The following is a 57,671-nucleotide window of genomic DNA, read 5'->3' as shown; positions in this document are numbered from 1 at the left end:
GGGAATCTCACCCTGCCCTGAAGATCTTTTCTATGCTGTTGTCTTTCTTATCATAGTCTATTGTTAAGAAAAAAACAAGTCCTTTTTTTGTTTTTTGTATGGAGAAGAAAACAAAATGGCCGCGAAAAGGGATAAAATCAGGCAAAAACGGGAAAATTAAAAATAAAAAAAATCTTCTTGCTTTTTTAAAAGAAGTATGATACACTCATCATAAATAAAAGGGAGTAGCTTATGCGGCATCCGCATTGTCAGCGTTCGTCATCTCGGTCTTTGGACCCGGGCGCTGTCGGGAAAAAGATAAGCTGTCACAAGACAGTATATTTTTTACAGGAAGCAAGACTTTTATTGCATCACAGGTGTAGTGGGTGCAATAAAAGTCTTTTTTTATTGCACGGACCAGGAAGGGAGTTTTGCATATGACACAATTATGGAAAATGCCGCAGAAGGAGATCCTGCGGGAGTACGAGACGACCATGGACGGCCTGACCCAGGCAGAGGCCAAGCGCCGTCTGGAACAATACGGCTATAACAAATTACAGGAGCAGAAGCGAAAAGGCGTCCTGCAGGTATTCGCGGAACAGTTCGCCGATCTGCTGGTGGTAATCCTGATTATCGCCGCCGTCATTTCCGCACTGACCGGCGGACTGGAGGGCACCATTGTTATTCTGGTGGTGCTGGTCATGAACGCCATTCTGGGGACGGTGCAGCATTTCAAGGCCCAGAAATCCCTGGACAGCCTGAAGGCCATGGCGGCGCCCAACGCCCGTGTCATCCGGGACGGCCAGCGGATGGAGGTACCGGCGGCAGAGCTGGTGCCCGGCGATATCCTGCTGCTGGAAGCGGGGGACGTAACGGCGGCAGACGGCCGTGTGCTGCGCAATTATTCTTTGCAGGTCAATGAAAGCGCCCTCACCGGCGAGTCGGAAAACGTAAACAAAACAGACGAGGCCATCGACCAGGAGGAGCTGCCTCTGGGGGACCGTTTGAATATGGTATACAGCAGCTCTCTGGTGTCTTACGGCCGCGCGGTAGTGCTGGTTACCGGCACAGGGATGCAGACAGAGATCGGCAAAATTGCCGATCTGATGGAATCCGCTCAGGAAAAAACAACGCCCTTGCAGCGGAGTCTGGATGATTTCTCCAAAAAACTCTCCGTTATTATCATTGTGATCTGTGCCATCGTATTCGGTCTGAGCGTATGGCGGGATATGGGGCTGGCGGACGCTTTGATGTTTGCCGTGGCGCTGGCGGTAGCGGCCATTCCCGAGGCCCTCAGCTCCATCGTGACCATCGGCCTTGCCATCGGTACCCAGAAAATGGCCAGAGAAAACGCCATCATCAAAAACCTGCGGGCCGTGGAAGGTCTGGGCTGTGTCTCTGTCATCTGTTCCGATAAGACCGGTACTTTGACCCAGAACCGCATGACCGTACAGCAGTGCTATACCGGCGGCAGAGTATGGTCCACAGCGGAGGCGGCGGAGGACTGCGCCGCCGTGGAAAGCCTTGTGGCGGAAAGCGTACTCTGCAACGACGGCGTCATCAGCGACGATGCCGCCATCGGTGACCCCACAGAAACGGCGCTGCTGACCTTCTGCCGCAGAATTGACAGAAACGAGAGAAAGATCCGGGATGAGTTCCCCCGTTTGCAGGAGATCCCCTTCGACTCCGACCGAAAACTCATGTCTACCCTGCATTTTCGAAACGGCAGACATGAAATGCTGACCAAAGGCGCGCCGGATGTACTGCTGAAACGCTGTACCCATATCGAAGAAAACGGACAGTTTAGGGAACTGACAGAGGACGACTGCCAGAAGATCATCGAGCAGAACCGGGCCTTTTCCTCTCAGGGCCTGCGTGTACTGGCCTTTGCGAAAAAGGTTCTTTCCGAAAACCGGCCCATGACGCTGGAGGACGAACGGGAACTGGTATTCACCGGTCTGATCGCCATGATGGACCCTCCCAGAGAGGAATCGGCGCCTGCTGTTGCGGACTGCCGCCGGGCGGGCATCCGTCCTGTCATGATTACCGGCGACCATAAGATCACCGCCTCCGCCATCGCTAAAAAGATCGGCATTTTGCAGGAAGGCGACAAGGCCGTAGAAGGCAGTGAACTGGAAAAAATGACAGACGAGGAACTTCGTCAGGAGGTTTCCAAAATTTCCGTCTATGCCCGGGTATCTCCGGAGCATAAAATCCGTATTGTCCGGGCATGGCAGGACAACGGCTATGTGGCGGCCATGACCGGTGACGGCGTCAACGACGCCCCCGCCCTGAAACAGGCGGACATCGGCATCGCCATGGGCATTACCGGCACAGAAGTTTCCAAGGACGCCGCGTCCATGATCCTGACCGACGACAACTTCGCTACCATCGTCAAAGCCGTTGCCAACGGCCGAAACGTATATACCAATATCAAAAACTCCATCCAGTTTTTGCTCTCCGGCAATCTGGCGGGCATACTGGTGGTCGTATTCACATCCCTGATGGGGCTGCCCCTGCCCTTTACGGCGGTACAGCTGCTGTTCATCAATCTGCTGACAGACAGTCTGCCCGCTTTGGCGGTCAATATGGAACAGCCCACCGGTGACCTGCTGGACCAGAAACCCAGAAGCCCCAAAGAGGGCATCCTTACAGGGGATTTCCTGCGGAATCTGGGCGTACAGGGCCTGCTCATCGGGGCAGCCTCCATGGCAGCCTTCTATCTGGGGCTGGCAGTCAATGACGGTATGGCCTGCACCATGGCCTTCGCTACCCTGTGTCTGGCCCGTCTGTTCCACGGCTTCAACTGCCGGGGCACACACTCCGTATTCCGTCTGCCCTCCAACCCGTACAGCATCGGCGCTTTCGCCGTTGGTACGGTACTGCTGATGGTAGTGCTCTTTGTGCCCGGTCTCCATGGCCTCTTCGATATTGACAACGCCCTGACCGGAAGGAATGTTTTGCAGATCATCGGTCTGGCCTTCGCGCCTACCTTCCTGATCCAGCTTTCCCGTATCGTCCGGGGCAAATAACAAAGCATATTTCCCAGAGCCTTCCGCCGAGTGCAGAACGGCGGAGCGCTCCTTCGTATAAAAACATCCCGTTTCCCTCCCACCCACGAATTTAGTGAAACGGGGACAAGAAATCCCCCAGACATTTCCCGTCTGGGGGATCTTCTTTTGCGGCCGTTTTTCCTTTGTAAAAAATCTCAAGGAAAAGGGCTTTTTCTTCCCACAATCCCCGGAAATATGGTATACTTTCCCCAAACAGGAGGAATCCTTCAGAAAGGAAGTGGAGATATGAAAATCGCGTTGATTCAAATGAAGGTGGGGGCCACACCACAGGAAAATCTGGCCCACGCCGCCCAGCTGGTAGCCGAGGCGGCACAGGCGGGCGCGGAGCTGGTTTCTCTGCCGGAAATGTTCTGCTGCCCCTACGAAACGCCTAATTTCCCCAAATTCGCCGAAGCAGAAGGCGGCCCCTTCCACCAGTCTCTGGCGGCACTGGCAAAAGAGGCCGGCGTTTATCTCATTGCCGGTTCCGTACCGGAGGACGAAGACGGCAAAACCTACAATACTTCTTATGTTTTCGACCCAGCCGGAAACTGCATTGCCAAGCATCGGAAAATTCATCTGTTCGATATCAATATCGCCGGCGGCCAGAAATTCATGGAATCGGAAACACTGACGGCAGGCAGCCGCCCCACGGTATTTGATACCCCCTGGGGAAAAATGGGGCTGTGCATCTGCTATGACATCCGTTTCCCGGAGCTGGCCCGTCTGCTGGCGCTGGAGGGGGCAAAAGTCATCTTTATCCCCGCCGCCTTCAATATGACCACCGGCCCGGCCCACTGGGAGCTTTCCTTCCGGGCAAGGGCTCTGGACAATCAGGTGTATATGGCCGGCTGCGCCCCCGCACGGGATCTGACGGCTTCCTACCATTCCTGGGGCCATTCCATCATCACGACCCCCTGGGGCGAGGTCATGGGACAGCTGGAGGAAGAAGAAGGCATTCTCTACGGAGCGCTGGATTTCGCCCGCGAGGACGCCATCCGGGAACAGCTGCCTTTATTAAAGCATCGGCGGACGGACCTGTATGAACTGAAAGACCTGACAAAAGAGGTGAACTAATGGAGCAAGAAACCATTTATCTGGCCGGCGGCTGCTTCTGGGGCACGGAAAAATACATGGAGCAGATTCCCGGCGTCCTTTCCACCCGTGTGGGCTATGCCCTGGGCAAAAAGGAAGGCATAGAACAAAAACGGCGGGAGAGTGTATCCTACGAGGAGGTCTGCGCCCACAGCGGACATGCCGAAACGGTAGAGGTGATCTTTGACCGGGATAAGATTTCGCTGGAAGAAATATTAAAGGAATATTTCTACACCATCGACCCGACCTCTCTGGGCAGACAGGGGGCGGACGTGGGCATACAGTACCGCACCGGCATCTACACTACAGACCCCGCTCAGGATGCAATCGCCGCCAAGGCACTGGAAAAGCTGCAAAAACAATATGACCGCCCTGTGATGGTGGAGCACCTGCCCTTGTTCCAGTTTCTGCCAGCGGAGGAATACCATCAGAAATACCTGACGAAGCATCCCGGCGGCTACTGCCATATCAATTTCGCCAAAATCGCCAGGGAAAAGGCCCGCTGTGTAGACCCGGCGGACTACAAGGCCATGACGAAAGCAGAAATGCGGGAAAAGCTGACGCCCCTCCAGTACGCCGTCACCCAGGAAAACGAGACAGAGCCGCCCTTTTTCAACGAATACTGGCAGACAGAGGAGCCGGGCCTTTATGTGGATATCACCTCCGGAGAGCCGTTATTCTCTTCCCGGGACAAATTTCTGTCGGCCTGCGGCTGGCCCGCATTTTCCAGGCCCCTGGACCCCAATGCCGTGACGGAATACGACGATCTTTCCCATGACATGATCCGCACGGAGATCCGCAGCCGGGTAGGCAACGCCCATCTGGGCCATGTCTTCAACGACGGCCCCACAGAATCCGGCGGCCTGCGCTACTGCATCAACAGCGCCTCCCTGCGCTTTATCCCGGAAAAAGACATGGAAAAGGAAGGCTATGGCGCCTTTTTGTCCTTTCTTCGGGAAAAGTCTTAAAATAAGGTTGTCTTTTTGTCAAAAGAGGGCTAAAATAAGACACAAGTGCATTTGCGACAATCGGTAATTAAAGGAGAGATCACAGTGGATTTAAACACCGTAAAATCAATTTACCGCCAGACGGCGGACTATGCCAATAAAGAGGTTACCCTGGGCGGCTGGGTCCGCACCATGCGGGTATCCAAAAACTTCGGCTTTATCGAACTGAACGATGGTTCTTTCTTCAAGAACATCCAGATCGTTTTTGAGGCGGACAGCCTGCCCAACTACACAGAAATTACAAAGCTGGGCGTAGGCGCGGCCATCATCGTCAAGGGTCTTCTGGTGGAAACACCGGAAGCAAAACAGCCCTTTGAGGTAAAGGCACAGGAGATCGCCGTGGAAGGCACCTCCACTCCCGACTACCCTCTGCAGAAAAAGCGTCACAGTGTGGAATTCCTGCGCCAGATCGCTTATCTGCGTCCCAGAACCAATATGTTCTCCGCTACCTTCCGGGTACGCAGCCTCATCGCTTACGCCATCCATCAGTTCTTCCAGGAGAAGGGCTTTGTATATGCCCACACCCCCATCATCACCGGCAGTGACTGTGAGGGCGCTGGGGAAATGTTCCGTGTCACCACACTGGATCTGAACAACCTGCCCAAAAAAGAAGACGGCACCGTAGACTTTTCCAAGGACTTCTTCGGCAAGGAAACCAATCTGACCGTCAGCGGCCAGCTTTCCGCGGAAACCTTTGCCATGGCTTTCCGGAATGTTTACACCTTCGGCCCCACCTTCCGTGCGGAAAACTCCAATACCGCCCGTCACGCGGCGGAGTTCTGGATGATCGAGCCGGAAATGGCTTTCGCTGATCTGGAAGACAACATGGAGATCGCTGAGGAAATGCTGAAATACATCATCCAGTACGTTCTGGACAACGCGCCGGAAGAAATGGAATTCTTCAACAGCTTCGTGGACAAGGGCCTGCTGGACAGACTCCATAACATCCTGAACAACGAATTCGGCCGTGTCACCTACACAGAGGCCGTTGATCTGCTCATCAAATCCGGCAAGAAATTCGAATACCCTGTGGAATGGGGCATTGATTTGCAGACAGAGCATGAACGCTATCTGACAGAGGAAATCTTCAAAAAACCTGTCTTCGTTACAGATTATCCCAAGGATATCAAGGCCTTCTATATGCGTATGAATGATGACAACAAGACCGTTGCCGCTATGGACCTGCTGGTTCCCGGCGTCGGCGAAATCATCGGCGGCAGCCAGAGAGAGGAACGTCTGGATATGCTGGAAAAACGTATGGACGAGCTGGGTCTGAAAAAAGAGGACTACTGGTGGTATCTGGATCTGCGCAAATACGGCGGCACCAGACACTCCGGCTACGGCCTGGGCTTCGAGCGTGCGGTTATGTATCTGACCGGTATGAGCAACATCCGTGATGTACTGCCTTATCCCAGAACCGTAAAGAACGCGGAATTCTAAAAAATACAGATTCCAACAAAGGACCGAGGGCTTCACTGCCTTCCGGTCCTTTTCCGTTTTTCCTATACCTTGTATACAATGTATAACCCCATAAATAAATGTATATTATTCAGATATTCCCTATTTCCTCCGGAATATACCGCGAAAATCCCTTCCATCTCTTCCTTTTTTATCCAATGTTTTTCCGAAAAACATCTGTCCATCCATAGTCTTTAGGGATATTGCCCAAAAATTTCCTTTCATTTTCGTCAAACCCTGCCATTCCTCCGAATGTGTATAAATATGCGCATCCGCATTGACTTTTCTGTTATATCCTTTATAATAATACATATCCTATGTTGCGGAAATGGGGGTTCCATATGAAATATAAGGTATATATCGACGGTCAGGCCGGCACCACCGGCTTACAGTTAAGACAGAAACTGGAGGGGCACGATGGCGTAGAGCTGCTGCTGATCTCCGAGGAAAAAAGAAAAGACGAGGCGGAACGAAAACGGCTCATGAATCTGGCGGATGTGGTATTCCTCTGCCTGCCCGACGCGGCGGCAAAAGAAGCGGTGACGCTGGTGGAAAATCCCAACACCTGCATCATTGATGCCAGCACCGCCCACAGAACGGCCCCCGGCTGGACCTACGGTTTTCCGGAGCTGTCCCCGGCCCATAGAGAGGCCATCCTCCACTCCAAGCGCATCGCTAACCCCGGCTGCCACGCCACCGGCTTTATCGCGGCGGTTTATCCGCTGGTGGCCCATGGCATCGTATCCCCGGATTATCCCTTTACGGCCCACAGCCTGACAGGATACAGCGGCGGCGGCAAAGCCATGATCGCGGAATACGAAGAGCCGGAACGCTCCTATGAATTTGACAGTCCCAGACAGTACGGCCTTTCCCAGAGCCATAAGCACCTGCCGGAAATGCAGTATGTCACCGGTATTTCACAGCCGCCGGTATTCATGCCCATTGTCTGTGATTTTTACAGCGGCATGGCTACCTGCATTCCCCTGCACACCCACCTGTTCCAGAAAAAGGTGACCAAGGCGGAACTGACGGCGCTGCTGAAAGACCATTATAAAGGCCACCCTCTCATTTCCGTGGAAGATACGGACAAAGGCTTTCTGGCGGCCAATGAGATTCGGGACACCAATAAGCTGAAACTGTATATTGAGGGAAATGACGAAAGAATGACCCTCATCAGTGTATTTGACAATTTAGGAAAAGGCGCTTCCGGCGCGGCCGTACAGAACATGAACCTGGTTCTGGGGCTGCCGGAGACAAAGGGCCTGATTTGACAGAGATAGATAGATAAAAAGAAAGGATGAGGAAAATGCAGAAGATCACAGGCGGTGTGACCGCTCCCAAAGGCTTTACGGCGGCGGGCATCCACTGCGGCATTCGGAATAACCAGACAAAAAAAGACCTGGCACTGCTGTACAGCGAAGTCCCCTGCCAGGCGGCGGCAGTCTATACCCAGAATAAGGTATACGGCGCGCCGATTACCGTAACCCGGGCCAATATCGCCGACGGCACAGCCCAGGCCATGATCTGCAACAGCGGCAACGCCAATACCTGCAACGCCGACGGCGTGGAAAAAGCGGAAATGATGTGTGAGATGACAGCAAAGGCACTGGGACTCTCTCCCAAGGACATCATCGTTGCCTCCACCGGCGTCATCGGCATGACACTGAATATCGAGCCCATCGCAGCAGGTATTCCCCAGCTGGCTCCCCTGCTGTCCAAGGAAGGCCACAGTGATGCCGTGGAAGCCATCATGACCACAGACACCAAGCCCAAGGAAGAGGCTTATGAGACACAGATCGGAGGCAAAACCGTTACCATCGGCGCCATGGCCAAAGGCAGCGGTATGATCCATCCCAATATGGCTACCATGCTGGGCTTTTTGTCCACAGACTGCGCCATCACAGCGCCTATGCTCCAGAAGGCCCTGAAGCTGGCCGTAGACGACAGCTTTAACATGGTCAGCGTAGACGGGGACACCTCCACCAACGACATGGTCTCCATCATGGCCAACGGTATGGCGGAAAATCCCGTCATTGACAAGGAAGGCGCGGACTTTGACGCTTTTGTGGCCGTAGTCAAGGAAATCTGCATTTCCATGTCCAAAAAGATCGCCGGCGACGGGGAAGGCGCTACCAAGCTGGTGGAATGTTCCGTACACCATGCCCCCGATACGAAGCTGGCAAAGGCCATCGCCAAATCCATCATCACTTCCAACCTGACCAAGGCGGCTATGTTCGGCGCTGACGCCAACTGGGGACGTATCCTCTGCGCCATTGGCTATACGGAAGGAGATTTCGCCGTAGACACCATTACCGTTACCATTTCCTCCCCCAAGGGTGAGATTCTGGTCTGCGAAAAAGGCGCCGGCGTTGCCTTCGACGAAGACAAGGCCAAAGAAATCCTTTTGCAGGAAGAAATCCATATTGACGTGGATATGAAACAAGGCGACGGCGAAGCTACCGCATGGGGCTGCGACCTGACCTATGACTATGTAAAGATCAACGGCGACTACCGCACATGATGGAGGTAACCTACAAATGAAAGACATCAATACCATGAAGGCAACGGTCCTGACAGCGGCCCTGCCTTACATTCAGAAATACTACGGAAAAACCGTCGTGGTCAAATACGGCGGCAACGCCATGGTTCATCCGGATCTGAAAAAAGCCGTTATGAGCGACATCATCCTTCTTTCCCTGGTAGGCATCAATGTAGTGCTTATCCATGGCGGCGGCCCGGAGATCAGCGGGATGCTGAAACGGCTGGACATCCCTTCCCACTTCGTCAACGGCCTGCGCTACACCGACGAGGAAACGGCGGAAGTGGTACAGATGGTACTGGCGGGCAAGACCAACAAGGACCTGGTAGGCCTCATCGGCCAGCTGGGCGGCAAGGCGGTAGGCCTGTGCGGCATTGACGGCTGCATGATCCAGGCCAAAAAAATGGAGGGAGACTACGGCTATGTGGGCGAGATCACCAAAGTAGACACCACCCCCATCATCAATGCCATCAACAGCGGCTATATCCCCGTGGTAGCGACCGTAGGCACTGACTGCCAGGGACATATCTACAACATCAACGCGGATACGGCGGCGGCGAAAATCGCCGGTGCCCTCCACGCGGAAAATATCATTACACTGACAGACATTCGCGGGCTCATGCGGGATCTGGAGGATGAGGACTCCCTCATCTCTACCGTACACGTCAGCGAAGTACAGGAACTGGTATCCGAAGGCATCATCAGCGGCGGCATGATCCCCAAGGTAAAAAGCTGCGAATCCGCAGTCCGGGCCGGGGTGAAAAAAGCCGTGATGATCGACGGCCGAATCGAACATTCCATTCTCATCGAAATGTTCTCCGACGAAGGCATCGGCACCATGTTCCTGCCCGATTAACAAAAAAGGAGGGAAAAACCCATGGACTTTCAACAGGCAAAAGAACTGGATTCCAATTACATCATCCACTCCTACGGACGCTTTCCCCTGCTGCTGACAAAGGGCAAGGGCGCGCAGGTACAGGATGACACAGGAAAAACATACATCGACTTTACCAGCGGCATCGGCGTAAACGCCCTGGGCTTCTGCGACGATGGCTGGGTACAGGCCGTAGGCGCGCAGCTTGCCAGCTTGCAGCATACTTCCAACCTGTACTATACAGAGCCCTGCATCCAGACAGCGAAGTTGCTCTGCGAAAAAAGCGGCATGAAAAAGGTATTCTTCGGCAACAGCGGCGCCGAGGCCAATGAAGGCGTTATCAAAGCCGCAAGAAAATACAGTTTTGAAAAATACGGAGAAGGCAGAAACACCATTCTGGCCCTGAAAAACTCCTTCCATGGGCGTACCATGGCGGCGCTGTCCGCCACAGGCCAGGACGCCTACCATAATTACTTCTTCCCCTTTGTAGAAGGCTTTGCCTTCGCGAAGGCCAATGATCTGGAAGACACACTGGCAAAAATGACGCCGGATGTCTGCGCCCTGATGCTGGAAACAATACAGGGAGAAGGCGGCGTAGTGCCTCTGGACAAGGAATACGTTCAGGCAGTGGCAAAGGCTTGCCAGGAAAAAGACATCCTGCTGATTGTAGACGAGGTACAGACCGGTATGGGCAGAACAGGCACTCTGTTCAGCTATCAGCAGTTTGATATCCAGCCGGATCTGGTTTCCTGCGCCAAGGGTCTGGGCGGCGGCCTGCCCATCGGCGCGGTACTCTTCGGCGAAAAGACAGAAACAGTCTTTGGCGCCGGGGATCACGGCTCCACCTTCGGCGGGAACCCTGTAGTCTGCGCCGGGGCCGTACATATCCTGCAAACCATGGACGACGCCTTTTTGCAGAGCGTTGCGGAAAAAGGCGCTTACCTGAAGGAAAAAATCGCTAACATGCCCCATGTACAGAATGTCACAGGACTGGGCATGATGCTGGGCATCCTGCTGGATACGGAAGCCAAGCCTGTCATCCATACATTGCTGGAAAAAGGTCTGCTGGTACTCTCCGCCAAGGAGAAGATCCGTCTGCTGCCGCCTTTGACCATTACAAAGGAAGAAATGGACCAGGGCCTTGCCATACTGGAAGAAACACTGAACGCACTGTAAGAAAGAAAGGGGAACGCATATGAAACATTTTCTGAAACTTTTGGATCTGACCACAGAAGAGATCCTGGAACTGCTGGATCTGGCGGATCATTTGAAAACACAGAAGAAACAGGGCATTGAGCACCATATCCTCAAAGGCAAAACACTGGGTATGATCTTTGAGAAATCCTCTACCCGTACCCGTGTATCCTTTGAAACCGGCATGTATCAGCTGGGCGGCCACGCTCTGTTTATCAGCTCCAAGGACGCGCAGATCGGCCGCGGCGAGCCCACAGAGGATACCGCAAGAGTTCTGTCCCGCTATCTGGACGGCATCATGATCCGTACCTTTGAGCAGGAAGAAGTGGAAACTCTGGCAAAATACGGCTCTATCCCCATCATCAACGGCCTCACCGACTTCTGCCACCCCTGCCAGGTTATGGCGGACCTGCAGACCATCCGGGAACACAAAGGCAAACTGGAAGGCCTGAAAATGTGCTACATCGGCGACGGCAACAACATGGCCAACTCCCTGATCGTCGGCGGCCTGAAAGTAGGCATGTCCGTAGCGATTGCCTGCCCCAAGGATTATCAGCCTCATAAAGACGTACTGGACTTCGCCGCACCCTATGGCGACAAATTCCTGATGACAGATGACCCTATGGAAGCGGCTAAGGGCGCGGATGTTGTCCTGACTGACGTATGGGCATCCATGGGCCAGGAAAGCGAGCAGAAGATCAGAGAAGCCGCATTCAAAGGCTTCCAGGTAAACGCGGAACTGATGGCCGTTACCAACGAAGGCTGTATGGTACAGCACTGTCTGCCCGCCCACAGAGGCGAGGAAATCACCGCCGATGTCTTTGAGGCACACGCTGACGAAATCTTTGACGAAGCGGAAAACCGTCTCCATGCCCAGAAAGCAATTCTGGTAAAACTGATGGCAGACCCTCAGTAACCGCTGTCTGTTTTTAAAAAAATCTAACATATCTTCCTGAAAAAAGCCATAACGCTGGAATCCTTGAGATAGGCCAAGGATTCCAGCGTTTCTGTTTTATGAAAATTCCTTTTTTACAAAGAATCCGCGCTTTTTCGTAAGCCAGCTTCTGGGACATCTTCATAAGAAAGCAAATATTGCCGGAATCCTTGCAATAAAGCGGATTCCGGCAATTCAATTTTGATCGGAATTGTTTTCTTAAGGGGAGGCTGCTTTCCGTATGTTCTTTTTTGAAAGGAAGTGGAAAAATTTATCTGTTTTTTTTTTAGAAAACCTATTGACTTTTTTCTGTAATCTGGTATACTAATCTCAAATAAATGATAATTATTATTATCTAATAAAGATTCAATCTAATTCCAAAGGAGGTCATCGTAATGAAAGAATTGAAGGGTACAAGAACAGAAGCGAACCTGCGCACCGCTTTCGCAGGGGAATCCGAAGCAAGAAATAAATACACCTATTACGCAAGCAAGGCGAAAAAGGAAGGCTATGAACAGATTGCCGCACTGTTTACAGAAACAGCCAACAACGAAAAAGAACATGCGAAAATCTGGTTCAAACTGCTCCATGACGGCGGCGTTCCTTCCACAGCGGAAAACCTGCTGGACGCGGCTCAGGGCGAAAACTACGAATGGACAGACATGTACGCTACCTTCGCCAAGGAAGCGAGAGAAGAAGGCTTTGACCGCATCGCTTACCTTTTCGAGGCCGTAGGTGAAATCGAAAAACACCATGAAGAACGCTATCGTCAGCTGCTGGCAAATGTAGAAGGCGGTCTGGTATTCTCCAGAGACGGCGATATGATCTGGCAGTGCAGCAACTGCGGCCACATCCATGTAGGCAAACAGGCGCCTGAAGTATGTCCCGTATGCGAACATCCGAAGGCATATTTCCAGATCCTGGCGAAAAATTATTGATACGCTCCCTCTTTTAGAAATAAGTTTCCATAGAAAAAAAAGTGATTTCCGGCAAATCCGGGAATCACTTTTTTGTTTTATCAGGCTTCTCCTATTTTCCCATGGAGAAGCAGGGCGCAAACCAGAGCGCAGAGGGCCAGCACACCGCCGCCCAGCCCCAGCAGCCTCATATCCAGCCGGTCCACCATCAGACTGCCGCAGACAGAACCAAAGGCGATCCCGAAATTATAGGAAAAAGAGTTGGCGGAAGCCGCCAGCGTAATGGCGCCGGGATATTCCCTTGTGGCAATATTCAGGATATTCACCTGAATGGGCGAGTTTTGCAGATACATCACCAGCCCGATCACAAAAATCACCGCCAGCGCCAAAGGAGCCGCCTTCAAAGTCAAAGGCAGTACAAACATAGCCGCGGCCATTACCAGAAAAGAAAACCGCAGCTTATAAATCCCTCTCCGCTGTGCCATCTTGCCGGAAATCAGATTACTGAAAAAGACCATGACCCCAAACAGCAGCAGTACCGGACTGATGAGCGAAGCAGGCACCCCGATGAGCTCCTCAAAAACCGGCGTCAAATACGTATACAGCACATAGGCCGACGACGCACCGAAAAATACCGTAAAAATCCCCAGCAGAATCCGCCCGTCCCCCAGGAGGACAAACTGCTGCACCAGACCGGAGGGCACCTTCTGCTGGGCTCTGGGCAGAGAAACCACCAGAATCACTAGCACCGCCGCACTGCAAAGGGTAATGAGCCCAAAGGCCGCCCGCCACCCCAGAAGATGACTGACTGTGGTGCCCATGGGCACGCCAAAGATGGAGGCCAGACTAAATCCGGCAAAAACCCAGGAAACCACCGTCGCCCGATGCTCCAAAGAGGAAACATCCGGCACAAAGGTCATGGAGACGGAAATCAGCGTCCCGGAAACCACCGCCAACAGGATTCGGGCCGCTGTCAGCATACCATAGGTCGGCGCCAAAGCACAGAACAGATTCCCCAGAATAAACAACACCGTCAATACGGTAATCAGGCCAAATCGGGAAAACCGGCCCGCCAGCGCCGCCGTAAACGGTGTTCCCACGGCGTAAACAAAAGCAAATACGGACACCAGACTGCCCGCCGTTGTCAGAGAAACCCCCAGTCCCCCGGAAATATCCGGCAGAATGCCCACCACGATAAACTCGCTGGTACCCAGGGCAAAACTCAGTAAAATCAAGCCGATGACCGGCAGTGTAAATATTTTTTCCTTTTTTGCCATAAAATATTTCTCCCCCTTTTTTGCAAAAACCTCGACTATTATATCACTTCTTTGGGACTCGTCAAGGTCTTTTCCTTGCAAACTCCATCTTCTTTTCGTACAATAAAACAAAAGCATTTTACAGGAAAGGACTGTTTTCTATGCAGCTGATACTTGCGTCCGCTTCTCCCAGACGGCGGGAACTGCTTTCCATGCTGGAAGTCCCCTTCTCTCTCCGGGAAAGCATGGTAGATGAACGGGCATTGGAGGCCGGTCTTGCCGGCGCGGCTCCGGCGGAAAAGGCCATGAAAACGGCGGAAGCCAAAGCTCTTTCGGCAGCGGAGGGACTGGCGGGACCGGCCGTCATCATCGGGGCGGATACCATTGTGGCCTATGACGGAGAACTTCTCCATAAGCCGGCGGACAAAGACGCCGCCTTTGCTACACTCTCCCGGCTTTCGGGCCATACCCATATGGTCTATACGGGTGTTTGTCTGGCGGAAGTCCTGCCGGGAAAAGCACCGATCCCACACTCCTTTGTAGCAGGGACCCGGGTTACCTTCCGTTCTCTGACGGAAAAAGAAATCCTCGCCTATATCGCCACCGGCGAGCCCTTTGATAAAGCGGGGGCCTATGGCATACAGGGAAAAGGCGCTCTGCTGGTTTCCCGCATCGAAGGGGATTTCTTCAATGTAGTAGGCCTGCCTTTGACGGAGCTGCATCTGCGGCTGCGGGCTCTGGGGCTGGATATTCCTTCTTTCTGGGAAAGCACTGAGAAAAAATCATAAAACCACAGAAAAAACAGTTGCGGACGCAACTGTTTTTTTGTATACTGTTTTTAGTTGCAGACGCAACAATTCGCAAGGAAAGGTTTGAACATATTTTATGGAGAAAAAAGGAATGCGCTATACCATTCACGCTTCCGCCATCAGCCGCTATGCCAACCGTATCTACACCCACTGCCTCCACGATTTTCCCATTGGCAGCGGGCAGTATTTCTTTTTGCTGCGGATTTATGAAAACGACGGCATTTCCCTTTACGCTTTAGCGCAAATGGGATTTTTTGATAAAGGCACCGTCAGTCGGGGCGTCCAGAAGCTGGAAGAGGCCGGTTATATCCGGGTAGTCCCCGATGAAAAGGACCGCCGCTGCCGCCGGCTTTCCGTGACGGAGGCCGCCATGCCCATTATTCACCGGCTGCTGGAGGCCAAGGAAAAATGGAACCAGGCCCTGACAGCAGGCATGAGCGATGAGGAGTGCCTCCTGCTGGAAGATCTCATGGCGAAAATGGTACAGAACGCGAAGAATTATCTGGATGAGGAGGAATCGGAATGAACGCAAAAACAGTAGTAAAATCCGCTGAAAATCCCTTGGGGGTAAAGCCCATCAGAGGACTGCTGCTTTCTTTTTCCATCCCTGCCATCATTTCCTGTCTGGTCAATTCCGTTTACAATATCGTCGACCAGATCTTTATCGGTCAGGGTGTGGGATATCTGGGCAACGCCGCCACTACCATCGCCTTCCCTCTGATGACCATTATCATGGCCTTCGCCACCCTCATTGGCTCCGGCGGCAGCGCTTACGCCGCTCTGCGTCTGGGCGAAGGCAGAAAACGGGAGGCACTGCTGACGCTGAATAACCTGCTGATCATCGCCATTGGCCTTGGGGTGCTTCTGGCGGCTGTGGGACTGATTTTCCTGCGGCCGATCCTGACGTTGTTCGGCGCCACGGAATCCACCATGCCCTACGCTGTGGACTACACCTCCATTGTACTGCTGGGGGTTCCCTTCAGTCTGGTGAGCATTTCCCTGTCCAATATGGCCCGTACCGATGGTCATCCCCGAATGTCCATGTACGGCATTTTGATCGGGGCGGCACTGAATACAGTACTGGACCCCATTTATATTTTCGTACTGCACTGGGGCGTAAAGGGCGCCGCTTTGGCTACCATCACCTCCCAGTTTGTTTCTACGGTGGTTTTGTCCTACTATTTCCTGAAAAAAGGGAATATGCGCTTTCACAAGATCTATTTCAAGCCCGTAGGCAGAGTATGGTACAAAATCTTTACTCTGGGCATTTCCTCCGGCATTACCTCTCTGGTGGCCTGCATCATGCAGGTGGTCATGAACAACTCCCTGGTACACTACGGCAACCAATCGGAAATCACCGGGGATGTGGCCCTCAGCGCCATGGGTATCGTCATGAAGATTGCCATGATCCTGGCGTCCTTCTGTATCGGCTTTGGTATCGGTGCCCAGCCGATTCTGGGCTTTAATCTGGGGGCAAGGAAATATCCCCGTGTGCGTCAGGCGTATCTGATGGCAGTGACCATCGCCACCGTCTCCATTTTCCTGGGCTGGCTCATCTGTCAGACCATGCCCCATCTGGTACTGAGTCTCTTTGGGGACGAAAACCAGACCTTTACGGATTTTGGCGTCCGCTGTCTGCGGATCTATCTGGGCGGCATCTTCTGCGCCGGGTTCCAGATCGTTTCTACCAACTACTTCCAGGCCACAGGCCAGCCCTTGAAGGCCTCCCTTCTGTCCATGCTGCGCCAGCTGCTGCTGCTGATTCCGCTGCTTCTGCTGCTGCCGCTGAAATTTGGACTGGATGGCCTGCTGTATGCCGGTCCCTGCGCCGATATTGGCTCCGCCTGCATCGTTGCCCTCTTCATCGTGCCGGAAATGCGAAAGCTCAACCGGAAAATACAGGAGCAAAAAGAGGCGGCCGCTTCTCTGGCAGCCTGACTTTCCATAACATCTTAGAAAACCATAAAAAGACACCCCCTGTCAAAAGACAGGGGGTGTCTTTGGCTTTGCGCCGTATTAGAAGAAGGATCAACCGAAGATCTGTCCAAAAGCTTTCTTTTGCAGGATCGCCTCTGTCATCTCCGCCATCTTAGAAGTATCCCCCAGAAGGATCACACCGCAAAGGGCATTATTCAGGAAGTAGTACTTCTCCAGTGTCATCCGTCTGTCGTCGCGGATTTCCAGTGTTTTATAGGTAGCGTCTGCTTTGGTGCCTACATCGCCCATGGCGAATACCATGGTATTCAGCGCCGCCAGCGTCATGCCCTGTGTCTGAGGGACATAAGGCAGAGAATCGCCCGCCGCGTTAGCTCCGGCAATCCGTCCCATTTCAGAAGCCACAGGCCAGATCGCCGCGTTGACGCCGTTGAACTCGGCACAGTCGCCGCCGGCAAATACACAGCTGTCGCTGGTCTGCATCTGATCGCTGACCATAACCGCCCGGTTGGTCAGCAGACCCGCGTCTTCCGCCAATTCCTTGTTTGCCCGGACACCGGTGGACATGATGACCAGATCCGCGGGGATCTTGGTGCCGTCGCCCAGCAGAACGCCGTCCGCTTTGCCGTTGCCGGTGATTTCCGCGATTTTCACGCCGGTGAGGATCTTCACGCCATTTTTCTCGGCGATCTTTGTCAGCATTTCAGCGCCGGTACCGTCCAGTTTCCCGGCCAGCAGCGCAGGCGCGCCTTCCAGTACCGTTACTTCCAGTTTTTCTTTTCTCAGTTCCCATGCGCTTTCCAGACCCAGTACGCCGCCGCCGATGACTACGGCATGCTTCGCGCCCTGTACCATCTGATTGATCTTTTCCACGTCAGAGATGGTACGTACCGGTGTCACGCCTTCCAAAGACGCGCCGGGGATGGGCGGGATAAAGCTGTAAGAACCCAGTGCGTAAACACATTTATCATAAGGCAGTACGCTGCCGTCTGCCAGACGCACTTCTTTTCTGCCCAGATCCAGAGCCGTTACTTTGGTATTCAGGCGCAGATCAATGCAGTTTTCCTCATACCATACGGCATCCTTGCTGGCAATGGCGTCGCCGCTGACCGCGCCGAACATATTCTTTGTCAGCATAGGTCTGTCATAAGGCAGTTCCTTTTCCTCGGAAACCATGATGATGCTGGCGGTATTGTTTCTTTCCCGGATGGCCTTTGCCGCGTTTAATGCCGCTGTGCCGCCGCCCAGTACCACGAATTTCTCCAGCGTATCGCAGTGGTAAGTGATCTCATCCAGATCCACAGGCACAAAGTTTTCCTTGCCTACGCCGCAGACAGGGCAGTTCTCCATGGAGGAATCGAAGATTTCGCCGCAAACCAGACATTTTACCAGACCGCTTCTTGCGCTCTTTGCCTTAGGCTCTTTCTGCAGCAGGGTATCCGCGAAACGATAGCCGAAATCATAAGCGTCCATCAATTCATTTTCCGAAGGTCTCAGACGAACACGGAAACCATCTACCACACGCAGACGGATCTGCTTCAGACGCTCGATGATATGGGGCACACCCTCGCCGCTCCAGCCGTAGCTGCCGAAAGCGCTGGCCAGCTTACCGCCATGAACCGGCGGGAACATCAGTGTTGTCAGGTCCCAGATGGGCTTCAGCGCTTCGCCCAGAATGGTAGGTGTACCGAAGAGGATACCATCGGCGGCAGCGATCTCGCCCAGAACCTCCGCCTGATCCGCCGTCACCATATCGTACAGTTTTACTTCAATATCGTCATTGTCCCGGATGCCCTGCGCGATCTGCTCCGCCAGCTGACCTGTGTAGCCATAAGCGCTCACATAAGGGATTACCACTTTTTTCCGGGGATTTGCCGGTACCTCACACCATTTATCATAAATCTCCATCAGCTCGTCCAGATGGCTGTCCAGAACGGGGCCATGGCCGGGGCAGATCATATCCACATCCATCTCTCTGACCGCCGCCAAAGCGTTTGTCATGTAAGGACGTTTGAAGGGCCCCAGAATATTGTCGAAATAGTATTTTGTCGCCCGCAGATAGCCTTCCGTGTCAGTCACAGTGCTGCGCAGGATGCCTTCATGGGCATAATGGGAACCGAAGGAGTCACAGGTTACCAGAACCTTGTCCTCTACGATATAAGTATACATAGTATCGGGCCAGTGCAGATTAGGGAATACTCTGAACTGCAATGTTTTGTTCCCGATGCGCAGTTCGTCGCCATCCTTTACGGCGATGCTGTAAAAATCGCCGTTGACAATCTGCTTCAGGAAGCCGATGGCAACAGGTGTAGCCACGATTTTGGCTCTGGGGCAGATATCCAGAATTTTTTTGATGCTGCCCACATGGTCCGGCTCCGTATGATCCACAACGATATAGTCGATGGAGGATACTTCCGTAATCTGGGACAATGTTTCCAGATAGTCGTCAAAGAATTTTTCCTTGGCTGTCTCGAACAATACGGTCTGGTCGCCGCATTTGAGTAGATAGGAATTGTAGGACGTACCAAATTCCGTCATCATAATGATGTCAAATACCCGCAGGTCCTTATCCAGGACGCCGGTCCAGTAAAAATCAGGTTTTAACTGTAATGCTTTCATGAACGTTTTGCCTCCTTATCTCTTCTTGTCTTTTCCTGTCTATTTTTTCACAAATAAGGAAAAAAGAGGATCGGGTGGGTACCTCATACGATGCCGCACCCGATCCCCGTTTACTTATTTTTCAACGATCAGATTTCTTTTTTCCACAGACCGTGCAGGTTGCAGTATTCATAAGCCGCAACTGCGCTTTCGCCTTCCGCCAGAGCGAATACTGCTTCGGGAGCGCCTGTGTGGTCCAGATATTTGATCTGGAAGCCTTTGTTTGTTTCCAGAACGATCCAGGCGATGTGGTGTTCTTCCAGCATAGGATGTGCTACTTCGCCTACGGTTACTGTTACCTTGCTGCCGTCTACCGCTACCACAGGTACATGCTTTTCGCCTGCGCCGTCGGAAGTGTTCGGGGTCAGTTCCGCCATTTTTTCCCCGCAGCAAACTACGGGAACGCCCTTGTCCTCTACCTTTACGATGATGTTCTTACAGTGTGCGCATCTAAAAAATTTCAGTTCCTTCATAACAAAATTCCTCCTTATTCTTTTTTGATCCTTCTTCTCTATTTTGCGGCATTGTTTCTATTTTATGCCGTTCTTTACTTTTCTACATTTATATGATAGCATAAAAGCAGAAAAAGTCTTGTTGCAAATGCAACAGAAAGAAGGTTTTTTATGAAATTGTTGGATAATCCATTATTTCATGGCGTTTCCCCTGAAGAACTGGACGAAATGACCCACTGTTTTGAGATGGAAGAGCGGACATTCCGGGAAAAAGAGGAGATCCCCATTCATAAAAACGTAGGCATCCTGTTGGAGGGCAGTGTTTCCATCAATCGGCTCAATGCCGACGGCAGTCTGGATATGCTGGAATACATGTCCAACGGCGGCATCTTCGGTTCCTTCTTTTCTCTGTTCGAGGAAATGGGGGATCTTATTGTGGTCTGCGAAAAAAACTGCACTGTGGTCTTTATTGATACCTGCCACATCACCAAGCGGTGCAGCCGGGCCTGCCACCATCACAGTCTGGTGGTGGAGAACCTGCTGAATCTGATGACAGAAAAAGTCCATCAGCTCAGCGAAAAAGTGGAAATCCTCAGCCACCGCTCCATCCGGGGCAAGCTGTTGTGCTATTTCCAGTTCCAGCAGAACAAGACCGGCACGGCGGACTTTTCCCTGCCCTTTTCTTTCAGCGCTCTGGCCAATTATCTCTGTGTGGACCGCAGCGCCATGAGCAGAGAACTAAAAAAAATGAAGAACGAAGGCATCATCCAGATGCAGGGACGAAAGATCACCCTTTTTTCCTGATCCGCCCCAAAAATTGTTAAAAATTTTTCAAAAAATTAGCACTCACCTATTGACAGTGCTAACAAAACGAGTTAAAATACACTTGAACAAAGGAAAAGACCTGATTGATAGATCCTTCCCCGCGTTTGAAACTGCTTTGTTCCCCTGTTTTGCAGGAGGCAACGAAATATGGTTTTTGTGGAGTGAAAGGAGATATGACTTATGTTAATGATGCATCGTATTTTTGGAGACAATCTGTTTGATAACGAAAACTGGTTTGAAACCCCTCTGGATAAGGAACTGCTTTCTCTGGACCGTCCTTTCTACGGCAAGCACGCCAAACACCTGATGAAAACAGACGTAAAGGAAAATGAGGACAGTTTTCAGGTAGAAATTGATCTGCCCGGCTTCCAGAAAGAAGATCTCCAGATCCATCTGGAGGACGGCTATTTGCAGGTAGCGGCAAAGAAATCCACGGAAAAAGAAGAAAAGAACGAAAACGGCGTTTACCTGCGTCAGGAACGGTATACCGGTTCCATGGCCCGCAGCTTCTACGTTGGCGACCAGCTGACACCGGAAGAGATTCAGGCAAAATACGAAAATGGGATTCTGACACTGACCCTGCCCAAAAAGCAGCCGGAACAGATTTCCCATAAAGGCAATATCGCCATTGAAGGCTGACCCCCCTATTTTAAAAAAAGGACGATGCGTTTTTCAACGCATCGTCTTTTTTTTGCAGCGCCGGAAAGCAGGCGCTTTTTTTATTTCTGTTTACGCTTCTGTAATCTTGCTGTGCAGCTCCTGCAGGGAAATCACTTCGCCGCTGCCATGCTGCTGGACATAACGGATGCCTTTGGCCGCCGCTCTTGCCGCCGCGATGGTGGTCATATAAGGGATACGACCCTTGATGGCCGCTTTTCTCAGGTAGCTGTCGTCGTTGACACTGTCTTTGCCTACGGGGGAATTGATAATCAGGTCAATCTGGCCGTTGGTCATCATATCCAGAATATTGGGACGGCCTTCTGTCAGTTTATTGACACGCTCTGCTGCAATTCCCGCTTCCTCCAGCACCTGTGCGGTACCGCCGGTAGCCAGAATACGGAAGCCCGCTTCCGCGAAAATGGACGCTACCTCCGCCACTTCCGCCTTGTCTCTGCGGTTTACGGACATCAGTACAGTACCGTGAAGAGGCAGCTTGGACTGAGTCGCCTCCTGCGCTTTATAGAAGGCTTCGCCGTAGTAAGTGGACAGGCCCAGCACCTCGCCGGTGGAACGCATTTCCGGTCCCAGAACAGGGTCTACCTCCGGGAACATATTGAAGGGGAAGACCGCTTCTTTTACACCATAGTAAGGAATGTTCCCTTCCTTCAAAGAAGGTACGGGAGAGGGTCTGCCTGTGATGTCCTCTGTGATAATCTCCGTTGCCAGAGGCACCATACGGATGTTGCAGACCTTGGATACCAGAGGTACTGTACGGGACGCGCGGGGGTTGGCCTCCAGAACGTATACCTTGCCGTTTTCAATGGCGTACTGCATATTCATCAAGCCCTTAACGTGCATTTCCTCAGCGATCTTTCTGGTATATTCCTTGATGGTCTCCACATTTTCCGGAGAGATATGCACGGAGGGGATGATGCAGGCGGAGTCGCCGGAGTGTACCCCTGCCAGCTCGATATGCTCCATAACGGCAGGCACAAAGGCATGGGTGCCGTCACTGATGGCGTCTGCCTCACATTCCATGGCATGGTTCAGGAAACGGTCGATCAGAATGGGACGGTCCGGTGTTACACCAACAGCCGCCTTCATGTATTCCGTCATAGCTTCGTCGTCATAAACCACTTCCATGCCGCGGCCGCCCAGAACATAGGAAGGACGCACCATCACAGGATAGCCGATACGGTGAGCGATCTCCAGCGCTTCTTCCACATTGACGGCCATGCCGGACTCAGGCATAGGGATTTCCAGTTTTTCCATCATGGCGCGGAACAGGTCTCTGTCTTCCGCCAGATCAATAACCGCGGGAGAGGTACCCAGAATCTTGACGCCGTTTTTCTCCAGAGCCGATGCCAGATTCAAAGGTGTCTGGCCGCCGAACTGAGCGATGACGCCCACAGGCTGCTCTTTCTTGTAAATACTCAGCACATCCTCCAGTGTCAGGGGCTCGAAATAGAGCTTATCGGAGGTATCGTAGTCAGTGGAAACGGTTTCGGGATTGCAGTTAACGATGATGGTCTCAAAACCCAGCTTCTTCAGCGCCAGCGCCGCGTGTACACAGCAGTAGTCAAACTCGATACCCTGGCCGATCCGGTTGGGGCCGCCGCCCAGAATCATGATTTTCGGCTTGTCTGTGCGGATCGGGTTCTTGTCTGTGCCGTTATAGGTGGAGTAGTAGTATGCGCTGTCCTGGGTACCGCTGACGTGTACGCCTTCCCAGTTCTGTTCTACGCCAAGAGCGATTCGTTTTTCTCTCACTGCATCCTCGGAGATCTCCAGAATCTGGCTCAGATATTTATCGGAGAAACCGTCTTTTTTGGCGGTAATAAGCATTTCATCGGGAGGCAGGCTGCCCTTATGCCGCATCAGGGCTTCTTCTTCCTCTACCAGTTCCTTCATCTGCTCCAGGAAATATGTTTTTACTTTTGTCAAAGCGAAGATCTCATCTACGGAAGCGCCTTTGCGCAAAGCCTCATACATAATGAAATGACGGTCGCTGGAAGGTGTTACCAGCATCTTCAGCAGCTCTTCCTTTGTTTTTTCATGATAATTTTTCGCGTAGCCCAGACCGTAGCGCCCTGTTTCCAGAGAGCGGATGGCCTTCTGGAAGGCTTCTTTATAGGTCTTGCCGATGCTCATAACTTCGCCCACAGCGCGCATCTGTGTGCCCAGCTTGTCCTCTACGCCTTTGAATTTCTCGAAGGCCCAGCGGGCGAATTTGATTACCACATAGTCGCCGTCAGGTTTATACTGATCCAGTGTGCCATACTTGCCGCAGGGGATCTCCTTCAAGGTCAGGCCTGCCGCCAGCATGGCGGAAACCAGAGCGATGGGGAAACCGGTGGCTTTGGAAGCCAGCGCGGAGGAACGGCTGGTTCTGGGGTTGATTTCGATAACGATGATCCGGTCTGTCACAGGGTCATGGGCAAACTGTACGTTTGTACCGCCGATAACCTGTACGGACTCTACGATTTTATAAGCCTGCTCCTGCAAGCGTTTCTGACATTCCTCGGAGATGGTCAGCATAGGCGCGGAACAGAAGGAGTCGCCGGTGTGTACCCCCAGAGGGTCGATGTTCTCAATGAAGCAGACAGTAATCATGTTGTTGTCCGCGTCACGAACAATTTCCAGCTCCAGCTCTTCCCAGCCCAGAATAGATTCCTCTACCAGCACCTGACCTACCAGAGATGCCTGGATACCTCTGGCGCAGACTGTTTTCAGCTCTTCTTTGTTGTATACCAGACCGCCGCCGGCGCCGCCCATGGTATACGCGGGACGCAGTACGACGGGATAGCCCAGACGATCGGCAATGCCCAGAGCCTCTTCTACGGAATAAGCAACCTCACTTCTTGCCATTTCAATGCCCAGCGCATTCATGGCTTTTTTGAACTCGATTCGGTCCTCGCCCCGTTCAATGGCGTCCATCTGTACGCCGATGACCTGCACGCCGTATTTCTCCAGAATACCTGCCTGGTACAGCTCCGCGGACAGGTTCAGACCGGACTGGCCCCCCAGATTGGGCAGCAGAGCGTCAGGACGCTCTTTGGCGATGATCTGTTCCAGACGTTCCACGTTCAAAGGCTCGATATAAGTCACATCCGCCGTTTCCGGGTCGGTCATGATAGTAGCGGGGTTGGAATTGACCAGCACGATCTCATATCCCAGCTTTTTCAGGGCCTTGCAGGCCTGGGTGCCGGAATAGTCGAACTCACAGGCCTGTCCAATGATGATGGGCCCGGAGCCGATAATCATGATTTTATGAATATCATTTCTCTTTGGCATATATGGTTCCTCCTGTCTTAGATACACGGGTTTTTTCCTTTTCTTATTATACTCGAAATTCGGGAAAAAGAAACAGAAATTTGCATAAAACGTATAAATATCCATGCAATCATAAAAATACACCCCTCCGTCCCATAAATTTCCATAAAAAGAACTTCCTTCTTTCCCGGTTCCTGTGTTTTATTTGCTATGACGGAGGCTCTCTGTTTTCCGCCTTCTCTCCGCCAACTGTCAGGTTCCACAAAATCATGGCTTTCCTGCCCTTTTATTTTGGCGGCGGCGGAAAAAACAATGCATAAAATAAGTGTATTTTTCAAAAAGAAAGCATATTTCCCCTTATTTTTGCGGGGACGGCAGCCCAAAAAGCTGAAAACGCAAGGAAAAAGTAAGAAATCCCATTGAAAATATATGGTATCATAGGAGCAGAAAAATCCACCAGGAGGTGTTACCATGGCAAAAACCCCCTCTCTCCATCCCCGGCTGGCAAACTGCGCCGGAAGGAGCTGGAAAGAACTATATACCGACTTTTCTCTTTCTCCCCAGGGCTATACCATGGAGGAGGCCGCCCGGAAAAGAGAGACTCTGGGGCACGGCAAAGAAGAACGCCGTCCCTGGGACAGTATCCCCGCCCGGTTGTTCCGCTCCTTCTGCAATCCCTTTTCTCTGGTGCTGCTGGTGCTGGCGGTCGTTTCCTTCCTGACGGACCTGATGCCAAAAACCGCCTATACCCACAGCCGCACCACCGGCGGCGTTATGCTGGCAATGCTCCTTCTCAGCGGGCTTATCCGCTTCTGGCAGGAACTGCGGGCAAAAAAAGCGGCAGACCGGCTCCTTCGTCTGCTGGAAACTACGGTACTGGTACTGCGGGAAGGACAATGGCGGGAAATTTCCTCGGCCCGGCTGGCGGTAGGGGACCAGATCCGTCTGCGGGCGGGAGACCGTGTCCCCGCCGACCTGCGTCTGACCCAGGCCAGAGACCTGTTTCTTTCCCAGTCCATGCTCACAGGGGAAAGCCAGCCTGTGGAAAAGACAGCCGATGCCATCCCCCTGCCCAAAACGCCCTCTCTGGCACAATATCAGAATATCGCTTTCGCCGGCTCCGCCGTCATGGGCGGCAGCGGTGAGGGCATCGTACTGGCTCTGGGAACGGATACCCTTTACGGCGCCCAGCGGGAAAGCGTCAAGAAAAACGCCTCCTTCGACCGAGGGGCCAACGCCATCGCCGGCGTACTGCTGCGGTTCATGGCGGTGCTGCTGCCGCTGGTATTCTTCGCCTGCGGTCTGACCAAGGGAAACTGGGGCGCCGCTTTCTTCTTCGCCCTTTCCGTGGCAGTGGGGCTGACGCCGGAAATGCTGCCTATGGTCATCAGCGCCTGTCTGGCCAAAGGCAGTGCCGTCATGGGGCGGAAAAACACCATTGTAAAAAGCATCAGCGCCATGCAGGCCTTCGGCAGCATGGACGTGCTCTGTGTGGACAAAACGGGGACTCTGACCCAGGACCGGCTCCAGCTGGAATACTATATGGATGTTCTGGGCAACGACAGCCCTCTGGTACTGGACTGCGCCTATCTGAACAGCCTGTACCATACAGGCGTGCAGAACCATCTGGATCAGGCCGTCCTGCGGGTGCGGGAGCTGCCAAACCAGCGGTCCCACTGGGCGGAGCTGGAACGACAGCACGAAAAACTGGATGAGATTCCCTTCGACTATGAGCGAAAAATGGCCAGCGTCCTGGTGAAAGACGGCCAACAGTCCCTCCTGCTGGTCAAAGGTGACGCCGAGGCCGTCTTCCGCCGCTGCAAAGATCTGTGCTATGAAGGAAACACCTATCCCCTGCCGCCGGACCCCATGGCACAACTGGACGCCGCCACCGACGGCCTCATGGCGGATGGAGTAAAATTGCTGGCGGTGGCCCAGAAACGGCAGACAGAGCCGCAGATCACCGCCGATTCCGAAAAAGACCTGACACTGCTGGGCTTTCTAGCCTTTTTCGACCTGCCCAAAACCTCCGCCGCCGACGCGCTGGCGGCTCTGGACCGGCTCCATATCCCCGTGAAGATACTGACCGGGGACCATCTCAGCGTGACCCAGAGCGTCTGCCGCCGGCTGTCCATTCCTGCGGAGAAGGCCCTCACAGGGGAACAGCTGGCGTCCCTGTCCGAGGACGAACTGATGCTGGCGGCGGAAAATACCAGCGTGTTCGCGGAACTGACGCCAAAGCAGAAAGCGAAGATCCTGACGGTGCTGCGGGAAAATGGCCACTGCGTAGGATTTCTGGGGGACGGCATGAACGACCTGCCCGCCGTGCTGGCGGCGGATGTGGGCATTGCCGCCGAAGGCGCCGCCAAAACCCTCCAGGAGGCGGCGGACGTGATCCTGCTGCGAAAGGACCTGGGGGTTCTGGAGGAAGGCGTGCTGGAGGGCCGGAAGGTCTTTGTGAATATGTCCAAATATATCCGCATCACCGCCTCTTCCAATTTCGGCAATATCCTGGCCGTAGCGGCGGCGGCTGTCCTGCTACCTTTCTACCCCATGGCCTCGGTACAGCTTCTGCTTTTAAACCTCCTTTATGACATCCTCTGTCTGATCCTGCCCTGGGACAGTGTGGACGAGGAGCTTTACGCCAGACCACGGCCCTGGCCCGACCGGAAACTGGGGCGGTTCATGGGCTTTTTCGGCCCCATCAGCTTTCTTTTTGATCTGCTGACCTTCGGATTTTTATACTTTTTCCTCTGTCCCGCCCTCTGTGGCGGCGGCTTTTTCCAGCTGACGGCACAACAGCAGTCTCTTTTTGTCTCCCTGTTCCAGGCAGGATGGTTTTTAGAATCCATGTGGACACAGGTGCTGATCCTTCATCTGCTGCGGACCAAACGCCTGCCCTTTGTAGGGAGCCGGCCGGCCCTGCCGGTACTGCTGGTGACGGCAGCGGGCATTTTGGTCTTTACCACATTGACCTTTACGCCTTTGGGAACTCTTTTGGGCATGACGGCACTGCCGCCGGCCTATTTCCTGTTCCTGCTCTGTATCGTCAGCCTGTATCTGGCGGTGGTCACGGCAGCCAAGAGCCTATATGTGAAAAAATACGGCGAATTGATCTAGAAGGGAGGAGAACAGTATGAAGAAAAAACAAATCGACTTTATCAGCCTGTCTCCTTCTCTGACAGAGTGGCTCTGCGAAAAGCTGAAGGCCGCCCCGGCCCATCTGACAGATAGCCGGGAGCTGCTGCGCTCACTGGAGAGCCTGTGTCTGGGGGACAGCCAGAGCCTGATGATAGAGCTTTCCCAGGACCAAGAAGCCCCTCCCGCCGTCCGGGAAGAATTCCTGCGGGCCGGGGACCTGATCCTCTCCGCCAGAACCAGACAGGTACGGCGGGGCGAGGAGGAGATCCCTCTGACCCCCAAGGAATTTGATATCCTTTTTTTCCTGGCCAAAAACAAAGGGGAAGTCTTTACCAAGGAGCAGATCTATCAGGCCGTCTGGGACGGGGAATACCTGCTGGACGACAGCAATATCATGGCCTTTATCCGAAAACTGCGCAAAAAGATCGAACCGGACCCCGGCGCTCCGGCCTATATCCTGACCATCTGGGGCATCGGCTATAAATTTAATGAGCATCTGTAATACAACCCTTCCATGGAAATCCATGGAGGGGTTTTGTTTTTCCCAAAAATCGCAAGAAAAACGCAAGATTTCCGCCATGGGACTTTTTTCTTCCTCCCTTTATACTGGAATGCAGACAAAAACGCGCAGGAGGTGAAAGGCATGGACGCGGACCATATATCCAGAACAGAAAACCATAGGGACAGACGGCAGACAGGCGTACCCTGCCTTTCTTTCCGTCTCCCAAAATAACAACGGGAGGTGTTTCCAATGACGCGGAACAAAACAAAAAACATGACAGCACACACCGCCGCTGAAACGAGAATCAACCAGCGGCTCCATCTGGCGGCCACACAGCCCCTGAAGGAAGTTTTTCAAAAGCTGGATACTTCTCTGCTGGGGCTGGAGGAGGACGGCGTGGAAAAAAACAGGGATCGTTTCGGCAAAAATCAGGTGACCCGGGAAAAGAAAAAATCCCTGGGCCGTCATCTGGCGGAGGCCTTTATCAATCCCTTTACCATTATCCTCTTTGCCCTGGCGCTGGTTTCCGCCGCCACAGATATTGTATTTCCTTATTTCTCCCTTTTCGGGAGCCGGCCGGAGGACATCAGCTGCTTCGGCGTTATCATCATACTGACCATGGTACTCATTTCCGGCGTTCTTCGCTTTACCCAGGAAAGCCGCAGCGGCAGCGCCGCGGAAAAGCTCCTGTCCATGATTACCACCACCTGCACCGTGCGGCGGCGGGAAGAAGGGGAACAGGAGATCCCGCTGGAACAGACCGTTGCCGGCGACATCATCCGTCTGTCGGCAGGGGATATGATCCCGGCGGACCTGCGGATCATAGAGGCAAAGGACCTTTTTGTCAGCCAGTCCTCCCTGACGGGGGAAAGCGAGCCTGTGGAAAAAACGGCGGCCATTTCCCAGCCTATGGACAGCGTGACAGACTACGCCAACATGGCCTTTCTGGGCAGCAGTGTTATTTCCGGCTCCGCTTTGGGCGTGGCGGTGGCTGTGGGGGACGAAACTCTCTTTGGCTCCATGGCAAAGGCGGCGGCCGCCGAACCCGCGGAAACCAGCTTTACCCGGGGCGTCAACGCCGTTTCCTGGGTACTGATCCGCTTTATGCTGGTGATGGTGCCTGTGGTATTTCTGGTCAACGGCATCACCAAAGGGGACTGGCTGGGGGCCTTCTTCTTCGGCGTTTCCATCGCCGTGGGCCTGACGCCGGAAATGCTGCCTATGATCGTGACAGCCTGCCTGTCCAAAGGCGCCCTTTCCATGAGCAAAAAGAAAACCATTGTGAAAAATCTCAATTCCATACAGAATTTCGGCGCCATGGACATCCTCTGCACCGATAAGACCGGCACACTGACCCAGGATCAGGTAGTGCTGGAATACCATTTGAATCTCATGGGCGGCGAGGACAGCCGTGTCCTGCGCCATGCCTATTTGAACAGCTATTTCCAGACCGGCTATAAAAACCTGATGGACATCGCCATCATCCGCAAGACAGAAGAAGAGGAAGGGGAAAACCCGGCGCTGACCGATCTTTCCGCCGCTTATGTAAAGGTGGACGAGATCCCCTTCGACTTCACACGCCGCCGTCTTTCCACCGTAGTGCAGGACGCCTCCGGCAAGACCCAGATGGTGACGAAAGGGGCTGTGGAGGAAATGCTCTCCGTCTGCGCCTTCGCGGAATATGAGGGGCAGGTAGCCCCTCTGACAGAGGACATCCGCCGCCACATCCTCCAGAAAGCCGACGAGCTCAACGAAAAGGGCTTTCGGGTGCTGGCGGTGGCGCAGAAAAGCAATCCTTCTCCCGTAGGCGCCTTTGGCGTAAAGGATGAGTGCGATATGGTGCTGTTAGGCTATCTGGCCTTCCTGGACCCGCCCAAGGAATCCACCGCCGGGGCCATTTCCGCCCTGAACCACCACGGCGTTTCCGTGAAAATCCTCACCGGGGACAATGATAAGGTGACACGGGCCATCTGCAAACAGGTGGGTCTGTCCTCCCGGGAGATGCTTCTGGGCAGAGACCTGGACCGTATGGACGACAGCCAGCTGCGGCAGGCGGCCCTTTCCACTGACGTATTCGCCAAGCTCTCCCCGGCCCAGAAGGCCAGAGTGGTGTCTGTGCTGCAGGACAGCGGCCATACGGTAGGCTTTCTGGGGGACGGCATCAATGACGCTGCCGCCATGAAGGCCGCCGACATCGGCATTTCCGTAGATTCCGCCGTGGACATCGCCAAGGAGTCCGCCGACATCATCCTGCTGGAAAAAGACCTGATGGTGCTGGAGGAAGGCATTCTGGAAGGCAGAAAAACATACGCCAATATGATCAAATACATCAAAATGACGGCCTCCTCCAATTTCGGGAATATGTTTTCCGTACTGGCGGCGGCGGCCCTGCTGCCTTTCCTGCCCATGGCCAGCATCCAGCTGCTGCTACTGAACCTGATTTATGATCTTTCCTGCACCGCCATCCCCTGGGACCATGTGGACGAGGAATTTCTGCGTGTCCCCAGAAAATGGGACGCTTCCTCCGTAGGAAAATTCATGCTGTGGATCGGCCCCGCCAGCTCTATTTTTGACTTTACCACGTATCTGTTCCTGTATTTTATTTTCTGCCCCATCTTTGTTTCCCATGGGGTGATGTACCACGATCTGGCGGCCCATTTCAGCGGGAATGAGCTGATCGCCATGAAAACGGCTTATATCGCTCTGTTCCAGGCGGGCTGGTTCGTAGAATCCATGTGGAGCCAGACCTTTGTCATCCATATGATCCGCACGCCAAAGCTGCCCTTCCTCCAGAGCAGGGCCTCCGCCTCCGTCACCCTGCTGACCATGGCGGGCATTGTCGTTCTGACGGCCATCCCTTTCACTCCGCTGGGGTCTGTGCTGGGACTGGCGCCGCTGCCCCTGTCCTTCTTCTTCTATCTTGTGCCCTGCATCCTGTTTTATATGATGCTGGCAACGTCTTTGAAAAAGGCTTATGTGCGCCGCTACGGCGAATTGCTGTAAAAGGAGGGATGTCTGATGAAATGGATGGTATTATTCTCTGACTGGCTGGGAAGAACGGAATTCTTCGGCATTGATCTGGGATTCTGGGTCGGCATGGCCGCCGTTCTTCTGCTGGTTTTCCTGATGAATATGGCGGCCTGGCGCCGCGGGCCAAAGAAAGAATAAAAGAAGGCCGTGTATCCGTTCAATGGGATACACGGCCTTTTTGCGTTATACCGCGTCAATGGGTGATATTTTCATAGTAGTTTCTTCCAGCACATCCAGCAATACCTTTACGGTATCCAGTGCCGTCAGCATCGTCACATTGTTTTCGCTGGCGCAGCGGCGCAGGGCAAAGCCATTATCCATACCTGCCTCCGAAGAAACAGAGCGGGTATTGATAACATAGCTGACATAGCCCGCCCGCAGGGCCTCGACAATTTCACTGCCGCCTTCTGTCAGCTTAGCGCACACCCGTGCGGGAACACCATGGGCGTTCAGGAAAGCCGCCGTGCCTTCTGTGGCCTCCAGATGGAAGCCCATATCATAAAACCGTTTCAATAACGGCAGCGCCTCTTCCTTATCCTCGTCCGCCAGAGACGCCAGTACGGTGCCGTAATTTTGCAGCCGCATCCCCGACGCCGTCAGCGCTTTATATAACGCGCGATGGAGCCGGTCGTCGTAGCCAATGGCTTCGCCGGTGGATTTCATCTCGGGAGACAGATACGCGTCCATACCCCGCAGCTTGGAGAAGGAGAACACCGGCGCCTTGACATACCAGCGTTTCTTTTCCTGGGGATAGATACGGAAGATCCCCTGCTCCGGCAGGCTCAGTCCCAGCATCACCAGTGTGGCCATATCCGCCAGAGGATAGCCGGTGGCCTTGGAAAGGAAGGGTACCGTCCGGGAGGATCTGGGGTTTACCTCGATGATAAACACGTTTTCTTCCCGATCCACAATAAACTGGATATTAAACAGGCCCCGGATGCCAATGGCAAGGCCCAGCCTTCTGGTATAGTCCAGAATGGTGGCCTTGACCTGCTCCGACAGACTGAAGGGGGGATACACGCTGATGGAGTCGCCGGAATGGACGCCGGTACGCTCTACCAGTTCCATGATCCCCGGCACGAATACCTTCACGCCGTCACAAATGGCGTCTACCTCCACTTCTTTCCCCTGAATATATTTATCTACCAGTACAGGCTTATCCTTGTCCACCTCTACGGCGGTCTTTAAATACTGGCGCAGTTCTTTTTCCCCGGCTACAATCCGCATGGCCCGGCCCCCCAGTACGAAGCTGGGACGCACCAGCACGGGATAGCCGATCTCCGCCGCCGCCCGGACGCCTTCTTCCAGATCTGTCACCGCCCGGCCCTTGGGCTGAGGGATCTCCAGCTCTTCCAGCAGTTTTTCGAACACATCCCGGTTCTCCGCCCGTTCCATGGCCTCGCAGTCTGTGCCGATGATGGAGACGCCCCGCTGCTGCAGCGGCGCCGCCAGATTGACAGCCGTCTGGCCGCCCAGAGAGGCAATGACCCCTTCCGGCTGCTCCAGCTCAATGACATTCATCACGTCCTCCACGCAAAGGGGCTCAAAATAGAGCTTGTCCGAAGTGGTATAGTCCGTGGAAACAGTTTCCGGGTTATTGTTGATGATGATGGCCTCATATCCGGCCTTCTGTATGGTCTGTACCGCATGGACAGAGGAATAGTCGAACTCTACTCCCTGGCCGATACGGATGGGGCCGGAGCCCAGCACAATGATCTTACGCTTTTCAGAGGGTGCGGATTCGTTTTCCTCCTCATAGGTAGAGTAGTAGTAGGGGATATAGCTGGAAAACTCCGAAGCGCAGCTGTCGATCATTTTATACTTCGGGAACATCCCCCATTCCTTGCGCATACGGAAGATCTCCTCCTCCGTGGTCCGCCACAGCTTGGCGGCGATCCAGTCGGAAAAGCCCAGGCGTTTGGCCTCGTAGAGAGCCGCCCGATCGCCGGGATGGGCCGCCAGAGCCACTTCCTCCTCCACAATCCGCTGGATGCCCCGCAGGAAAAACAGATCAATGGCCGTCTTTTCCGCCAGCGTTTCCGGCGTATATCCCCGCCGCAGCAGGGCCGCCAGAGCGTAGATCCTGTCGTCGGTGCCGATCTGGATATAGCTCAGCAGTTCCTGATCCGTCATAGGGTCAAACTTAGGCAGATACAGATGGCGGGCGCCGCTTTCCAAAGAGCGTACCGCCTTTAAGAGACTTTCCTCGAAATTCCGGCCGATGCCCATGACTTCCCCGGTGGCCTTCATCTGGGTACCCAGCTCGTTGCTGGCCTCGGCAAATTTCTGGAAGGGGAACCCGGGCATTTTCGTAACGATATAGTCCAACGCCGGCTCAAAGGCCGCCGGTGTATTGGCCAGCATAATTTCCTCCAGGGTCATGCCTACGCCGATCTTGGCGGAAACTCTGGCAATGGGGTAGCCGCTGGCCTTGGACGCCAAAGCCGAGGAACGGGATACCCTGGGATTTACCTCAATGAGGTAATACTGGAAGGACTTCGGGTCCAGAGCGAACTGCACATTACAGCCCCCTTCGATTTCCAAAGCCCGGATGATGCGCAGGGCGCTGTCCCGCAGCATCTGATATTCTTTATTGGTCAGTGTCTGGGACGGGCAGACCACAATGGAATCCCCCGTATGGATACCCACCGGGTCCAGATTTTCCATATTGCAGACAGCGATGGCCGTATCGGCGCTGTCCCGGATCACTTCGTATTCAATTTCTTTATAGCCTTTTACGCTTTTTTCCACCAGTACCTGCCCCACAGGGGAAAGGGCCAGCCCTTTTTGCAGCAGAATACGACATTCCTCCGGCGTATGGGCAAAGCCGCCGCCGGTGCCGCCCAGCGTAAAGGCGGGACGCAGTACCACAGGATAACCGATTTCCTGAGCGATCCGCAGACCGTCCTCCAGGGTTTCAGCAATATCCGAAGGCATGACCGGCTCACCCAGGCTCTGGCAGAGCTCTTTGAATTCCTCCCGGTCCTCCGCCCGGCGGATACTGCTGCTTTTGGTACCCAGCAGTTCTACCCGACATTCCGCCAGAACACCCTTTTCCTCCAGCTGCATCGCCAGATTCAGCCCCGTCTGGCCACCGATGCCCGGCAGGATGGCGTCCGGCCGCTCATAGCGGATGATTTTCGCCAGATATTCCAGCGTCAAAGGCTCCATATAGACCTTATGGGCAATCTGCGTATCGGTCATAATGGTAGCGGGATTGGAATTGCACAGCACTACCTCATAGCCCTCTTCCTTCAGAGCCAGACAGGCCTGTGTCCCCGCATAGTCAAATTCCGCCGCCTGCCCAATGACAATGGGACCGGAGCCGATGACCAGTATTTTCTTCAGATCACTTCGTTTTGCCATATGCGGTATCCTCCTTCAGCCAATCCAGAAAACGATCAAACAAATGGGCACTGTCCTGAGGTCCGGGCGCGCTTTCCGGATGGAACTGCACGCTCATGACACGGTCCTCCCGGCACATCATGCCCTCCACAGTGCCGTCCAGCAGATTTTTATGGGTCAGTGTCAGCGGGGTATGGCAGAGGCTTTCCTCCGCTACGGCATAAGAATGATTCTGCGCCGTCATGCTCACATGCCCGGTTGTCAGATCCTTTACCGGGTGGTTGCCGCCATGATGGCCGAATTTCATTTTATACATTTTGGCGCCGTAGGAAAGGGCCAAAATCTGATGGCCCAGGCAGATACCGAATATAGGATATTTCCCCCGCAGGGCTCTGGCCGTCTCCATTACCTCCGGCACATCCTCCGGGTCCCCCGGCCCGTTGGAAAAGAATACGCCGTCGGGCCTCAGGGCCATAATCTCCTGTGCCGTTGTATTCCACGGCACTACGGTCACATCGCAGTTTCTCTGATGCCACTGGCGCAGGATATTGCCTTTGATGCCGCAGTCCACCGCCACAATATGGAATTCCGGCTCCTTTGCCGGAAGACGCCAGATCTCTTTGCAGCTGACTCTGGCTACGGCGTCTTTTGGCACCGGTGTCGCCTTCAGTTTGGCCAATCCCTCCTCCAAAGGGGTTGCCGCGTCCGTCAGCAGTGCCCGGCGGCTGCCGAAATCCCGGATGGAACGGGTCAGTTTTCTGGTATCCACACCGTAAATGCCGGGGATATGGAACCGCTCCATGACTGCCCCCAGAGTCTCCTCACTGCGGAAATAAGAGGGCGCGTCATTGTATTCCCGCAGGATCATGGCGGAAATGGTAGGGGTCTGCGTTTCATAGTCGTCTTTTGACATGCCGTAATTCCCGATCAGGGGATAGGTCATCACAACGCCCTGGCCCGTATAGGAGGGATCGGAAAGAATCTCCTGATACCCCGCCATGGACGTATTGAATACCAGCTCAAACACGCTGTCATCCTCGCTGCCGAAGCCCCAGCCGTAATATTCACTTCGATCCTCCAGGATCAGTTTTCTGTTCTTAGGCCCCATCATCTCTTCTCCTTTCCGTCGTATTTATCTCTCTTTTTGTTTTTTCTGTTTCAATGCCGCCTCTATAAAGCCCGCAAACAACGGATGCGGGCGATTGGGCCGGCTTTTAAATTCCGGATGGAACTGCACACCGATATAAAAAGGGTGCTCCGGCAGTTCCACCGTCTCCACCAGTCTGCCGTCGGGAGACAGGCCGCTGAGGCACAGCCCCGCTTCTGTCAGACACTGGCGGTATTCGGGATTGAATTCATACCGGTGACGGTGGCGCTCCATAATCCTGTCCGTCCCGTAGCATTTCTCCATCATGCTGCCTTTTTGGATCAGACAGGGATAGGCGCCCAAACGCAGAGTGCCCCCCATCTCCACTTCCTTGCTCTGACCGGGAATAAAGTCAATGACCTTATGGGCACAAAGCTCATCGAACTCTCCGGAATTGGCATCCGCAAGTCCGGCCTTGTCCCGGGCAAAAGAAATGACGGCAGTCTGCATTCCAAGGCAGATGCCCAGATAGGGGATCTTCTGGTCTCTGGCATAGCCCGCCGTCAGGACCATGCCTTCCACCCCTCTCTGGCCAAAGCCGCCGGGGACCAGAATACCGTCCAGTCCCGCCAGCTTTTCGCCTTTGTTTTCCATGGTAATCTCCTCTGAGTCGATCCAGCGGATCTGGACCTTCGTATTATTGGCATATCCGCCATGGCCCAACGCCTCCGCTACGGAAAGATAGGCGTCATGCAGACGCACATATTTCCCCACCAGACCAATGGTAACACAATCCGGTCTGGATTGAATCCGCTCAACGGTCTCCTCCCATTCCGCCAGATTGGGGGGCGGCGTCTCCAACCCCAGTTCCCGGCAGACCACCGATGAAAAATGGGATTTTTCCAGCATCAGCGGCGCCTCGTAAAGGATAGGCACCGTCCGGTTTTCGATGATGCAGTCCGGCTTCACATTACAGAACAAAGCCACCTTCTGGAAAACCTCCTTTTCCAATGGTTCATCACAGCGCAGCACCACCAGATCCGGATGAATGCCCAGCCCCTGCAGCTCCCGAACGGAGTGCTGGGTGGGTTTCGTTTTATGCTCCTTTGTATTCTGCAAATAGGGGATCAGCGTCACATGGATAAACAGGCTGTTTTCCCTGCCGACTTCCAGAGAAATCTGGCGCACCGCCTCCAGAAAAGGCTGGGATTCCATATCCCCAATGGTACCGCCGATTTCTGTAATGACCACGTCCGCGCCGGTCTTTTGCCCTACTCGATATACAAAATCCTTGATCTCATTCGTAATATGGGGGATTACCTGTACCGTAGAGCCCAGATATTCTCCCCGCCGCTCCTTTTGGAGCACATTCCAGTACACCTTGCCTGTCGTCAGGTTGGAGTACCGATTCAGATCCTCATCAATAAATCTCTCATAATGGCCCAGGTCCAGGTCCGTTTCCGCGCCGTCTTCCGTCACAAAGACCTCTCCGTGCTGGTAAGGGCTCATGGTACCCGGGTCTACATTGATATAAGGGTCCAGCTTTTGGGCCGCCACTTTCAGGCCACGCGCCTTCAACAGCCGCCCCAAAGACGCCGCCACAATGCCTTTTCCCAGGCCGGAAATGACGCCGCCGGTCACAAAAATATATTTCGTCATGGTTTGGCTCCCTTCTGTCCAGAAATATTATACCTGGATCTCTGTTTTTTCCCGTTTCACATCCCGCAGCAGCGGACGCACCTTCTTCAGATACGCCTCAACCTGATGGGCACAGCGTCCCGTGTAAGCGGAAGGCTCCAGGACTTTTTCCATTTCCTCCTCTGTCATGGAGAAGGCAGGCTCCGCCGCCAGACGGGCCAGCAGATCGCAGGAACGGCCTTCCTTCATTTCCGCTGTGGCCGCCATAGAGCAGCGGCGGATGATCTCGTGAATCTCCTGACGGTCGCCGCCCTGTTTTACGGCTTCCATCATCAGATTTTCCGTAGCGATAAAGGGCAGATATTCCCATACGGTCTTTTCCACGATCTTTTCGTTTACATGAAGGCCGTCTGTCACATTCTGGGCCAGACGCAGCAGGGCGTCGGCGCACAAAAAGCCCTCCGGCATGGAAATACGCCGGTTGGCGGAATCATCCAGAGTACGTTCCAGCCACTGGGTAGAGGCTGTCATAGGCGCGTTGGCCGCGTCCGCCATCAGATATCTGGCCAGAGAGCAGATCCGCTCGCAGCGCATGGGATTGCGTTTGTAGGCCATGGCGGAGGAACCGATCTGATCCTTCTCAAAGGGCTCTTCCAGCTGACGGTCGTGCTGTAATAAACGGATGTCATTTGCCATTTTATACAGGCTCTGGGCAATGGCGGACAGACAGTTCAAAATCCGGCTGTCCACTTTTCTGGAATAGGTCTGCCCGCAGACGTCATAGCAGGCGGAGAAGCCGAAGATCTCACAAAGACGGGCGTTCATTTTGTCGATCTTTTCCTCATCGCCCTCAAAAAGATCCAGGAAGCTGGCTTCTGTACCGGTAGTACCGCGGCAGCCCAAAAATTTCAGATGCTCCTCCACAAAATTCAGTTCTTCCAGATCCGCTACCAGATCCTGTATCCACAATGTGGCCCGTTTGCCTACCGTCACCAGCTGTGCCGGCTGGTAATGGGTATAGCCCAATGTAGGCATGGCCTTATATTCCTCGGCGAAATCCGCCAGATTGGCAATCACGCCCAGCAGGCCCTGACGCAGATAGCGCAGACCCTGACGATACAGAATCAGGTCGGCGTTATCCGTTACGTAGCAGCTGGTAGCCCCCAGATGGATAATGCCCGCCGCGGCAGGCGCAACCTGGCCGAAGGCGTAAACATGGGCCATAACGTCATGGCGCACCTGTTTTTCCCGTTTCGCCACACAATCATAATCTATTTCTTCCAGATGGGCTTCCATCTGGCTGATCTGTTCTTTGGTAATGGGCAGGCCCAGTTCCATTTCCGCCTGTGCCAGAGCGATCCACAGCTTTCTCCAGGTCAGATACCGCGCGTCGGAAGAAAACAGGGCAAGCATCTCCTTAGAGGCATAGCGGGAAGCCAAAGGGGATTGATAAGTATTGGTCATCATTTCTGTTCTCCTTTCTCACGAACAATCAGGCTGTTTCTTTCCGGCCCCACAGAAACGTATTTGATATGGCAGCCGATGCGTTCTTCTATCCATTCCACATAATCTCTTGCGGCCCGGGGCAGATCCTCCCATGTTCTTACGCCGGAAATATCGCATTTCCAGCCTTCCATCCAGTCAAAGACAGGCTTTGCCGCAGCCAGCGCTGTGGGGAAGGGGAATTCCTCCGTTTCCTTGCCGTCTACCACATAAGAGCGGCAGACAGGAATCTTGTCCATATAGCTGAGCACGTCCAGCTTGGTCAGAGCGATTTCTGTGGCGCCCTGCACCATAACGCCGTATTTGGTAGCCACCACATCCAGAGGGCCTACACGGCGGGGACGTCCTGTTTTCGCGCCGTATTCCGCACCGGCGGCCCGCAGAGCTTCCGCTTCCTCGCCGAACCACTCGCAAACAAAGGGGCCTTCTCCCACACAGGTGGAATACGCCTTTACTACGCCCACCACACGGTCCATGGTCAAAGAGGGCAGACCTGCCCCCACCGGTGCGTAAGCCGCGGTGGTATGGGAAGAAGTGGTATAGGGATGGATGCCGTAGTCCAGATCCCGCAGCGCCCCCAGCTGGGCCTCGAACAGGATTCGTTTGCCGTCCTTCTCCGCCTGCGCCAGGAACTGGGCGCTGTCACACAGATAAGGTACCAGCTTCTTGGCATAGGATTCCACCCACGCGTCCAGTTCTTCCATAGTATAGGGCTTTGCGCCGTATACCCCTGTCAGTGTCAGGTTTTTCCATTCCAGCAGGTCCGCCAGATGCTGGCGCAGTTCCTCCGGATAAAGCAGTTCCCCGGCCAGCACGGTCTTTTTCTGATATTTGTCCGCGTAAAAAGGCGCGATGCCCTGTTTGGTAGAACCGTATTTCTTATCTTTCAGACGGGCCTCCTCCAGCTCGTCCTGAAGCCGGTGCCAGGGCATGAGCAGAGAAGCTCTGCTGCTGATTTTGAGATTTTCCGGTGTTACGGCCACACCCTGAGAACGTACCTGTTCCAGTTCCTGCCACAGGCTTTCCGGGTCCACAGCCACATCGTTGCCCAACAGATTCATTACACCGGGATGAAAAATACCGGAGGGGAGCAGATGCAGGGCGAATTTCCCCTGTTCGTTGATTACCGTATGGCCGGCGTTGCCGCCGCCCTGATAGCGTACGACTACATCATACTGTTCTGTCAGCAAATCCACCATACGGCCCTTGCCTTCATCCCCCCAGTTGATGCCTACAATCGCGCAATTAGACATATAGATCCTCCTTATCTCAAATGTTCTTCCAATCTTCTCATGACCTCCGCATAGGCGTCCTCTGTGCCGCCCAGGTCTCTGCGGAAACGGTCCTTATCCAGCTTTTCCTTTGTCTGGCTGTCCCACAGACGGCAGGTATCGGGGCTGATTTCATCGGCCAGGATCACAGTGCCGTCGGCTGTCTTGCCAAATTCCAGCTTGAAGTCCACCAGAATGACGCCGCAGTCTGCCCAGAAGGCTTTCAGCTCCTCGTTGATGGCAAAGGCGTATTTCTTGATGGTCTCAATCTCTTCCTGCGTCGCCAGACCCATGGCAACGGCATGATAGCTGTTGAGAAGAGGATCGCCCAGATCGTCGTTTTTATAGGAAAACTCAATGGTAGGCATGGAAAAGGCAGTCCCTTCCTCTACTCCGTAACGCTTGGAAAAAGAGCCAGCCGCCAGATTGCGGATGATGACCTCCAAAGGCAGAATGGTAACCTTCTTTACCAGTGTTTCTCTTTCGTTGAGCTCCTCCACGAAATGTGTGGGAATTCCTTTTTTCTCCAGATACGCCATCAGACGATTGCTCATGTGGTTATTGATAACGCCTTTGCCTTCAATGGTGCCTTTTTTCAGGCCGTTGAACGCGGTAGCGTCATCCTTATAGGACACCACCAGCAGTTCCGGCTGGTCGGTGGCATATACTTTTTTCGCCTTTCCTTCGTAAAGCTGTTCTCTTTTTTCCATGTTTTTCTCCTCCTGTTTATTTGCCGCTGTCGCCGTAATTCGCCAGCACTCTGGCGGAGGGGTCATTTACCTGACAACCCTCCCAATCGGGGTTAGGCATCCAGAAGCCGGCAATCATCTCCGCCTGGCTGGGATAATACTTCTCAAAAATTTCCCGATAGAGCAAAGATTCTTTTGTAAACGGCGGCGCATAATCATATTTTCGGCATTTCTTTTGAAATTCTTCTTCTGAATATAATGTTTCGGCGTACTCCTTCAGATCGTCCACCATAGAATGACCTACCGCATCGGAAAAGGCCGCTTTCTCTCTCCACAGAATTTCCTCCGGCAGATACTCTCCGATAAAAGCACGGCGAAGCAAATATTTCCCCTTATTATAATGATTCATTTTTACCTCTGGGTCAAGAGACATTACATAAGAAACGAAATCTAAATCGCCAAAAGGCACTCTTGCCTCCAGAGAATTTACGCTGATACACCGGTCCGCCCGCAGAACATCATACATATGCAGCTGGCGGATACGCTTCTGGGACTCCTGCTGAAAGGCCGCCGCGTCCGGGGCGTAATCCGTATATTTATATCCAAACAGCTCATCCGAGATCTCGCCTGTCAAAAGGACGCGAATATCCGTCTTTTCATGAATGGCGCGGCACAGCAGATACATGCCCATGCTGGCCCGGATGGTAGTAATATCATAAGTCCCCAGCAGCCGGATGACCGTTTCCAGCGAAGAGAGGACTTCTTCCCTTGTCATATAGATCTCCGTATGCTCACTGCCAATGTAGTCCGCTACTTCCTTGGCATATTTCAGATCAATGGCGTCCTTTTCCATCCCAATGGCAAAGGTGCGAATGGGCGTATGACTTTTGCGGGCCGCGATGGCGCAGACCAGAGAGGAATCCAGACCACCGGAGAGAAGATAGCCTACTTTCGCGTCTGCCGTCAAACGCTTTTCTACGGCCGCCGTCAGCTTTTGACGGATCTTCCGGCAAATGGTATCCAGATCATCATAACAAACCTCCTCTACCCGGGACATATCACGGTAACAGATAAATGTTCCGTTTTTATAGTAATGTCCGGGAGGGAAGGGCAAAATACGCGTGGCAAGCCCCACCAGATTTTTCGCCTCGCTGGCGAACAGAATCACGCCGTTTTTATCATAGCCATAATACAGGGGGCGAATACCGATAGGGTCTCTGGCGGCAATATATTCCCCCGTTTCGCCATCGTACAGGATACAGGCGAATTCCGCGTCCAGCATGGAAAACATTTCCACGCCGTATTCCCGGTACAAAGGCAGCAATACCTCACAGTCAGAATCGCTCTGGAAGGAATAACGCTCCGAAAGCGCTTCCTTTAATTTCTCAAATCCATATATTTCCCCATTACAGACGGCATAGCTGCCATCCAGGCAAAAGGGCTGCATTCCGGCCGAAGTCAGGTCCATAATCGCCAGCCGGTGGAATCCCAACAATCCCTTTCCGGTATCTATAATACGGCTGTCATCCGGTCCTCTGGAAACAGTACGGTAAAATCCCGTTTCAAATAATTCCCTTTGCACGCCGCTGCCGCAATATCCCATAATTGAACACATAAGCGGTACCTCCCTTCCCTTTTTACGTTAACGTACACCAAAAAGCAATTCTCCATAGGTAGGAAACGGCCAGTACTGTTTTGCCGTTTTCTTTTCCGCCTCATCGCAGACCTGACGGAGCTGCTCCATTTTGGGCCGGACCACATCCCGCAGCAGGCGGGACTGAAGGTATACATCATTTTTTGTTTCCGCGTCTTCCGTGGCCCCTTCCAGCTCCTCTGTCTTCTCAGCGATCTCATCCGCCAGAGCGGAAAGCGCCGTGACAGTATCCCGTTCAAAGGAGCAGGCAATGCCCGCGTCCAGATTTTTTTTCGCCGCGGCCGTTTTCGCCAGACAAAGCATATAGCTCTGCAAAGCGGGCAGGATTTCCTTTCTTGCCATATCCACCATGGTATTGGCCTCGATCAGTACCGTCTTGCAGTAGTTTTCCAGCGTAATCTCACAGCGGGAATGCAGTTCCGGCGCGGAATACACCTTATGTCTGGTCAGCATTTCCATGTTCTTTTCCTCCAGAATACGGGGCACGCAATCCGGTGTGGTGGGATCGTTGGTCAGTCCTCGTTCCTCCACCGCCTCTTTTACCCAGCTGTCGTCATAACCGTTTCCGTTGAAGATAATCCGTTTATGGGCGGAAATCGTCTCCCGCAGCAGATCGTGGAGTTCCCCTTCGAAATCCTCCGCCCCTTCCAGCCGGTCGGCAAAGATCCGAAGACTTTCCGCCACAGCCGTATTCAGCATGATATTGGCACAGGCAATGCTGTTGGAAGAGCCCAGCATCCTGAATTCGAATTTATTCCCGGTAAAAGCAAAGGGGGAGGTCCGGTTCCGGTCCGTGCTGTCCTTAGGGAATTTCGGCAGCACCACTGCCCCCAGCTTCATATTTGTCTTTTTGGCGCCATGATAGGGCTTATCCTGCTCCAGCGCCTCCAGAACCCCATTCAGTTCCTCCCCCAAAAACATGGAAACGATAGCCGGCGGCGCCTCGTTGGCCCCCAGCCGCAGATCGTTGCCGGCCGTGGCTACGGAAATCCGCAGCAGATCCTGATAATCATCTACCGCCTGAATCACGGCGCATAAAAACAGCAAAAACTGCGCGTTCTCATGAGGGGTTTCCCCGGGAGAAAGCAAATTGATTCCTGTATCTGTCGAAAGAGACCAGTTATTGTGTTTTCCGGAACCATTGACACCGGCAAAGGGTTTCTCATGCAGCAGGCATACCAGATGGTGACGGGCCGCCACCTTCTGCATGATCTCCATGGTCAGCTGATTGTGGTCCGTGGCGATATTGGTCGTCGTATAGATGGGCGCCAGCTCATGCTGGGCGGGGGCAACTTCGTTATGCTCTGTTTTGGCCAAAATGCCCAGCTTCCATAATTCCTGATTCAAATCCTCCATAAATTCCTCTACTCTGGGCGGGATTACGCCAAAGTAATGGTCATCCAGCTGCTGGCCTTTGGGCGGCTTCGCCCCGAACAAAGTACGTCCCGTAAACATCAGATCCCGCCGCTGGCGGTACATCTGTTCATCAATCAGAAAATATTCCTGCTCCGGTCCCACACAGGTGCGGACGCATTTTACCTGTTCATTTCCGAAGAGTTTCAGGATACGCATGGCCTGTCTGTTCAGCGCTTCCATAGAACGAAGCAGCGGCGTCTTTTTGTCCAGCGCCTCCCCTGCGTAGGAGCAAAAAGCCGTCGGAATACAAAGTGTTTTCCCCTTCAGAAAAGCGTAAGAAGTCGGGTCCCAGGCCGTATATCCCCTGGCCTCAAATGTAGCCCGCAGACCTCCCGATGGGAACGACGACGCGTCCGGTTCCCCTTTAATCAGCTCTTTTCCGGAAAATTCCATAATAACTCTGCCATCGGGAGAAGGGGAAATAAAGCTGTCATGCTTCTCCGCCGTAATCCCTGTCATCGGCTGGAACCAGTGGGTATAATGAGTAGCGCCGTGGGCAACGGCCCATTCTTTCATGGCTTCCGCCACAGCGTTGGCTACGCTGATATCCAGCTTCGCCCCTTCATCAATAGTCTTTTTCAGGGAACGGTAAACTTCACTGGATAAATTTCCTTTCATGACTCTATCATCAAATACAAAACAGCCAAAATAATCCGATACCTTCTCCATAGCAAAACTCCTTTCTTTTCCGTACTGTCTTTTTCTTTTCTTTTGTTTTTTCTTACAAAAAAAGACAAAGGCGCCTTTGAGGTTTTTCCTCAAAGACGCCTTTGCCCTTGACTTATTTTTTATACACCAAGCGCGAATTTTTGTCAATCTCTTTTTCCCGGACAATCTTCTATATCTCTCCGGCCATGTACAAAAACATATCTATCCCCATAGAAAAATTGTGGAAACTTCCGGAAAGCTATGCTATATTTATGCTATATTTTTTTATAAAATCAGACGTTCCATGAAAAAATCAACTGAAAAATAGAGGAAAGCAGGTAGAATCATGAAATATTCCAAAGAAGAAGTTCTTCAATACATCCGGGAAGAGGATGTGAAATTTATCCGGCTGATCTTCTGCGACATTTTTGGCCGGCAAAAGAATATCTCTATCATGCCGGGAGAGCTGGAACGGGCCTTTTCCTGCGGCATCGCCTTCGACGCCTCGGCCATTACCGGGTTCGGCGATGAAGCCCATTCCGACCTGTTTCTTCATCCGGAGCCGGATACCCTCAGCATCCTGCCCTGGCGGCCGGAGCATGGCCAGGTGGTGCGGATATTCTGCCATATCACCTATGCCGACGGCACCCCCTTCCCCTGTGATACCAGAAGCCTTTTGAAAGAGGCGGCGGCCGCGGCGGAAAAAGCCGGTGTTTTCTTCGATTTCGGACCGGAAATGGAATTTTATCTCTTCCGTCTGGATGATGACGGTCAGCCCACCCGGATTCCCTACGACAACGCCTCCTACATGGATATGGCGCCAGAGGATAAATGCGAAAATATCCGCCGAGAAATTTGTCTGACATTGGAGCGAATGGGCATTTCCCCGGAAAGCTCCCATCACGAGGAAGGACCGGGGCAAAACGAAATCGACTTTCGTTATTCCGACCCTCTGACGGCGGCGGATAATACCATGACCTTTCAGACCGTAGTCAAAACCATTGCCCAGCGCAACGGACTGTATGCGGATTTTTCGCCAAAGCCCATGAAGCACTATCCCGGCAATGGCTTTCATATCAATCTTTCCGCCCGGACCGAGGCAAAGGGAGACGCACTGCCCCAGATGATGGCGGGAATTATGAAGCATATCGCCGATATGACCGTATTTCTTAATCCCACAGCGGCCTCCTACGAACGTCTGGGAACACAAAAGGCGCCGGGCTATATCACCTGGTCCTGCCAGAATCGTTCCCAGCTGATCCGGGTACCCGCCTCTCCGGAAGAGCACCGGCGGGCGGAGCTGCGTTCTCCGGACCCCAGCACCAACCCTTATCTGGCCTTCGCTCTGCTTATTTACAGCGGTCTGGAAGGCATCACCCATGGACTGGAGCTGCCGCCGCCGGTAGAGGAAAACCTGTTTACCGCCAGTGCGCAGGTTCTGCGGCAGTACGCGCCCCTGCCCCAAAGCCGGAGGGAAGCGGCCGTAACGGCGGCCAACAGCACCTTCCTGGCGGACCATCTGCCCGCTGATCTTCTGCGGGCCTATCTGGACGCCGTCACAAAAGAGCAGTTTTAAGAGAAAGGAGGACGGCAATGAATGATCCGGAACGCCTTTACAGTATGCTGACGGTTTCCGCCGCACAAAAATTTCAAACAGCGCTTCAGTCTCTGCTGCCGCCCTCCCGGTTTCATACCATCCACTGGGCTGACAGCGTCAGCGCCGCCAAACGGCAGCTGCTGGAGCGGACCTATGATTTTATCGTGATCCACAGTCCCCTGAATGATGATTTCGGCATAGAATTCGCCATGGAGGTCTCCGCCCGGAAGAACGCTGTGGTACTGCTGACAGTGCGGGCGGAGCTGTACGAAGAGGTTTACGAAAAAATATCGGAATACGGCATTTTCCTTCTGCCCCGGCCCGCCTCCCGCCAGACGGTACGCTGCGCTCTGGACTGGATGGTAAGTATGCGGGAACGCCTGGGCAGGATTGAGGAAAAAACCGTTACCCTTTCGGAAAAAATGGAAGAAATCCGTCTGGTGAACCGGGCTAAGTGGGTCCTCATCGACCGGGAAGGCCTTTCGGAACCGGAGGCCCACCGCCGTATTGAAAAAGCGGCCATGGACCAATGTCTCCCCCGCCGGGAAATCGCCAGAGCCATTATCGAAGACCGGCCCCTTTCGCCGGGGACAAAAAAACAGGGATAGACCGCCCAAAAGCGCTGTACCTGTTTTTTTCATGGCTTTTCGTCTATTCATAAGACGGCGCCCGGCCGCATATAGATAATCAAGAACATCTCAGGGGAGTGCTTTTTTTGAAAAGCTATATCGAAGAACGGGCGGTGGAAGTGGCAAAATTCATGATCCACACCAATGCCACCGTACGGGAAACGGCGAAAAAATTCGGCATCAGCAAATCTACGGTACATAAGGATATTACCGACAGAGTAGAAAAAATCGACCCGGATCTGGCCAAATCCGTACGGAAGGTGCTGGAGGTCAACAAATCGGAGCGCCATATCCGGGGCGGTATGGCCACCAGAGAAAAATATCTGCACCGTTTTCATTGAAAGCATGGGGAGGCGCTTCCGCCTTCACCCATCCATAGACAGGCAGGGACTGACCGCCAAAAGCGGATTCCCTGTCTGTTTTTCTTTGGCAGAAAACACCTTTCCCAACAAAGGAAATTGTGGTATGGTGTGAAAAAAGGGCAGAGCGTCCGCTCCGCCAACAACAAGGAGGAAAGCGCATGACAGAAGTGGTTGCCGCCCTGCTCCATGAAAACGGGCGGTTTTTTATCTGCCAAAGGCCCCTGCATAAGGCCAGAGGCGGTCTATGGGAATTTCCCGGAGGAAAGGTGGAGCCGGGGGAAACGAAAGAAGAAGCCCTGAAACGGGAATGTCGGGAGGAGCTGGACATCGGCATAGCGGTGGACAAGGTCTATCTGGAGGTTTGCCACGTCTATCCCGATCTGACGGTACATCTGACCCTTTTTCTGGCCCGGATCACAGAAGGAGAGCCAAAACAGCTGGAGCATATGGGATTTTCCTGGATCACCGCTCAGGAGATTCCTGCCTATGAATTCTGCCCCGCCGATGAGCAGATTCTGGAAAAAATCCGGCGGGAGGGCTTTTGACCCCGGTTCTTGCGCTTTTGTTTTCGGCGTGATACACTGAAAAAAAGGTGATTTTGTCGAGGAACAGGAGGTAAGGCATATGGAAGAGGAAAAAAAGGAACTGACACTGCCGGAACAGGCGGAGGCACAGGCAAAAAATTATTTCCGTCAGGGGCTGAACTGCACGGAATGTGTTCTGGCCAGCTTTTTGGATATCCACGGCTCTGACCTGCCCAGAGAGATCATGTGCATGGCCACGGGCTTCGGCGGCGGCATGGGCCATACCAAGCATGTCTGCGGCGCTGTAACCGGAGCGGTAATGGCACTTTCCCTGGCGGTGGGCCGGAAAGACCCTATGGCAAAGGAAACCATGGCGGAACGCATCACAGAGCTCAACGGCATCTACGATCAGGTAGCGCCTCTGGTCAACGAAATGGAAGAGACCTACGGCACACTCATTTGCAGTGAGCTGTCGGCGCCCCATGGGGATTTTGAGTGCAAGGCCAGAAAGAAAAGCTGTATGCAGATGATCGGCCACTGCGCTTCTCTGGCCATGAAATACGCTCTGGAAAACGAAGGAAAAACAGACAGATAATACCGCCGGAAAAACCGTGACGGCTGTTCTGAGAAAAAAATAATCACATCAGAAAAAATCATCGGCATCCTCTGTACCGTGGGGATTCCGGTGATTTTTATTTTCCGGCAAAGACCCGCCGAAGGGCAGAAGGTTTTCTCTATTTTGGGATTCTGATAAAACCCGGCTTTTTTTCATTCCTGAAATATGATATACTGTGATCGACAGGCGGACGCATTTGTCCGCCGGCCATATTCCCGGCCTTGGGCCGGTATCTCAGGAGGGATTCTATGAACAGACATGTTTTTCATCATAAAATATTCCAGCGGATCGGCGGTCTTTTTCTGACGCTGGCTCTTCTGGCTTCTCTGACTCCGGCGGCGGTCCAGGCCCATCCTCCCATCACCGTTTATGTGGACGGGAAGGAAGTAGTCTTTGACCAGGCCCCCGTAATCCAGAACGACCGGACACTGGTGCCAATGCGAAAAATCTTTGAGGCTATGGACGCCACCGTCCTCTGGGAGGAAAGCGCCCAGACCATTACCTCCCAGCGGGGAAGCGATGTGGTGCTGATGATAATCGGACAAAACCAGGTCTATAAAAACGGAGAAGTTGTTTATACCATGGATGTGCCCGCCCAGATCATGAACGACCGCACCATGGTGCCCATCCGTGCCGTGGCCATGGCCTTTGACGCGGACGTCGCCTGGGACGGCGTCAATTACGTTATCAATATCTCCACCTCCGGCTCGGCCCAGACCACCGGCGGCAACTACCGCCAGGAAATCAAAGCAGACGACGGGACAACAGTCATGACCATTGAACTGACCTATACCCCCTTGACCCAAAACAGCAGTGTGGCAAATACCATCAACGAAACTATCTATACCCAACTGCAGGCGGAAGGCAGCGGCGCCATGATGCAGTACGCCGAGGCGGCAAAAGCGGCTTATGCCCTCGCCCAGCGCAACAGCGAATATTTTTCGCCCTGGTACTATCGCCAGACGAATACTGTCTCCACAGAGGACAACCGTTATGCTTCTATCCTACAGGAGACCTTGTTCTTCGCCGGTACGGTGGAACAGACCCTGACCGCAACGACCTATTCCATGATTACCGGGAAGGAACTGGGCCTGACAGACATTGTACCGGATGATCCTGACGATCTGGAAGAATCCATCCGACAGGGATTCCTGGCCCTGATCGCTCAGAAGGAAACCGCCTTTTACAGCGACGCCGAAAGCCGGCTGAACAAAAATATCGACGATACCGGCTTCTATCTGACAAAGGACGGCATTACCTTCTTCCTGAATCCAGGCATCCTGGCCAACCGGGACGCCGGTGTCATCGGATTCCATGTAATTTACAGCTACTAACAGAGCATATGATAAAACGGCATAGACTGAAAAAGTCCGTGCCGTTTTTTTGCGCCGCGTAAAGACGACATTTGGAAACACAGAAATCCATTGACACTAAAATAGTTTTATAATAAAATTATTTTAGTTTATGTATTCTGAAAAAAAGGGGGAGTACAGATGTCTTCTGCAACGGGAAAAGAACTGGCAAAGTCGCTGGTGGAACTGAATATGAACATCCTCAGATGGAACAGGGAGCATATTGAAAAATCCTTCAACATCAACGGGAAAAACCGCTGCGGCGAGCTGACCATGCGGCAGTTTCATGTACTGCTGCTGATACGTACCACGGGCATACGCACCATTTCCGATCTGGCCAACTGGCTGAATATCAGCAAAAGCAGCATGTCCATCATGGTCAACCGGCTGCGGGAAGGCGGCTATCTGGAAAAAGTACAGGCAGATAAAGGCAGCGACGGCCGAATCTCCTTTTTCCGTCTGACGGAAAAAGGGATGTCCGAGGTACATCAGGCGGAGGAACAGCTGGTCGAAAATATCGCGGGCTGTTTTTCCTCTTTTTCTGAGGAAGCCATTGAAAAATACTGTTCTCATCTGCGGGAATTAAATGAATTAGTCAAAACAGGAGGGTTTGGGGAATGAAAAAAAGGAGTTTATGTTTGGCTTTGATCTGCGCCGCCATGCTGGCAGGCTGCGGACAGACGGAAGAAACCGTGGAGGAAAAGACCGCGCGCAGTGTGGAAACCATGACCGTGGGCACCGGCGCCATTTCCAGTGATTTTTCCTTCTCGGGGAAGGTAGCGCCGTCCAGAGAGGTCTCTGTGGTCCCTACCATCGCCGGAAAAGTATTGTCCTTTGGCTATGAGGTCGGCGACAAAGTCGGCGCCGGCGCGGTACTTTTCAGCGTAGACAGCACCGATCTGCAAAATAATCTGCGCAGTGTGCAGGCATCCTATGACGTGGCGGAGCTTCAGGCCCAGAACGCCAAGACTACATTGGAAAGCAACCAGATCTTGTACGATGAAGGCATCATCGCCAAAAGCGAATATGACCAGATCAAACTGGCTTACGATACGGCGGAAGCAAATCTGACCAGTTTGCAGGTACAGATGGATAACTTACAGAAAAACATTGCCGACTGCAGCGTGACCTCGCCCATTTCCGGCGTCATCTCCGCCAGAAATATTGAAATTGGCAGTTTCGCTTCCCAGAGCACACCCTCTTATACCATTATTGACCTGTCCAGAGTCAAGGTAGAAGTAGGCGTATCAGAACAGATGGTCAACGATATCGCCGTAGGCGATGAGGTAGATGTTCTGCTGACGGCAGTTTCTCCGGAGCCGCTGACAGGCACCGTTTCCACTATCAGCCCCGCCGCTACCCAGGCAGGCACCTATACCATCAAGGTTGAGCTGGACAACAGCCGCGGTCTGTTAAAGGCCGGGATGCTGGCGGAGGTAAAATTCGTCAAGGAAGCCTCCGATGATGCCATTATCCTGCCCCGTGACGCCGTTATGACAAAAGACGGAGAAACCTATGTTTACATCGTAGAAAACAATACGGCCAAAAAGACCATTGTTGCCACCGGCATCGAATCCGGTGACCAAATCGAGATTACAGAGGGTCTGCGTGAAGGCATGGACGTTGTCATCAAAGGCCAGACCTATATCTCCGACGGAGAGGAAGTACAGATCGCCGATCTGAAAACAACATCCAGTGAAAAAACAGAACAGGATGCGCAGACACAGAATACCGAAACCAACGGGGAAGCAAAGGGGGAATAATCTATGATTTCCAGACTTGCCATTCGCCGGAACGTTACCACCTTTATGGTGACCATGATGGTATTTCTTGGGGGGATTGTGGCCTATCTGAATCTGGATATGGCTCTGATGCCCAATGTGGATATCCCCATTGTAGTAGTCACCACTACCTATGTGGGCGCCGGTCCTGAGGAAATGGAAAATCTGGTGACAGAGCCTCTGGAGGAGGCCCTCAGCACCGTAACCAATGTGGAGACCATCTCCTCCGTCTCTTCCGCGGACGTATCCTTTGCTATGGTGCAGTTCGTGGACGGCACAGACATTGACATGGCCTCCGTGGACCTGAGAGAGGTCATCGACCGGGTAAAATCCTCGCTGCCCGATGACGCGGGAGAACCCAACATCATCAAAATGGATATGAACGCCCTGCCCATTTATCTGGGCGTTACGGCGGAAAATATGGACCTGAACGCGCTGAACGAAATGCTGGAGGACAATGTGGTCAACCGGCTGGAGCGTATCGAGGGTGTTGCCTCCGTGGATATGACCGGCGGCATCGAGCGTGAGATCCGCATCACCGTAGACCCCCAGAAGCTGGCGGGCTACGGCATCTCCACCTCCACCCTGTCCCAGGTGCTGGCGGCGGAAAATATGAACCTGCCCTCCGGCTCTTTGTCCCAGGGCACTACTACGGTACAGGTACGTACCATGGGGGAATTTTCCTCCATTGAGGAAATCCGGAATCTGCCCATCACCACCTCCGGCGGCGCGCTGATCCATTTAAGCGACGTTGCTACTGTGGAAGAAATGGAAGTGGACCGCAGTTCCTTTACCATTATTGACGGGGAATACGGCATCATGCTTTCCGTAAACAAACAGTCCACCGCCAATCTGGTAGACGTCAGCAAAAAGCTTCAGGAAGAAATGGCGGATCTGAACGCCGCTTATCCTGAACTGCAGATCACCATGCTGACAGATACCTCCGAATATATTCAGACATCTTTGTCCAACGTAACAGAAACGGCCTTCCTCAGCGCCATTATCGCGTTCTTCGTACTGCTGCTGTTCCTGAAGAACCCGCTGACTTCCATCATCATCGCCGTTTCCATCCCTACCTCCATTCTGGCCAGCTTCGCGCTGATGTATCTGGCGGGGATGACGTTGAACATCATTTCCATGGGCGGTCTTGCCATCGGTATCGGTATGCTGGTAGACAACTCCGTCGTGGTACTGGACAGCATTTATCAATACTATGAGCGGGGCTACGCCCCGGCGGAAGCGGCGGAATCCGGCGCCAAAGAAGTAACCATGGCCGTTACGGCGTCCACATTGACCACCGTAGCCGTATTCCTGCCCATCGCCTTTGTAAGCGGATCTGTGGGACAGCTGATGCAGAGTCTTTCCTTCGCCATCTGCTTCTCCCTGATCTCCTCTCTGGTGGTCTCCATTACTTTCGTGCCCATGGCCTGCGCTTTGTTCCTGCGGCGGGAACGGAAGAAAAAAGAACCCAACAAAAAGCTGTTCCATATCCTCTATATGTGGGATCTGGTACTGGATAAAATCAATAACGGCTATGAAAAGCTCATCAAATGGGCGCTGCGCCATCCCAGACGGACCATTTGTATCGTACTGGCGGCCTTTATCGGCAGCCTTTGTACCCTTCCCATCACCGGTATGGACTTTATGGATGAGATGGACGAAGGCGTTGCCAATATCACCATCGAAATGCCCAACGGCACCGATCTGGATGCTACGGAAGAAACCGTATGGGAGGTATTGTACCGTTTGCAGGATATTCCCGAGGCCCAGACTGTATACGCTTCCGTAGGGGGCGGTATGCTCTCCAGCGGCACTTCCAGTGCCAGCATCACCATGAATCTGGTGGATAAAGAAAACCGCAGCCGCAGCACCAACGAGATCTGTGAGGAAATCAAGGAACTGACAGCGGATATTCCCGGCGCGGAAATCACTGCTTCCTCCTCCAGCTCCGCCATGGGCAGCTTTGGCGGCACAGACGTATCCCTGAACGTCTATGGCTATGATTCCGCCGTCCTTTTGGATGTAGAAGAGGATCTGGTGGAACTTTTGAGCGGTATCCCTCAATTAAAAGATGTGGAAGGCTCTACCGGCGCAACGGTACCGGAGGCCAAAGTGGTCATTGACCGGAACAAGGCATCCCTTTACGGCATCACCACCGCTTCCATCGCCAGCTCCCTGAATACGGCCATTTCCGGCTCCACCGCCACACAGTATAAGATCGACGGCACAGAGATTGACGTGGTCATCCGCTATGACACTGCCGATCTGAACTATCTGACAGATCTGAACGACCTGACGGTTTCCTCGGCATACGGCGGTGAAATTCCTCTTTCCAGCATCGCTTCTGTGGAAATGAGTGAAAGCGCTACCTCCATTTACCGGGAAAATCAGAAAAACTATATCACCATCGAGGCCTCCTCACCGGAACTGAGCGGCAGCGACGCCCAGAAGCTGGTAGAAAGCGTTCTGGCGGATTATGAATTCCCCGATGGATGCAGCTATGAATTCGGCGGCACGCTGGAAATGATGAATGACGCGTTCAGCTCTCTGACCACCGCACTGATCGTGGCTGTCCTTCTGGTTTACATGATTATGGCTTCTCAGTTTGAAAGCCTGCGGTATCCCGCCATTGTCATGTTCTCCATGCCTCTGGCCTTTACCGGCGCTATTCTGGGGCTGTTCATTACCGGCAACACCATCACCATGTCCGCTATGATGGGCTTTATCATGCTGGCAGGTATGGTTGTAAATAACGGTATCGTGCTGGTAGACTATACCAACCAGCTGATGAGCCGCGGCATGAGCTGCTATAAGGCGCTGACCACCGCCGGTCCCCGCCGTCTGCGGCCTATTATGATGACAACTCTGACTACCATCCTGGGTCTGATCCCTATGGTTGTCACCCAGCAGGAAGGCAGCGAAATGATGCGCTCTCTGGCATTGAGCGTTATCTTCGGTCTGACCCTTTCCTCCATGGTTACACTGGTATTCATCCCCGTTGTTTACGCATGGATGAACCGCCGCAGACAGAAACGTCTCAGACGCCGGGTAGAAAAACGTATGGCCAAGGCGGAAAAAGCGGCCCAAAAGGCAGCCGCCGAAAGCTGATTCCAAAAAAAGAAGATCAAAACCTGAATGAGCCGGAGTTTTCCCTAAAAGGGAACGCTCCGGCCTCCTGTTTTTGCATATTAAAGAAGAGACGAGAAAAGAAAGGAAGGATCTACAATGAAAAAAATCGGTCTGGTACTGGAAGGCGGCGCCGCCCGGGGCGTTTATACGGCAGGCGTGCTGGATTATTGGATGGAACAGGGCATTTCCTTCCCCTATCTGGTAGGTGTATCGGCGGGGGCCTGCAACGGTCTGGATCTGGTCTCCGGCCAGATCGGCCGTACCCGGGACTGTATGATCCATACAGACAAAAAATACGCCTATACGGGCCTGAAGGTCCTCTGGAAAAAGCATGTCCTTATGGATATGGATATGATTTTCCGGCACTATCCCAATAAATACTTTCCCTTTGACTTTGACGCTTATTTTCAGTCGGAGGTATACGACGAATACTGCTGCACCAACTGCCTGACGGGGGAGGCGGAATTTTTCCATGAAAGAAAAAGCAGAAAACGGCTCATGGAAATCGGCAAAGCCTCCTGCACCATGCCCGGGGCCGCGCCCGCCGTACTGCTGGAGGGCACCCCCTATCTGGACGGCGGACTTTCCGACTCCATCCCCATCCAGCGTGCCTTTGACATGGGCTGTGAGAAGCTGGTAGTGGTACAGACCAGAAATCCGGACTTCCGCATGACGCTGGGCAAATCCGCAAAGCTCATGGGAAAAATATACCGGCAGTACCCGATGGTAGAGGAGCTTCTGCTGCGGCGGCCCCAGACATACAACAAACGTCTGGCGGAGATCCGCAGACTGGAAAAAGAGGGGAAGATTCTCTCCTTCCGGCCGGAAATCCCCGTCGTAGGCAGAATGGAAACGGATTATCATAAGCTGATGCAGTTTTACCTCCACGGCTACCGCCACGCCCAAGAGCGGCAGAAAGAGCTGGAGGATTTCCTGAAGGACTAAAAAAGGAGCGTACCTATGGAACTGAAGCAACTAACGAAAAATGTCTATTACACTACCCACGAAGAGCGGCGGGACCGGCCCTGTCTGGGCTATATCCGGGACAGCCGCTATCCCGTTATGGTAGACGGCGGCAACTCCCCCGCCCATGTGGCGGAATATCTGGCTCTGCTGGCGGCGGAAGGCCTGCCCCGGCCGAAACTGCTCTGCATCACCCATTCCCATTGGGACCATACCTATGGCATAACGGCGGCAAACTGTTTCTGTCTGGCTTCGGAGAAAACAAACGCACTGTTAAACACCATGGCGGGCTGGGGCTGGACGGAAGAGGAAATGAGAAAACGGGTAGAAACGGGAGAGGAGTCCCTTTTCTGCGATACCCATATCCGGGAGGAATATGCCCGTCCTGAGGAGATTCAGGTCCGCCCCGCTGATTTATCTTTCCATCAGGAAATCGCACTGGAACTGGATATTCCCGTTCGTTTTTTCGAGCTGGTTTCCCCCCACGCTCAGGACTGCGCCGTCATTCTGGCGGACGGCGTGCTCTTTCTGGGGGACGCCTACTGTTCCGTCCCTGTGGGAGAGGACTGGGTCTATGACAAAGAACTGCTGGCGGCCCATATTGCCGCTCTGGAGGAAATCCCCTTTTCCCTCTGCGTCAAAGGCCATCATCCGCCCCAGACAAAGGCGGAACTGCTGGCGGAACTGCGCCGGGAGTTTTCCCTGCTGTAAACAGACAAAAAGCCCTTTCCTTGGCCGGGTGCAGGAGGAAAAGGCTTTTTTTCGTGGCAAAATCGTTGTATACTGGAAGAAAAAACAAGGAGGAACTCCTATGAAGCAGACACTGGTCATCGGCTCCACCGTCGTTGACGTTATCATAAACATCGACCATCTTCCCGTTAAGCAGGAGGATATTCATATTCTGAAACAGACACGTTCTCTGGGGGGCTGTGCCTTTCTGGTCAGCGATATCCTGCGCCATTTCGGTGCCCCTTACAGCCTTTGCACCGCTGTGGGCGGCGGTATTTACGGCAATTTTGTACTGGAAAAACTGCAAAAGCGGGGCGTTCCCATTTACGTGCGCGTGCCGGAACAGGAAAACGGCTGCTGCTACTGTATGGTAGAGGCCGACGGCGAACGTACCTTTATTGTGGATCATGGCATCGAATACACCTTTTATGAAGAATATCTGAAAAAAATCGACACAGAAACCATCGACAGCGTCTATACCTGCGGGCTGGAAATCGAGGAATACACCGGCTGGAACATCATCCATTATCTGGAACATCATCCGGCGTACCAGATCTATTTCGCCCCTGGTCCCCGTATCCTGAAAATTCCCGCTGACCGCATGGAAGCCCTGTTTGCCCTGCATCCCATCCTCCATTTAAACGAGGAGGAAAGTCTGGCGTATTCGGGAGAAACCACCTATCAGCAGGCGGCCCGGCAGCTTTATGAAAAAACAAAAAGCCCCGTTATCATTACTTTGGGCGAAAACGGAGCCTACTGCTTCGACGGCAAACAGGAATATCAGGCGGCGCCCCGTCCCACCACAGTAAAAGATACCATTGGTGCCGGGGATTCCCACATGGGCGCTGTTATCGCCGGCCGGCACTTTGGCTGGGACTGGCAGAAAACGCTGGAAACCGCCAATCTTGTTTCCGCCGCGGTGGTAGCAAAGGAAGGCGGTTTGCTGGAAGAAGAGGATTTTGAAGCATTACATCTGATCTGAGCATAGAAAACCGGCGCGAAATCCGCCTCTCCTGAAAAAGCATTGTATGTCCTATATTTTTCCCTTGAATTGTCAAGTTAAATGCAACACCTCTGAATAATAAATCTCATAAGGCGTTCTATACCTTAAACATTTTCTGGGACGTTTGTTCATTTCATCCACTTT

At 53.3% G+C, this 57,671-nt stretch carries 44 protein-coding genes and 1 riboswitch (1 of these 45 running past the window's edge); of the genes, 31 read left to right on the top strand and 13 right to left on the bottom strand.

Features of this window, described 5'->3' with window-relative positions:
- Positions 1 to 29, bottom strand: a riboswitch (FMN riboswitch); it reaches 87 nt to the left of the window's first position.
- 387 nt (positions 30 to 416) lie between these two features.
- The 10 genes from H9X84_RS05260 (at position 417) to rbr (ending at position 13,071) form a co-directional block, all read left to right on the top strand.
- Positions 417 to 3,011: a cation-translocating P-type ATPase gene (locus H9X84_RS05260; RefSeq protein ID WP_205133358.1), complete on the top strand. Its 2,595-nt coding sequence runs from the start codon at positions 417 to 419 to the stop codon at positions 3,009 to 3,011.
- 267 nt (positions 3,012 to 3,278) lie between these two features.
- Positions 3,279 to 4,109, top strand: a complete 831-nt coding sequence (locus H9X84_RS05255; RefSeq protein WP_205133359.1) for a carbon-nitrogen hydrolase family protein — start codon at positions 3,279 to 3,281, stop codon at positions 4,107 to 4,109.
- Positions 4,109 to 5,095: a peptide-methionine (R)-S-oxide reductase MsrB gene (gene msrB / locus H9X84_RS05250; protein WP_205133360.1), complete on the top strand. Its 987-nt coding sequence runs from the start codon at positions 4,109 to 4,111 to the stop codon at positions 5,093 to 5,095. The genes H9X84_RS05255 and msrB overlap by 1 nt, the downstream gene beginning before the upstream one ends.
- A gap of 84 nt (positions 5,096 to 5,179) precedes the next feature.
- Complete coding sequence (asnS, locus tag H9X84_RS05245) at positions 5,180 to 6,574, top strand: asparagine--tRNA ligase (protein ID WP_205133361.1); 1,395 nt, start codon at positions 5,180 to 5,182, stop codon at positions 6,572 to 6,574.
- 359 nt (positions 6,575 to 6,933) lie between these two features.
- Positions 6,934 to 7,863, top strand: coding sequence for an N-acetyl-gamma-glutamyl-phosphate reductase (argC, locus tag H9X84_RS05240; RefSeq protein ID WP_205133362.1), 930 nt, complete (start codon positions 6,934 to 6,936; stop codon positions 7,861 to 7,863).
- Between the two features lie 35 nt (positions 7,864 to 7,898).
- Positions 7,899 to 9,113: a bifunctional glutamate N-acetyltransferase/amino-acid acetyltransferase ArgJ gene (gene argJ, locus H9X84_RS05235; protein WP_205133363.1), complete on the top strand. Its 1,215-nt coding sequence runs from the start codon at positions 7,899 to 7,901 to the stop codon at positions 9,111 to 9,113.
- 16 nt (positions 9,114 to 9,129) lie between these two features.
- Entirely contained in the window at positions 9,130 to 9,987 is an 858-nt protein-coding gene (argB, locus tag H9X84_RS05230; RefSeq protein ID WP_205133364.1) for an acetylglutamate kinase, read from the top strand.
- A gap of 21 nt (positions 9,988 to 10,008) precedes the next feature.
- Positions 10,009 to 11,181, top strand: a complete 1,173-nt coding sequence (locus tag H9X84_RS05225; protein WP_205133365.1) for an aspartate aminotransferase family protein — start codon at positions 10,009 to 10,011, stop codon at positions 11,179 to 11,181.
- 19 nt (positions 11,182 to 11,200) lie between these two features.
- Positions 11,201 to 12,115: an ornithine carbamoyltransferase gene (argF, locus tag H9X84_RS05220; RefSeq protein ID WP_205133366.1), complete on the top strand. Its 915-nt coding sequence runs from the start codon at positions 11,201 to 11,203 to the stop codon at positions 12,113 to 12,115.
- A 413-nt stretch (positions 12,116 to 12,528) separates the two neighbouring features.
- Entirely contained in the window at positions 12,529 to 13,071 is a 543-nt protein-coding gene (gene rbr / locus H9X84_RS05215) for a rubrerythrin (protein ID WP_205133367.1), read from the top strand.
- Positions 13,072 to 13,151: 80 nt separating this feature from the next.
- On the opposite strand, the gene H9X84_RS05210 is transcribed toward rbr, so the two are convergent.
- Complete coding sequence (locus H9X84_RS05210) at positions 13,152 to 14,327, bottom strand: MFS transporter (protein ID WP_205133368.1); 1,176 nt, start codon at positions 14,325 to 14,327, stop codon at positions 13,152 to 13,154.
- Positions 14,328 to 14,467: 140 nt separating this feature from the next.
- On the opposite strand from H9X84_RS05210, the gene H9X84_RS05205 reads away from it, so the two are divergent.
- The 3 genes from H9X84_RS05205 to H9X84_RS05195 all read left to right on the top strand — a co-directional run bounded on the left by H9X84_RS05205 (position 14,468) and on the right by H9X84_RS05195 (position 17,053).
- Positions 14,468 to 15,094: a Maf family protein gene (locus H9X84_RS05205; RefSeq protein WP_205133369.1), complete on the top strand. Its 627-nt coding sequence runs from the start codon at positions 14,468 to 14,470 to the stop codon at positions 15,092 to 15,094.
- A gap of 112 nt (positions 15,095 to 15,206) precedes the next feature.
- Complete coding sequence (locus H9X84_RS05200; RefSeq protein ID WP_205133370.1) at positions 15,207 to 15,641, top strand: MarR family winged helix-turn-helix transcriptional regulator; 435 nt, start codon at positions 15,207 to 15,209, stop codon at positions 15,639 to 15,641.
- Positions 15,638 to 17,053: an MATE family efflux transporter gene (locus H9X84_RS05195; RefSeq protein WP_205133371.1), complete on the top strand. Its 1,416-nt coding sequence runs from the start codon at positions 15,638 to 15,640 to the stop codon at positions 17,051 to 17,053. The genes H9X84_RS05200 and H9X84_RS05195 overlap by 4 nt, the downstream gene beginning before the upstream one ends.
- A 90-nt stretch (positions 17,054 to 17,143) precedes the next feature.
- Here H9X84_RS05195 and H9X84_RS05190 read toward each other — a convergent pair whose 3' ends face one another.
- Both H9X84_RS05190 and H9X84_RS05185 read right to left on the bottom strand, forming a co-directional pair.
- Entirely contained in the window at positions 17,144 to 19,669 is a 2,526-nt protein-coding gene (locus H9X84_RS05190; protein WP_205133372.1) for an FAD-dependent oxidoreductase, read from the bottom strand.
- A 128-nt stretch (positions 19,670 to 19,797) separates the two neighbouring features.
- Positions 19,798 to 20,172: a desulfoferrodoxin family protein gene (locus H9X84_RS05185; RefSeq protein WP_205133403.1), complete on the bottom strand. Its 375-nt coding sequence runs from the start codon at positions 20,170 to 20,172 to the stop codon at positions 19,798 to 19,800.
- 159 nt (positions 20,173 to 20,331) lie between these two features.
- Here H9X84_RS05185 and H9X84_RS05180 point away from each other — a divergent pair, with 159 nt between their 5' ends.
- Together H9X84_RS05180 and H9X84_RS05175 are read left to right on the top strand one after the other, a co-directional pair.
- The gene (locus H9X84_RS05180; RefSeq protein WP_205133373.1) at positions 20,332 to 20,964 is read left to right on the top strand and encodes a Crp/Fnr family transcriptional regulator; all 633 of its coding nucleotides are present in this window, start codon (positions 20,332 to 20,334) and stop codon (positions 20,962 to 20,964) included.
- Positions 20,965 to 21,165: 201 nt separating this feature from the next.
- Positions 21,166 to 21,624, top strand: coding sequence for an Hsp20/alpha crystallin family protein (locus tag H9X84_RS05175; RefSeq protein ID WP_205133374.1), 459 nt, complete (start codon positions 21,166 to 21,168; stop codon positions 21,622 to 21,624).
- A gap of 90 nt (positions 21,625 to 21,714) precedes the next feature.
- Here the strand turns inward: H9X84_RS05175 and carB (H9X84_RS05170) are convergent, their stop codons facing one another.
- Together carB (H9X84_RS05170) and H9X84_RS05165 are read right to left on the bottom strand one after the other, a co-directional pair.
- Positions 21,715 to 24,939, bottom strand: a complete 3,225-nt coding sequence (gene carB, locus H9X84_RS05170; protein ID WP_205133375.1) for a carbamoyl-phosphate synthase large subunit — start codon at positions 24,937 to 24,939, stop codon at positions 21,715 to 21,717.
- A 17-nt stretch (positions 24,940 to 24,956) separates the two neighbouring features.
- Positions 24,957 to 25,391 carry a hypothetical protein gene (locus H9X84_RS05165; RefSeq protein WP_205133376.1) on the bottom strand — a complete coding sequence of 145 codons (435 nt, stop codon included), beginning with the start codon at positions 25,389 to 25,391 and terminating at the stop codon, positions 24,957 to 24,959.
- Here H9X84_RS05165 and mgtA (H9X84_RS05160) point away from each other — a divergent pair.
- The 4 genes from mgtA (H9X84_RS05160) (at position 25,390) to H9X84_RS05145 (ending at position 31,729) form a co-directional block, all read left to right on the top strand.
- Positions 25,390 to 28,038 carry a magnesium-translocating P-type ATPase gene (mgtA, locus tag H9X84_RS05160; protein ID WP_205133377.1) on the top strand — a complete coding sequence of 883 codons (2,649 nt, stop codon included), beginning with the start codon at positions 25,390 to 25,392 and terminating at the stop codon, positions 28,036 to 28,038. The genes H9X84_RS05165 and mgtA (H9X84_RS05160) overlap by 2 nt on opposite strands.
- Positions 28,039 to 28,054: 16 nt before the next feature.
- Positions 28,055 to 28,561, top strand: a complete 507-nt coding sequence (locus H9X84_RS13375; RefSeq protein ID WP_205133378.1) for a winged helix-turn-helix domain-containing protein — start codon at positions 28,055 to 28,057, stop codon at positions 28,559 to 28,561.
- A 249-nt stretch (positions 28,562 to 28,810) separates the two neighbouring features.
- The gene (gene mgtA / locus H9X84_RS05150; protein WP_205133379.1) at positions 28,811 to 31,564 is read left to right on the top strand and encodes a magnesium-translocating P-type ATPase; all 2,754 of its coding nucleotides are present in this window, start codon (positions 28,811 to 28,813) and stop codon (positions 31,562 to 31,564) included.
- Between the two features lie 15 nt (positions 31,565 to 31,579).
- Positions 31,580 to 31,729 (top strand): hypothetical protein, encoded by a 150-nt coding sequence (locus tag H9X84_RS05145; RefSeq protein WP_205133380.1) that lies wholly within the window; start codon positions 31,580 to 31,582, stop codon positions 31,727 to 31,729.
- Between the two features lie 45 nt (positions 31,730 to 31,774).
- Here the strand turns inward: H9X84_RS05145 and carB (H9X84_RS05140) are convergent, their stop codons facing one another.
- Genes carB (H9X84_RS05140) through H9X84_RS05105 form a run of 8 tightly spaced genes read right to left on the bottom strand, consistent with a single transcriptional unit; the run spans position 31,775 to position 44,863 of the window.
- On the bottom strand, positions 31,775 to 34,957 hold the full coding sequence (gene carB, locus H9X84_RS05140) for a carbamoyl-phosphate synthase large subunit (protein WP_205133381.1): 3,183 nt from the start codon (positions 34,955 to 34,957) through the stop codon (positions 31,775 to 31,777).
- Positions 34,941 to 36,044: a glutamine-hydrolyzing carbamoyl-phosphate synthase small subunit gene (gene carA / locus H9X84_RS05135; RefSeq protein ID WP_205133382.1), complete on the bottom strand. Its 1,104-nt coding sequence runs from the start codon at positions 36,042 to 36,044 to the stop codon at positions 34,941 to 34,943. Before carA ends, carB (H9X84_RS05140) begins: the two co-directional genes overlap by 17 nt.
- Before the next feature lie 24 nt (positions 36,045 to 36,068).
- Positions 36,069 to 37,682 carry a CTP synthase gene (locus tag H9X84_RS05130; protein ID WP_205133383.1) on the bottom strand — a complete coding sequence of 538 codons (1,614 nt, stop codon included), beginning with the start codon at positions 37,680 to 37,682 and terminating at the stop codon, positions 36,069 to 36,071.
- Positions 37,683 to 37,709: 27 nt separating this feature from the next.
- Positions 37,710 to 39,128 carry an adenylosuccinate lyase gene (gene purB / locus H9X84_RS05125; RefSeq protein ID WP_330612274.1) on the bottom strand — a complete coding sequence of 473 codons (1,419 nt, stop codon included), beginning with the start codon at positions 39,126 to 39,128 and terminating at the stop codon, positions 37,710 to 37,712.
- Entirely contained in the window at positions 39,125 to 40,417 is a 1,293-nt protein-coding gene (locus tag H9X84_RS05120) for an adenylosuccinate synthase (RefSeq protein WP_205133384.1), read from the bottom strand. Before H9X84_RS05120 ends, purB begins: the two co-directional genes overlap by 4 nt.
- A gap of 11 nt (positions 40,418 to 40,428) precedes the next feature.
- The gene (gene purC, locus H9X84_RS05115; RefSeq protein ID WP_205133385.1) at positions 40,429 to 41,145 is read right to left on the bottom strand and encodes a phosphoribosylaminoimidazolesuccinocarboxamide synthase; all 717 of its coding nucleotides are present in this window, start codon (positions 41,143 to 41,145) and stop codon (positions 40,429 to 40,431) included.
- A 16-nt stretch (positions 41,146 to 41,161) separates the two neighbouring features.
- Positions 41,162 to 42,739 carry an asparagine synthase B gene (gene asnB, locus H9X84_RS05110; protein WP_205133386.1) on the bottom strand — a complete coding sequence of 526 codons (1,578 nt, stop codon included), beginning with the start codon at positions 42,737 to 42,739 and terminating at the stop codon, positions 41,162 to 41,164.
- Positions 42,740 to 42,766: 27 nt separating this feature from the next.
- Positions 42,767 to 44,863, bottom strand: coding sequence for a glutamine synthetase III (locus tag H9X84_RS05105; protein WP_205133387.1), 2,097 nt, complete (start codon positions 44,861 to 44,863; stop codon positions 42,767 to 42,769).
- Positions 44,864 to 45,188: 325 nt separating this feature from the next.
- Between H9X84_RS05105 and H9X84_RS05100 the strand changes: the two genes are divergently transcribed.
- From H9X84_RS05100 to H9X84_RS05045, 12 genes are all read left to right on the top strand, one after another.
- Complete coding sequence (locus H9X84_RS05100; protein WP_205133388.1) at positions 45,189 to 46,418, top strand: glutamine synthetase family protein; 1,230 nt, start codon at positions 45,189 to 45,191, stop codon at positions 46,416 to 46,418.
- Positions 46,419 to 46,435: 17 nt separating this feature from the next.
- Positions 46,436 to 47,047 (top strand): ANTAR domain-containing response regulator, encoded by a 612-nt coding sequence (locus H9X84_RS05095; RefSeq protein WP_205133389.1) that lies wholly within the window; start codon positions 46,436 to 46,438, stop codon positions 47,045 to 47,047.
- 107 nt (positions 47,048 to 47,154) lie between these two features.
- Positions 47,155 to 47,409 carry a sporulation transcriptional regulator SpoIIID gene (spoIIID, locus tag H9X84_RS05090; protein ID WP_205133390.1) on the top strand — a complete coding sequence of 85 codons (255 nt, stop codon included), beginning with the start codon at positions 47,155 to 47,157 and terminating at the stop codon, positions 47,407 to 47,409.
- A 179-nt stretch (positions 47,410 to 47,588) separates the two neighbouring features.
- Positions 47,589 to 47,975 carry a (deoxy)nucleoside triphosphate pyrophosphohydrolase gene (locus tag H9X84_RS05085; RefSeq protein ID WP_205133391.1) on the top strand — a complete coding sequence of 129 codons (387 nt, stop codon included), beginning with the start codon at positions 47,589 to 47,591 and terminating at the stop codon, positions 47,973 to 47,975.
- Positions 47,976 to 48,054: 79 nt separating this feature from the next.
- Positions 48,055 to 48,549 carry a C-GCAxxG-C-C family protein gene (locus H9X84_RS05080; RefSeq protein ID WP_205133392.1) on the top strand — a complete coding sequence of 165 codons (495 nt, stop codon included), beginning with the start codon at positions 48,055 to 48,057 and terminating at the stop codon, positions 48,547 to 48,549.
- Between the two features lie 269 nt (positions 48,550 to 48,818).
- Positions 48,819 to 49,904 carry a stalk domain-containing protein gene (locus H9X84_RS05075; RefSeq protein WP_205133393.1) on the top strand — a complete coding sequence of 362 codons (1,086 nt, stop codon included), beginning with the start codon at positions 48,819 to 48,821 and terminating at the stop codon, positions 49,902 to 49,904.
- 159 nt (positions 49,905 to 50,063) lie between these two features.
- On the top strand, positions 50,064 to 50,543 hold the full coding sequence (locus H9X84_RS05070) for a MarR family winged helix-turn-helix transcriptional regulator (RefSeq protein ID WP_205133394.1): 480 nt from the start codon (positions 50,064 to 50,066) through the stop codon (positions 50,541 to 50,543).
- Positions 50,540 to 51,685, top strand: coding sequence for an efflux RND transporter periplasmic adaptor subunit (locus tag H9X84_RS05065; RefSeq protein ID WP_205133395.1), 1,146 nt, complete (start codon positions 50,540 to 50,542; stop codon positions 51,683 to 51,685). Before H9X84_RS05070 ends, H9X84_RS05065 begins: the two co-directional genes overlap by 4 nt.
- Before the next feature lie 3 nt (positions 51,686 to 51,688).
- Positions 51,689 to 54,811, top strand: coding sequence for an efflux RND transporter permease subunit (locus tag H9X84_RS05060; protein ID WP_205133396.1), 3,123 nt, complete (start codon positions 51,689 to 51,691; stop codon positions 54,809 to 54,811).
- 117 nt (positions 54,812 to 54,928) lie between these two features.
- Positions 54,929 to 55,777 (top strand): patatin-like phospholipase family protein, encoded by an 849-nt coding sequence (locus H9X84_RS05055; protein WP_205133397.1) that lies wholly within the window; start codon positions 54,929 to 54,931, stop codon positions 55,775 to 55,777.
- 15 nt (positions 55,778 to 55,792) lie between these two features.
- Positions 55,793 to 56,506 carry an MBL fold metallo-hydrolase gene (locus H9X84_RS05050; protein ID WP_205133398.1) on the top strand — a complete coding sequence of 238 codons (714 nt, stop codon included), beginning with the start codon at positions 55,793 to 55,795 and terminating at the stop codon, positions 56,504 to 56,506.
- 100 nt (positions 56,507 to 56,606) lie between these two features.
- Positions 56,607 to 57,506, top strand: a complete 900-nt coding sequence (locus H9X84_RS05045) for a carbohydrate kinase family protein (RefSeq protein ID WP_205133399.1) — start codon at positions 56,607 to 56,609, stop codon at positions 57,504 to 57,506.
- The last annotated feature ends 165 nt before the right edge of the window (positions 57,507 to 57,671 follow it).

Source organism: Anaerotignum lactatifermentans (genome assembly GCF_016902535.1).
In the GTDB taxonomy this organism is placed as follows: Bacteria; Bacillota; Clostridia; order Lachnospirales; family Anaerotignaceae; genus Anaerotignum; species Anaerotignum lactatifermentans_A.
The sequence above is the reverse complement of the archived record's forward strand: the minus strand, read 5'-3'. Positions and strand labels throughout refer to the sequence as shown.

Coding starts and splice junctions, on each gene's coding strand:
- H9X84_RS05260 (WP_205133358.1), top strand. CDS start 417: ATGACACAATTATGGAAAATGCCGCAGAAGGAGATCCTGCGGGAGTAC.
- carB (WP_205133381.1), bottom strand. CDS start 34,957: ATGGCAAAACGAAGTGATCTGAAGAAAATACTGGTCATCGGCTCCGGT.
- H9X84_RS05085 (WP_205133391.1), top strand. CDS start 47,589: ATGACAGAAGTGGTTGCCGCCCTGCTCCATGAAAACGGGCGGTTTTTT.
- H9X84_RS05105 (WP_205133387.1), bottom strand. CDS start 44,863: ATGGAGAAGGTATCGGATTATTTTGGCTGTTTTGTATTTGATGATAGA.
- H9X84_RS13375 (WP_205133378.1), top strand. CDS start 28,055: ATGAAGAAAAAACAAATCGACTTTATCAGCCTGTCTCCTTCTCTGACA.
- carB (WP_205133375.1), bottom strand. CDS start 24,939: ATGCCAAAGAGAAATGATATTCATAAAATCATGATTATCGGCTCCGGG.
- H9X84_RS05195 (WP_205133371.1), top strand. CDS start 15,638: ATGAACGCAAAAACAGTAGTAAAATCCGCTGAAAATCCCTTGGGGGTA.
- argC (WP_205133362.1), top strand. CDS start 6,934: ATGAAATATAAGGTATATATCGACGGTCAGGCCGGCACCACCGGCTTA.
- H9X84_RS05050 (WP_205133398.1), top strand. CDS start 55,793: ATGGAACTGAAGCAACTAACGAAAAATGTCTATTACACTACCCACGAA.
- carA (WP_205133382.1), bottom strand. CDS start 36,044: ATGGGGCCTAAGAACAGAAAACTGATCCTGGAGGATCGAAGTGAATAT.
- msrB (WP_205133360.1), top strand. CDS start 4,109: ATGGAGCAAGAAACCATTTATCTGGCCGGCGGCTGCTTCTGGGGCACG.
- argF (WP_205133366.1), top strand. CDS start 11,201: ATGAAACATTTTCTGAAACTTTTGGATCTGACCACAGAAGAGATCCTG.
- H9X84_RS05065 (WP_205133395.1), top strand. CDS start 50,540: ATGAAAAAAAGGAGTTTATGTTTGGCTTTGATCTGCGCCGCCATGCTG.
- H9X84_RS05175 (WP_205133374.1), top strand. CDS start 21,166: ATGTTAATGATGCATCGTATTTTTGGAGACAATCTGTTTGATAACGAA.
- H9X84_RS05210 (WP_205133368.1), bottom strand. CDS start 14,327: ATGGCAAAAAAGGAAAAAATATTTACACTGCCGGTCATCGGCTTGATT.
- H9X84_RS05055 (WP_205133397.1), top strand. CDS start 54,929: ATGAAAAAAATCGGTCTGGTACTGGAAGGCGGCGCCGCCCGGGGCGTT.
- H9X84_RS05200 (WP_205133370.1), top strand. CDS start 15,207: ATGCGCTATACCATTCACGCTTCCGCCATCAGCCGCTATGCCAACCGT.
- H9X84_RS05080 (WP_205133392.1), top strand. CDS start 48,055: ATGGAAGAGGAAAAAAAGGAACTGACACTGCCGGAACAGGCGGAGGCA.
- H9X84_RS05225 (WP_205133365.1), top strand. CDS start 10,009: ATGGACTTTCAACAGGCAAAAGAACTGGATTCCAATTACATCATCCAC.
- H9X84_RS05255 (WP_205133359.1), top strand. CDS start 3,279: ATGAAAATCGCGTTGATTCAAATGAAGGTGGGGGCCACACCACAGGAA.
- H9X84_RS05205 (WP_205133369.1), top strand. CDS start 14,468: ATGCAGCTGATACTTGCGTCCGCTTCTCCCAGACGGCGGGAACTGCTT.
- H9X84_RS05145 (WP_205133380.1), top strand. CDS start 31,580: ATGAAATGGATGGTATTATTCTCTGACTGGCTGGGAAGAACGGAATTC.
- purB (WP_330612274.1), bottom strand. CDS start 39,128: ATGATGACCAATACTTATCAATCCCCTTTGGCTTCCCGCTATGCCTCT.
- argJ (WP_205133363.1), top strand. CDS start 7,899: ATGCAGAAGATCACAGGCGGTGTGACCGCTCCCAAAGGCTTTACGGCG.
- H9X84_RS05100 (WP_205133388.1), top strand. CDS start 45,189: ATGAAATATTCCAAAGAAGAAGTTCTTCAATACATCCGGGAAGAGGAT.
- rbr (WP_205133367.1), top strand. CDS start 12,529: ATGAAAGAATTGAAGGGTACAAGAACAGAAGCGAACCTGCGCACCGCT.
- H9X84_RS05045 (WP_205133399.1), top strand. CDS start 56,607: ATGAAGCAGACACTGGTCATCGGCTCCACCGTCGTTGACGTTATCATA.
- mgtA (WP_205133379.1), top strand. CDS start 28,811: ATGACGCGGAACAAAACAAAAAACATGACAGCACACACCGCCGCTGAA.
- H9X84_RS05180 (WP_205133373.1), top strand. CDS start 20,332: ATGAAATTGTTGGATAATCCATTATTTCATGGCGTTTCCCCTGAAGAA.
- H9X84_RS05190 (WP_205133372.1), bottom strand. CDS start 19,669: ATGAAAGCATTACAGTTAAAACCTGATTTTTACTGGACCGGCGTCCTG.
- asnB (WP_205133386.1), bottom strand. CDS start 42,739: ATGTGTTCAATTATGGGATATTGCGGCAGCGGCGTGCAAAGGGAATTA.
- H9X84_RS05095 (WP_205133389.1), top strand. CDS start 46,436: ATGAATGATCCGGAACGCCTTTACAGTATGCTGACGGTTTCCGCCGCA.
- mgtA (WP_205133377.1), top strand. CDS start 25,390: ATGGCAAAAACCCCCTCTCTCCATCCCCGGCTGGCAAACTGCGCCGGA.
- H9X84_RS05120 (WP_205133384.1), bottom strand. CDS start 40,417: ATGTCTAATTGCGCGATTGTAGGCATCAACTGGGGGGATGAAGGCAAG.
- argB (WP_205133364.1), top strand. CDS start 9,130: ATGAAAGACATCAATACCATGAAGGCAACGGTCCTGACAGCGGCCCTG.
- H9X84_RS05070 (WP_205133394.1), top strand. CDS start 50,064: ATGTCTTCTGCAACGGGAAAAGAACTGGCAAAGTCGCTGGTGGAACTG.
- H9X84_RS05060 (WP_205133396.1), top strand. CDS start 51,689: ATGATTTCCAGACTTGCCATTCGCCGGAACGTTACCACCTTTATGGTG.
- purC (WP_205133385.1), bottom strand. CDS start 41,145: ATGGAAAAAAGAGAACAGCTTTACGAAGGAAAGGCGAAAAAAGTATAT.
- H9X84_RS05130 (WP_205133383.1), bottom strand. CDS start 37,682: ATGACGAAATATATTTTTGTGACCGGCGGCGTCATTTCCGGCCTGGGA.
- H9X84_RS05165 (WP_205133376.1), bottom strand. CDS start 25,391: ATGGTAACACCTCCTGGTGGATTTTTCTGCTCCTATGATACCATATAT.
- H9X84_RS05075 (WP_205133393.1), top strand. CDS start 48,819: ATGAACAGACATGTTTTTCATCATAAAATATTCCAGCGGATCGGCGGT.